At 36.5% G+C, this 57,671-nt stretch carries 57 protein-coding genes and 1 pseudogene; 4 read left to right on the forward strand and 54 right to left on the reverse strand.

Features of this window, described 5'->3' with window-relative positions; all coding sequences use genetic code 11:
* Nucleotides 1-143: 143 nt before the first annotated feature.
* The 27 genes and pseudogenes from AMS59_RS04445 to AMS59_RS04575 all read right to left on the reverse strand — a co-directional run bounded on the left by AMS59_RS04445 (nt 144) and on the right by AMS59_RS04575 (nt 26,634).
* The gene (locus AMS59_RS04445; RefSeq protein WP_053482781.1) at nt 144-818 is read right to left on the reverse strand and encodes a zinc metallopeptidase; all 675 of its coding nucleotides are present in this window, start codon (nt 816-818) and stop codon (nt 144-146) included.
* 60 nt (nt 819-878) lie between these two features.
* On the reverse strand, nt 879-1,475 hold the full coding sequence (locus AMS59_RS04450) for a DUF1405 domain-containing protein (protein ID WP_053482545.1): 597 nt from the start codon (nt 1,473-1,475) through the stop codon (nt 879-881).
* 316 nt (nt 1,476-1,791) lie between these two features.
* On the reverse strand, nt 1,792-2,586 hold the full coding sequence (locus AMS59_RS04455) for a menaquinol-cytochrome c reductase cytochrome b/c subunit (protein ID WP_053482546.1): 795 nt from the start codon (nt 2,584-2,586) through the stop codon (nt 1,792-1,794).
* A gap of 42 nt (nt 2,587-2,628) precedes the next feature.
* Nucleotides 2,629-3,303 carry a menaquinol-cytochrome c reductase cytochrome b subunit gene (gene qcrB, locus AMS59_RS04460; RefSeq protein ID WP_053482547.1) on the reverse strand — a complete coding sequence of 225 codons (675 nt, stop codon included), beginning with the start codon at nt 3,301-3,303 and terminating at the stop codon, nt 2,629-2,631.
* 14 nt (nt 3,304-3,317) lie between these two features.
* Nucleotides 3,318-3,824, reverse strand: a complete 507-nt coding sequence (locus AMS59_RS04465) for a ubiquinol-cytochrome c reductase iron-sulfur subunit (RefSeq protein ID WP_053482548.1) — start codon at nt 3,822-3,824, stop codon at nt 3,318-3,320.
* A 154-nt stretch (nt 3,825-3,978) separates the two neighbouring features.
* Entirely contained in the window at nt 3,979-4,428 is a 450-nt protein-coding gene (locus AMS59_RS04470) for a DUF2487 family protein (protein ID WP_053482549.1), read from the reverse strand.
* Between the two features lie 280 nt (nt 4,429-4,708).
* Complete coding sequence (locus AMS59_RS04475) at nt 4,709-5,266, reverse strand: ReoY family proteolytic degradation factor (RefSeq protein WP_053482550.1); 558 nt, start codon at nt 5,264-5,266, stop codon at nt 4,709-4,711.
* Between the two features lie 14 nt (nt 5,267-5,280).
* Nucleotides 5,281-6,549 (reverse strand): lipopolysaccharide assembly protein LapB, encoded by a 1,269-nt coding sequence (locus tag AMS59_RS04480; RefSeq protein ID WP_082337377.1) that lies wholly within the window; start codon nt 6,547-6,549, stop codon nt 5,281-5,283.
* 96 nt (nt 6,550-6,645) lie between these two features.
* Entirely contained in the window at nt 6,646-7,932 is a 1,287-nt protein-coding gene (gene aroA / locus AMS59_RS04485) for a 3-phosphoshikimate 1-carboxyvinyltransferase (protein ID WP_053482551.1), read from the reverse strand.
* Between the two features lie 73 nt (nt 7,933-8,005).
* Nucleotides 8,006-9,103: a prephenate dehydrogenase gene (locus AMS59_RS04490; protein WP_053482552.1), complete on the reverse strand. Its 1,098-nt coding sequence runs from the start codon at nt 9,101-9,103 to the stop codon at nt 8,006-8,008.
* The gene (gene hisC, locus AMS59_RS04495) at nt 9,100-10,200 is read right to left on the reverse strand and encodes a histidinol-phosphate transaminase (protein ID WP_053482553.1); all 1,101 of its coding nucleotides are present in this window, start codon (nt 10,198-10,200) and stop codon (nt 9,100-9,102) included. The genes AMS59_RS04490 and hisC overlap by 4 nt, the downstream gene beginning before the upstream one ends.
* Before the next feature lie 18 nt (nt 10,201-10,218).
* Nucleotides 10,219-10,587 (reverse strand): chorismate mutase, encoded by a 369-nt coding sequence (aroH, locus tag AMS59_RS04500; protein ID WP_053482554.1) that lies wholly within the window; start codon nt 10,585-10,587, stop codon nt 10,219-10,221.
* Nucleotides 10,584-11,675: a 3-dehydroquinate synthase gene (gene aroB, locus AMS59_RS04505; protein ID WP_053482555.1), complete on the reverse strand. Its 1,092-nt coding sequence runs from the start codon at nt 11,673-11,675 to the stop codon at nt 10,584-10,586. Before aroB ends, aroH begins: the two co-directional genes overlap by 4 nt.
* 1 nt (nt 11,676) lies before the next feature.
* The gene (gene aroC / locus AMS59_RS04510; RefSeq protein WP_053482556.1) at nt 11,677-12,858 is read right to left on the reverse strand and encodes a chorismate synthase; all 1,182 of its coding nucleotides are present in this window, start codon (nt 12,856-12,858) and stop codon (nt 11,677-11,679) included.
* A gap of 446 nt (nt 12,859-13,304) precedes the next feature.
* Complete coding sequence (locus AMS59_RS04515) at nt 13,305-14,075, reverse strand: protein-glutamate O-methyltransferase CheR (RefSeq protein ID WP_053482557.1); 771 nt, start codon at nt 14,073-14,075, stop codon at nt 13,305-13,307.
* Between the two features lie 84 nt (nt 14,076-14,159).
* Nucleotides 14,160-14,390 (reverse strand): hypothetical protein, encoded by a 231-nt coding sequence (locus tag AMS59_RS04520; protein WP_053482558.1) that lies wholly within the window; start codon nt 14,388-14,390, stop codon nt 14,160-14,162.
* 383 nt (nt 14,391-14,773) lie between these two features.
* Nucleotides 14,774-16,399 (reverse strand): long-chain fatty acid--CoA ligase, encoded by a 1,626-nt coding sequence (locus AMS59_RS04525; protein WP_053482559.1) that lies wholly within the window; start codon nt 16,397-16,399, stop codon nt 14,774-14,776.
* Between the two features lie 210 nt (nt 16,400-16,609).
* Nucleotides 16,610-17,371, reverse strand: coding sequence for a 3-hydroxyacyl-CoA dehydrogenase (locus AMS59_RS04530; protein ID WP_053482560.1), 762 nt, complete (start codon nt 17,369-17,371; stop codon nt 16,610-16,612).
* Nucleotides 17,372-17,386: 15 nt separating this feature from the next.
* Entirely contained in the window at nt 17,387-18,535 is a 1,149-nt protein-coding gene (locus tag AMS59_RS04535; protein ID WP_053482561.1) for a thiolase family protein, read from the reverse strand.
* 303 nt (nt 18,536-18,838) lie between these two features.
* Nucleotides 18,839-18,964 (reverse strand): annotated as a pseudogene (locus AMS59_RS04540) (nucleoside-diphosphate kinase); the annotation flags it as partial.
* A 372-nt stretch (nt 18,965-19,336) separates the two neighbouring features.
* Entirely contained in the window at nt 19,337-20,074 is a 738-nt protein-coding gene (locus tag AMS59_RS04545; RefSeq protein ID WP_053482563.1) for a hypothetical protein, read from the reverse strand.
* A 116-nt stretch (nt 20,075-20,190) separates the two neighbouring features.
* Nucleotides 20,191-21,204 carry an HNH endonuclease gene (locus tag AMS59_RS04550; protein ID WP_053482564.1) on the reverse strand — a complete coding sequence of 338 codons (1,014 nt, stop codon included), beginning with the start codon at nt 21,202-21,204 and terminating at the stop codon, nt 20,191-20,193.
* Nucleotides 21,205-21,524: 320 nt separating this feature from the next.
* Complete coding sequence (locus AMS59_RS04555; RefSeq protein WP_053482565.1) at nt 21,525-23,396, reverse strand: zinc-ribbon domain-containing protein; 1,872 nt, start codon at nt 23,394-23,396, stop codon at nt 21,525-21,527.
* Between the two features lie 188 nt (nt 23,397-23,584).
* Entirely contained in the window at nt 23,585-24,283 is a 699-nt protein-coding gene (locus AMS59_RS04560) for a hypothetical protein (RefSeq protein ID WP_053482566.1), read from the reverse strand.
* 16 nt (nt 24,284-24,299) lie between these two features.
* Nucleotides 24,300-24,782, reverse strand: a complete 483-nt coding sequence (locus AMS59_RS04565; protein ID WP_053482567.1) for a DUF488 family protein — start codon at nt 24,780-24,782, stop codon at nt 24,300-24,302.
* Nucleotide 24,783: 1 nt separating this feature from the next.
* Nucleotides 24,784-25,329, reverse strand: a complete 546-nt coding sequence (locus tag AMS59_RS04570) for a DUF488 family protein (protein ID WP_053482568.1) — start codon at nt 25,327-25,329, stop codon at nt 24,784-24,786.
* 669 nt (nt 25,330-25,998) lie between these two features.
* Complete coding sequence (locus tag AMS59_RS04575) at nt 25,999-26,634, reverse strand: recombinase family protein (protein WP_053482569.1); 636 nt, start codon at nt 26,632-26,634, stop codon at nt 25,999-26,001.
* Nucleotides 26,635-27,060: 426 nt separating this feature from the next.
* Here AMS59_RS04575 and AMS59_RS04580 point away from each other — a divergent pair, with 426 nt between their 5' ends.
* From AMS59_RS04580 to AMS59_RS04590, 3 genes are all read left to right on the forward strand, one after another.
* Nucleotides 27,061-27,798: a hypothetical protein gene (locus tag AMS59_RS04580; RefSeq protein ID WP_053482570.1), complete on the forward strand. Its 738-nt coding sequence runs from the start codon at nt 27,061-27,063 to the stop codon at nt 27,796-27,798.
* Between the two features lie 541 nt (nt 27,799-28,339).
* A complete protein-coding gene (locus tag AMS59_RS04585; RefSeq protein WP_053482571.1) occupies nt 28,340-28,537 on the forward strand; it encodes a hypothetical protein in 198 nt (65 codons plus the stop codon).
* Nucleotides 28,538-28,925: 388 nt separating this feature from the next.
* Complete coding sequence (locus AMS59_RS04590) at nt 28,926-29,681, forward strand: hypothetical protein (protein ID WP_053482572.1); 756 nt, start codon at nt 28,926-28,928, stop codon at nt 29,679-29,681.
* Nucleotides 29,682-30,097: 416 nt separating this feature from the next.
* Here AMS59_RS04590 and AMS59_RS24820 read toward each other — a convergent pair whose 3' ends face one another.
* From AMS59_RS24820 to prsW, 24 genes are all read right to left on the reverse strand, one after another.
* Nucleotides 30,098-30,916 (reverse strand): SHOCT domain-containing protein, encoded by an 819-nt coding sequence (locus AMS59_RS24820; protein WP_053482573.1) that lies wholly within the window; start codon nt 30,914-30,916, stop codon nt 30,098-30,100.
* Nucleotides 30,917-31,673: 757 nt separating this feature from the next.
* Entirely contained in the window at nt 31,674-32,717 is a 1,044-nt protein-coding gene (locus AMS59_RS04600; protein WP_053482574.1) for a hypothetical protein, read from the reverse strand.
* Nucleotides 32,718-33,201: 484 nt separating this feature from the next.
* Nucleotides 33,202-33,516: a hypothetical protein gene (locus AMS59_RS04605; protein WP_053482575.1), complete on the reverse strand. Its 315-nt coding sequence runs from the start codon at nt 33,514-33,516 to the stop codon at nt 33,202-33,204.
* A 396-nt stretch (nt 33,517-33,912) separates the two neighbouring features.
* Nucleotides 33,913-34,050, reverse strand: a complete 138-nt coding sequence (locus AMS59_RS25755) for a hypothetical protein (protein WP_199777673.1) — start codon at nt 34,048-34,050, stop codon at nt 33,913-33,915.
* A gap of 676 nt (nt 34,051-34,726) precedes the next feature.
* Nucleotides 34,727-35,761 (reverse strand): tyrosine-type recombinase/integrase, encoded by a 1,035-nt coding sequence (locus AMS59_RS04610; RefSeq protein WP_053482576.1) that lies wholly within the window; start codon nt 35,759-35,761, stop codon nt 34,727-34,729.
* Nucleotides 35,762-35,877: 116 nt separating this feature from the next.
* Nucleotides 35,878-36,294: a nucleoside-diphosphate kinase gene (ndk, locus tag AMS59_RS04615; protein WP_053482577.1), complete on the reverse strand. Its 417-nt coding sequence runs from the start codon at nt 36,292-36,294 to the stop codon at nt 35,878-35,880.
* Nucleotides 36,295-36,380: 86 nt separating this feature from the next.
* Nucleotides 36,381-37,355 (reverse strand): heptaprenyl diphosphate synthase component II, encoded by a 975-nt coding sequence (hepT, locus tag AMS59_RS04620; protein WP_053482578.1) that lies wholly within the window; start codon nt 37,353-37,355, stop codon nt 36,381-36,383.
* 19 nt (nt 37,356-37,374) lie between these two features.
* On the reverse strand, nt 37,375-38,079 hold the full coding sequence (locus AMS59_RS04625; protein ID WP_053482579.1) for a demethylmenaquinone methyltransferase: 705 nt from the start codon (nt 38,077-38,079) through the stop codon (nt 37,375-37,377).
* A 15-nt stretch (nt 38,080-38,094) separates the two neighbouring features.
* Nucleotides 38,095-38,862 (reverse strand): heptaprenyl diphosphate synthase component 1, encoded by a 768-nt coding sequence (locus tag AMS59_RS04630; protein ID WP_053482580.1) that lies wholly within the window; start codon nt 38,860-38,862, stop codon nt 38,095-38,097.
* Nucleotides 38,863-39,142: 280 nt separating this feature from the next.
* Nucleotides 39,143-39,361 carry a trp RNA-binding attenuation protein MtrB gene (mtrB, locus tag AMS59_RS04640; RefSeq protein WP_049666799.1) on the reverse strand — a complete coding sequence of 73 codons (219 nt, stop codon included), beginning with the start codon at nt 39,359-39,361 and terminating at the stop codon, nt 39,143-39,145.
* A 64-nt stretch (nt 39,362-39,425) separates the two neighbouring features.
* Complete coding sequence (gene folE, locus AMS59_RS04645; protein ID WP_053482582.1) at nt 39,426-39,995, reverse strand: GTP cyclohydrolase I FolE; 570 nt, start codon at nt 39,993-39,995, stop codon at nt 39,426-39,428.
* A gap of 665 nt (nt 39,996-40,660) precedes the next feature.
* Nucleotides 40,661-40,933 (reverse strand): HU family DNA-binding protein, encoded by a 273-nt coding sequence (locus AMS59_RS04650; RefSeq protein ID WP_004232618.1) that lies wholly within the window; start codon nt 40,931-40,933, stop codon nt 40,661-40,663.
* A gap of 199 nt (nt 40,934-41,132) precedes the next feature.
* Nucleotides 41,133-42,611, reverse strand: a complete 1,479-nt coding sequence (gene spoIVA / locus AMS59_RS04655) for a stage IV sporulation protein A (protein WP_053482583.1) — start codon at nt 42,609-42,611, stop codon at nt 41,133-41,135.
* Between the two features lie 91 nt (nt 42,612-42,702).
* Complete coding sequence (locus tag AMS59_RS04660) at nt 42,703-43,494, reverse strand: hypothetical protein (protein WP_053482584.1); 792 nt, start codon at nt 43,492-43,494, stop codon at nt 42,703-42,705.
* Nucleotides 43,495-43,516: 22 nt separating this feature from the next.
* On the reverse strand, nt 43,517-43,729 hold the full coding sequence (locus AMS59_RS04665; RefSeq protein WP_082337379.1) for a DUF2768 domain-containing protein: 213 nt from the start codon (nt 43,727-43,729) through the stop codon (nt 43,517-43,519).
* A 254-nt stretch (nt 43,730-43,983) separates the two neighbouring features.
* Nucleotides 43,984-45,000, reverse strand: a complete 1,017-nt coding sequence (locus AMS59_RS04670) for an NAD(P)H-dependent glycerol-3-phosphate dehydrogenase (RefSeq protein ID WP_053482585.1) — start codon at nt 44,998-45,000, stop codon at nt 43,984-43,986.
* Between the two features lie 194 nt (nt 45,001-45,194).
* Nucleotides 45,195-46,505, reverse strand: a complete 1,311-nt coding sequence (gene der, locus AMS59_RS04675; RefSeq protein WP_053482586.1) for a ribosome biogenesis GTPase Der — start codon at nt 46,503-46,505, stop codon at nt 45,195-45,197.
* A 253-nt stretch (nt 46,506-46,758) separates the two neighbouring features.
* Nucleotides 46,759-47,895: a 30S ribosomal protein S1 gene (gene rpsA / locus AMS59_RS04680; protein ID WP_053482587.1), complete on the reverse strand. Its 1,137-nt coding sequence runs from the start codon at nt 47,893-47,895 to the stop codon at nt 46,759-46,761.
* 102 nt (nt 47,896-47,997) lie between these two features.
* Nucleotides 47,998-48,672: a (d)CMP kinase gene (gene cmk, locus AMS59_RS04685; protein WP_053482588.1), complete on the reverse strand. Its 675-nt coding sequence runs from the start codon at nt 48,670-48,672 to the stop codon at nt 47,998-48,000.
* Nucleotides 48,673-49,041: 369 nt separating this feature from the next.
* Nucleotides 49,042-49,701 carry a flagellar brake protein gene (locus tag AMS59_RS04690; RefSeq protein WP_053482589.1) on the reverse strand — a complete coding sequence of 220 codons (660 nt, stop codon included), beginning with the start codon at nt 49,699-49,701 and terminating at the stop codon, nt 49,042-49,044.
* Between the two features lie 84 nt (nt 49,702-49,785).
* A complete protein-coding gene (locus tag AMS59_RS04695) occupies nt 49,786-51,069 on the reverse strand; it encodes a PepSY1/2 domain-containing protein (protein WP_053482590.1) in 1,284 nt (427 codons plus the stop codon).
* A gap of 15 nt (nt 51,070-51,084) precedes the next feature.
* The gene (sleB, locus tag AMS59_RS04700) at nt 51,085-51,909 is read right to left on the reverse strand and encodes a spore cortex-lytic enzyme (RefSeq protein WP_053482591.1); all 825 of its coding nucleotides are present in this window, start codon (nt 51,907-51,909) and stop codon (nt 51,085-51,087) included.
* 44 nt (nt 51,910-51,953) lie between these two features.
* The gene (locus AMS59_RS26615; RefSeq protein WP_255349997.1) at nt 51,954-52,088 is read right to left on the reverse strand and encodes a hypothetical protein; all 135 of its coding nucleotides are present in this window, start codon (nt 52,086-52,088) and stop codon (nt 51,954-51,956) included.
* An 80-nt stretch (nt 52,089-52,168) separates the two neighbouring features.
* Complete coding sequence (gene prsW, locus AMS59_RS04705) at nt 52,169-52,843, reverse strand: glutamic-type intramembrane protease PrsW (RefSeq protein ID WP_053482592.1); 675 nt, start codon at nt 52,841-52,843, stop codon at nt 52,169-52,171.
* 348 nt (nt 52,844-53,191) lie between these two features.
* Here prsW and AMS59_RS04710 point away from each other — a divergent pair, with 348 nt between their 5' ends.
* Nucleotides 53,192-54,160, forward strand: coding sequence for an asparaginase (locus tag AMS59_RS04710; protein WP_053482593.1), 969 nt, complete (start codon nt 53,192-53,194; stop codon nt 54,158-54,160).
* A gap of 28 nt (nt 54,161-54,188) precedes the next feature.
* On the opposite strand, the gene AMS59_RS04715 is transcribed toward AMS59_RS04710, so the two are convergent.
* The 3 genes from AMS59_RS04715 to AMS59_RS04725 all read right to left on the reverse strand — a co-directional run bounded on the left by AMS59_RS04715 (nt 54,189) and on the right by AMS59_RS04725 (nt 57,558).
* Nucleotides 54,189-55,730, reverse strand: coding sequence for an aminotransferase class V-fold PLP-dependent enzyme (locus tag AMS59_RS04715; RefSeq protein WP_053482594.1), 1,542 nt, complete (start codon nt 55,728-55,730; stop codon nt 54,189-54,191).
* A gap of 4 nt (nt 55,731-55,734) precedes the next feature.
* Nucleotides 55,735-56,295 (reverse strand): glycerol-3-phosphate acyltransferase, encoded by a 561-nt coding sequence (locus AMS59_RS04720; RefSeq protein ID WP_053482595.1) that lies wholly within the window; start codon nt 56,293-56,295, stop codon nt 55,735-55,737.
* Between the two features lie 297 nt (nt 56,296-56,592).
* Nucleotides 56,593-57,558: a YpdA family putative bacillithiol disulfide reductase gene (locus AMS59_RS04725; RefSeq protein ID WP_053482596.1), complete on the reverse strand. Its 966-nt coding sequence runs from the start codon at nt 57,556-57,558 to the stop codon at nt 56,593-56,595.
* Between the last annotated feature and the right edge of the window lie 113 nt (nt 57,559-57,671).

Below are 57,671 nucleotides of genomic sequence, written 5' to 3' on the forward strand. Positions count from 1 at the left end.
TATTGGCAAAGTGGTAACGAAAAAATCCTTTTATCGCTCAATAATAAACTTATTTTTTCCTAATCAACACGCCTGTTGTAAAACAATAGTTTAACGGATGAAAAAACTTGCTATAGTGACATACCACTACAACAAGTTTTTCATTAGTCGTCATTGCGCATATTTGTAAAGATTAATACTAAACGTAATAATTCTAATACTGCTACTGCTGCTGCGGCAACATATGTTAATGCTGCAGCACTTAACACTTTTCGTGCTGGGCGCTCTTCTTCATTCGTAATAATTCCTAGAGAATTCATCTGCACTAAAGCACGCTTTGATGCATCAAACTCTACTGGTAACGTTACTAATTGGAAGGCTACACCTGCTGCCAATAATACGATACCTAAAAGTAACATATTCGAACTACTTGCAAAAATACCAATCATGACAAATATCCAAGACATATTTGATGAAATATTTGCAACTGGCACTAGCTTACTACGTAATGTCAGCATTGAATATGCTTCTTTATGCTGGATGGCATGGCCAACCTCGTGGGCAGCAACTGCTGCACCAGCGATACTCGCTTCGTAGAAGTTACTTTCCGATAAAGCAACTGTTTTTGTCGCCGGATTATAGTGATCAGACAACACACCTTGCGTTGGAACAACTCGTACATCATATAAGCCGTTCGCATCTAAAATCGCACGCGCTACTTCTGCACCCGTTTGTCCCTTCATTGTACGTTCGTTTGCAAACTTATTATACGTGCTCTTTACTTTCATCTGTGCGTAAAGCGGCAGTAGCATAATTATTGCAAAATAAACAATATACATACTTGTTGACAATTTTCTAACCCCTTTCTACCTCGATACTATAATTCTATAATCATTTACCTAATTCGGCAAATATTTGCGCCACCTAATTGAGAAGATGGCTAGAAAAATGCATGTAACTGATAGCCAAAAAGTAAAATAGCCAATATAACTCGTATAATCTGCTAAATCACGATACATCGGCATTTGGCCAAATACATAATCAATCACATCATTATGCAATGTCCATACCGCTGCCACGGCAATATGCCAATATGAAAACACATATTTACCGAGATATAGAACTGCTTGGACAGCCATCGCAAAATGCGAGCCCACAAGCATCCAGCCTTGCCAACCAATAGATCCAGTTTCAATCAGCGTCCAAATATTCATCACATCAGCCCAGATTCCATATTTCACTAGTGTTATTAGTGCTAGCACTTCCATTAGCGGCCATTTTTTTCCCATAATCCACGCTAACAATACAAAGCAAAAGAATAAGCTGGCTGTCGGGCTATCTGGCACAAAAATATAAAAAATTGGCTTCGTGATGGCAAGCTGCCATCCATACCAATAATAACCGTAAATAGTACCTAATAGATTGATAATAAGTAATAGTATTAAAAATGACTTATGCGTAAGAAGAAACCAGATGTTAGCACGTGTAATTTGCATAATTAAAACTCCTTTATCTTCTGTCTTTACTAAGATGCCTTTTTTAATTGTTATTATGTATAAAATAGTCTTTAATTTGCCACATTCTTTCTATAATCGCCGACTGACTACTAACCTCCTTGATTTGTTCACACAAACACTGTTGGTCTTTAATAGTCAATTCTGCCTTGCCTCTATCTTAAATTGTATTATGTATAGCCTAATAAATATTTTAGAACTAAAATTTACTATGCGGGAACTTTTTTGAAGTTGTAACAGTCACATTATTATACTAGAAGAAAAAAAGAGCCAGTTTCCCGACTCTTTTAAACTATACTTATTTTTCTTCTTTTAAGCTCGCAATAAATTCTGCTAATTGCTTTGCTTCTTCATCTGTACCCTTGAATATACCAGGTGGCATTTTGCCACGACCATTATGCATAATATCTTCAACTTGGTCAGCTGTTAAGGTATTACCAAGTAATTTAGGAGCAGCTGGGCCACCTTTTAAGTCAGCCGCATGACAGCCGATACAAGATTTAGCTGAGTCACCTGCTTCACCAGTCCAAATTTTATAACCTGGTAGTGATTCATCAATAGTAACTTTAACTTCTTTTTCAATTGCGCCCATTGCTTTTTGAGCTTCCCAGTCATGGTTAGCAACAGCTTCCCATGTTAAGTAAAACATAGCTGCTAGTGTCAATAACATAAACGCTGTTGGTAACGGACGTTTAGATGGACGACGTTCTGGACTTTTATCTAAAAATGGCATTAATAATAGCGCTCCAAATGCAAGACCTGGAACTACAACTGTTCCAATAACATTATATGGACCAGAAGCATATGTGTATTTTAATAATTGATATAAGAATAAGAAGTACCAGTCCGGTAATGGAATATACGCTCTTGTCGGATCAGCTGGTCCTTCAAGTGGTGATGGATGTGCAACTGTTAATATTAAATAAGCAATTAAAAATACAGCACCAACCATCCATTCTTTTAGTAAGAAGTTCGGCCAGAAAGCTTCCGTCTTACCTGGATATTCGGAATAATCCTTTGGAACGTTCGGCATTCTGTGATTTGCTTTGATACGAGAATCACCAACAAATTTCATTCCTTTTCCGCGATGCATTATGTCCCCTCCTTTAAAAAATCATCGAACCGTCAAGAACTATTACAACGGCCCTGAAATTCCTTGACGACGAATCATGATAAAGTGTGCTGCAAGTAATGCAAACAATACTGCAGGTAAGAAGAATACATGAATCGCAAAGAATCGTGTTAACGTTTGAGCACCAAGAATAGTTGAGTCACCCGCTAATAAGATTTTAATCCATTCACCGATAAACGGTACGGATGCAGCAATTTGGATACCTACTTTTGTAGCGAATAATGCTTTCATATCCCAAGGTAATAAGTATCCTGTAAAACCAAGACCCATCATTACACCAAAAATACCTACACCAACCATCCAGTTTAATTCACGAGGTTTCTTATAAGAACCTGTAAAGAATACACGAAGTGTATGTAAGAACATCATAACGATTACTAATGAAGCTCCCCAGTGGTGCATACCGCGTACGATTTCACCAAATGCTACTTCGTTTTGTAAATAATAAACTGATTTCCAAGCATTCACTACGTCTGGTACATAGTACATTGTTAAGAACATACCTGATAGAATTTGAATTACCGTGATGAAGAAAGTTAATCCACCGAAACAGTAAACGAATGCTGAAAAATGATGTGCAGGGTTCACGTGCTCTGGCACTTCGTGGTCGGCAATATCACGCCAAATCGGTGTAATATCTAAGCGTTCATCGACCCAATCATAAATTTTATTTAGCACTGTTTTGTACCCCCTTACTTAACTAGAGTATTTGGATGAATTGGCCCAAGCGATAAGTAACCATCATCTTCTTTAACTTCATATTCATCCAATGGACCTGATGGTGGTGTTCCTGGTATGTTATTACCATTTTTCTCGTAGCGCCCACCATGACAAGCACAGAAGAATTGATCTGGGTGTGTTGAATCTTGTCCCCAGTTCACCATACATCCTAAATGCTTACAAACAGGAGATAATGCAACGATTTGATCGCCTTGTTTGTAAACCCAAGCTACGTTTGTTACATCTGATTTGTACCATGCATCAACTTGTTCAAATGTTAAGTCAACTTTAACAGGTGTGTCAGTAATATCAGCGATTTTATGCTCTGTTTTTACAAAGTTGCCACCAGCATGACTTTGTAGTACTGGGTCTATTGCAAAACGAAGCATTGGCATCAGCATACCTGCCGCCATAAAGCCACCTACACCAGTTAGTGTATAGCTTAGGAATTGACGACGTGAAACTCGATTATTACTCATTCTTTTCCCCCCTCTAACTTAAAGGTCAGTCCAACGGACATTCTTTTACAAATAGTAATACTAGGACATATCTATGATATATCAACTCCATAGCTTGGTCAATATAGCATTCTGTGGAAAGCTGGAGAATGTGAACAATTATTGAAACAAATTGTTAAATCTGTGTCCATTTGGTCGAAAACATCGGAATCACTTGTCGCAATTGATCTTCGAGAATGGAGTTTTTCACACCTTTATCCATACTTTCTAACGGAATCGCTGGTAGCCAAATAACATTTACTTCATCTCCAATATTTGTCCAAAAATGGTCACAAGTAATGAAGAACACATGCTTAAAACCAGCATTATGTAATTGTGCCTCTAATTGCTTTGGCATCTCTTCGTTTTTTAATGTTGCACTATACGAAAATGGTGGCATCAGTAATAGACGGCCTTTAAACTGTTGTTCGATAAAAGATGTGAGCGATAACAAAAAATCCGCCTCTGCACCACTCTGTTTTATTCTTTCAGAAGTCAAATCGACGGTTACGAGTGGAACAATTGCTGTATCGATAAATTCCTTCTGTGCCATAAACGATGTCACATCGCTTGCATTAAAATACATCTCCTAAACCTCCTCATGTTGCATAAATCAATTTCGTCTTGGCGTATTTGCCGCTTGTACCAGGGCATGCACGAAGGTCGACACGATGTCGGTCATTTCGGTAAGCCACAGGACGTAGCGAGTTCCTCTATTTCAGTAGGTGTTTGGTACCACTGAATGAAGATAAAAAAATGCCCTTCTCCACTCTTCAATAGGATAGCCAATAAAAAGTGAAAACAATCATTCACTTGTTATGTTACCATATTGAGGTAGATAAAGGACATTCAATTTTCACCTAAAACTAATGTAAATTAGCCGTTTCCTTTAAAGCTTGTAACAAATTAGACAATTCATAAAAACGCTCTTCATCTCCCAAATCGAGGGCTTCATCAATTTGCGCGAGTAATTTTTCTTCTTGGAATACGAGTAAGCTGTTGGACAGCAGCTCTTCTGCCAGTAAACGATCTTTTTCACTGACAATCAGTGCTTCCGGCATATAAGGGTTTTCTTCAAGAACTGCTAAGTATTGTGCACTTGGTGGTATATTTGGAAAATTCAATTGTATATACATATCTTCATGTTCATGTAAGCGTAAATCATGGAAAGATTTCTCGGCATCTGCTGTCATTACATTTCCTTTGTAAAAGCGAAATGGCACACCTGTTGAGTCAACTGTTGACATCACCATTGCTCTAGGGCAATAGTGGGCTTCTTCAACAAATCGAATTCGTGTTAATAACTCATCATTGCTTAATAAGTAATTCAATATCCATACACACTCACGACGTTTCAATTGATAATTTTTTAAAAACCATCTAACAAATGCTTTTTTATCGACAACTGATACAGAAGCAGTCATACCCACTCCCTCCTTTACTCAAATTCTAAGGTTTCTAACTTCTCTTGCCACTCAAGTTCACCCGGCTGAATAGTTATTAATTGACCGAGTACTTCTTTAGCTTCTGAACGCTTTCCTTCCTCTAATAAGAAGTAAACATATTTTTCTAAAAATGCTGCGTCTTCCTTAAAATCATTATATGCCAAACGGTAAAATTCGTATGCACGGTCGTACAATTCTAAATTTTCATATGCAACCGCAGCAAACGGGTATAAAGTGCTCCATTCAAAATCATTTTTTTGCAACGTTTCAAATAATTCTATGACATCCTCATGACGCTCTTGTTGTGACAACACAGAGATTAATGCTAATACTGCCTCCATGTATTCAGGATCTAAAGCAATGGCTTCACGTAGATGCTGTTCGCCTTCAGCTGGCAAGCCCGTTTTTAAAGCCATTTTACCAGCGAATAAGAATAAGGACTTATCATATTCGTCACGTTTTAATCCTTCCATAATGGCAGCGTATGCTTTTTTATTGTCCTCCGTCATAGCATAGCTTTCAGCAAGTAATAAATAGGCAGAAAAATAATCAGGGTCTAATTCTTTTAATTCCTCTAATTGTTTAATGGCCATTTCATATTTTTGTGATTGAAAGGCTGAATACGCAGCACCAAATAAAACATCTGGCTTTACTTCATCATCAAGTGCTTTTAAATAGTAATCTAAAGCCGTTTCATAGGCAGCTCCTGCACGATACACCTCAGCAAGTCTTTCAACAAGACTTATCCCAGCAAATTCAACTTGTTGTTCATACAAATCTTCATATAATCTCGCAGCCTCTAAAAAACGACCCGTTTCAAATAACAGCTCCGCTTTAGCAAATTGTAGTAATGGCTCATCAGGTAATATAGATAGTGCCTCATTGATGCGCATTTCTGCTACTTCAAATAATCCTTGCATTTGATAATAATCCGCTAATACTAATAATGCTTGAGGATATTCTGGAGTTGTCTCCTCTACTTCTAATAAAAAATCTAACGCTTCATCTTCATTACCTAGTTCCATTAAGACGTTTGCACGATCAATTTTCAACTGTGCCTCTTCTGGGAATAAAAATTGTAAATGCTCCAGTACACGGTCAGCTTCCTTCATATATCCATACTGCATAAAAACTTCAGCTAGCGCATAAATGTCCTCAGGTAGCTCTTTCGTTAAAAATGTTTCAAGTAGCTGTTCAATTAATGCTAAGTCCCCTTGTTCAAGTGCTTGCATCATTTCAGTCATCGCATTGTTCACAGTCATTCACCTATTCTTTCATTAATACCTTTATGCTACAAAACATTTTCTCTCGAAACAAGAAAAAACTCCCCAAAAGACTTGGAGAGTCAAGCATAGACGTTACCTTACTTCTTCTATATGCTCGAAAAACGATGGGTAAGAAACCGCAATACATTCTGCGTCATCTAAAGTAACAGCCCCATCTGTAATAAGTGCTGCAACAGCGCCCATCATTCCTATACGATGGTCACCATAGGTTTTAAGGCTAGCACCACGTAATGGAGTTGGTCCTTCAATAATCATTCCATCCTCAGTCGCTTCAATAGTAGCACCTAGTTTTTTCAATTCATCCACTACAGCCGTTATCCGGTCTGTTTCCTTCACTTTTAACTCCTCGGCATCCTTAATAATAGTTTTACCGTTTGCCTGCGTTGCTAATAAAGCAAGGATCGGGATTTCATCGATAAGACGAGGAATAATATCTCCCTCAATTGTAGTTCCATTTAATGTTGACGTTTCAATTGTAATTGTTGCTGTCGGCTCTGATTGGTTATCTTCATTGGGCATAAGAGTCATAGATGCCCCCATATTATGAAGCACTTCGATGATACCATCTCGTGTTGGATTAATTCCGACATTTTCTAGCGTTATTTTACTATCTTCACAGATAGCTCCTGCTACTAGGAAAAAGGCTGCTGATGAAATATCACCAGGAACAGAAACATGCGTCCCTGTTAGAGTTTGCCCTCCTTGTAATGAAATAACACCATCCACTTCGTCAACCTGTGCACCAAATTGACGAAGCATTCTCTCAGTATGGTCTCGAGATACTTCAGTTTCCCGCACAATTGTAGTACCTTCAGCTCGTAAACCCGCCAGTAAAATAGCTGACTTCACTTGTGCGCTCGCAACAGGCATGTGGTAATCAATAGCTTGTACTGTCTTACCTTGAATGGCTAATGGCGTATATTGCCCATCTGCCCTTCCGGTAATGTGTGCACCCATTTGACGTAATGGATCAATAACACGGCGCATCGGTCGTTTTCCAATTGACGCATCCCCAGTCATCACTGAATGTACAGTAGATCCAGCTAGAATCCCTAGCATTAAGCGTGTCGTCGTACCAGAGTTTCCTGTGTATAGTACCTCTGTAGGCTCTTGCCAACCCTCTATACCTGGGCTGTCGATGGATACATTTGTTCCTTCCACGTCAATTTTTACACCAAGCTTGCGGAAACAATCAATTGTGCTCAAACAATCCTCACCTAATAAAAAGCCATCAACTGTCGTTTTACCCGTTGCAATAGCTCCAAACATAACGGAACGGTGTGAAATAGATTTATCACCAGGAATCGTTAAAATCCCTTGTAAGGAAGGTTTATCATATTGTAATACTTTTTCACTCATCGTTTTCTTCCCTCCTATATGAAGATAGAAAGCGCCGCAATTCCGACGCTTTCTTTTAAACAGGCATTCGTTCCTATGAAATATATGTTTCATAATTAGCACGCTTTTGTATACACGCTGCTGCACGTTCACGGTCACTTTCGCTTTGTAAGCTAATAACAAGAATCCCGAAAACGTCCTCACGTGACTCTACGATACGTAAATTCGTAATACTAATCGCTTCGTCTGCAAGTAAGCCTGTCACCTCAGAAATAACCCCAGGATAGTCAGGAACGTCAACATATAAGTCAAATGATGTGAACATTGCTCCTGCACTAATCGGTAATTCATCTCTTACATCTTTGGCAACTGCAAAGTATGTTTCTATGTCATCCGAGCTACCATTTAAAAGCAGCTCCTTCACACGACTCATTTCCTTTTCCCAGCCTACTAGCTGTGCAATAAGCTCATCTCGATTTTGCAATGTAATATCTCGCCATAAAATCGGATTGGACGAGGCAATACGCGTTATATCACGGAAGCCACCTGCAGCAAGTGAACGTGTCATCGGATATTCCCCATTTTCTCCGCCCAACTGATGCACAAGAGAAGCAGCAACGACATGTGGAAAGTGACTAACTACAGCTGTCATATGATCATGCTCACGAGCAGATACACTAACAACTTTTGCATGTGTAAATTTTAATAAACTTTCAAGCTGAGCCATTTTAACAATTTCTTCACCGGCGAGCGGTGTTAGCATATAATACGCATTTTCAAAAAGGTGAGCCTTTGCGGCTAACACACCGCTTTTATGTGAGCCTGCCATTGGATGGCCACCAATAAAGGTAATGCCTAACTCACGTAGCTCCCCAGCCTTTTGCATAATCATCTTTTTTGTACTACCTGTATCTGTTACGATTACTTTATTTTTTAACGGCCATGTTTTTAATTGTTCCATCCATTCGAGTGTTGCGTTGACGGGAGTGCCAAAAATGATAACATCCACGTCAGCTGCAACTTCTTTAGGATCTGACACAATATCATGAACAATAGTTAATGTTTTCGCATGTTCACGTGTTTTCGAATCCATATCATAGCCAATAATTTTTGTTTCTGGTGCCTTTTGCAATGCCAAGGCAATCGAGCCTCCAATTAGGCCAAGCCCAATAACGAGCACGTTGCGTGTCATGCAAAAACTCCTTGCTCTTTTAGGACGTTTTCAAGGTGACCTAACAACGCTTCGTTTTGAGCCTCTGTTCCGATTGTCACGCGGATAAACCCAGGTAATCCTAACGCATTTCCACTACGGATTATAAAGCCTCGTTTCATTAGCTCATTGAAAACAACATCACTATCAGTATTCGTGTTAAAGAAAATAAAGTTCGTATCAGAAGGGAAGTATTTCAAATTATGTTTTTCACAAAATTCAACATATTGTTTTTTACCTATTTCATTTGCTTCACGGCAAGCTTTTATATATTCTCGATCACTTAAAGCGATTGTCGCAACTGCTTGACTTAAAATTGTATTATTAAATGGCGCTCTTACTGGATCAAGCTTAGCAATTACTTCTGGTTGCCCAATTGCATAACCAACTCGGAAAGAAGCAAGACCATATGCTTTTGAGAATGTACGCATTAATAATACATTTGGAAACTCGTCAATTAACGGTAGAGTATCTTTGTGACCAGGATGCGTTACGTATTCGATATATGCTTCATCTAATACTATTAGGACATCAGATGGTACTTTAGTTAAAAATACACGTAATTCAACATCGGGTATCACAACACCTGTTGGATTATTTGGACTACAAACCCAAACGATCGACGTATTATCATCAATTGCTGCTATCATTGCATCTAAATCATGTGCACCTTCGATACAAGGGATTTTACGTACTTCTGCACCTTCTATTTCAGCATTGTGCCCATATTGGGAGAAGGATGGGTCTGCCATCACTGTGTTTACACCTGGATACAACAATGCACGAGTAATAATTGCAATGATATCATCAGAGCCATTACCAAAAAGAAGCTGTGTTTCTTTGACACCTAGATGATTTGCAGCAGCTGTACGTAAATTTTGCGCATAGCCGTCTGGATAGATAGCATGATTTACTGAATTATTTTGTAAATAAGCAGTTACCTTAGGTGAGCACCCAAATGGGTTTTCATTAGATGCTAATTTTACGACTTCTTGTAAGCCATATTCACGTTGTACTTCTTCAATTGGTTTACCAGGCTTATATGCTTGCATACCGGCCAATTGTTGTTTCCATTTCATCTCAAACATCTCCTCTATTTATTTAGCTTGGGCTAAATCCGGTCTTAATTTCACTGCATCATTGAGATACAAGTGTTTTACATCCTTTTGTGCCACTTCTACATTCGCATGTATTAATACACGAATACAAAGTGGCAATGCGTTCGGCACGTCCATTTCATGGGTACACATAACAGGTACATATTGCCATCCGTCCATTAACCGTACAGCACGTGCCGGAAATGCTGACGTAATATCAGGTGTTGTGGATATTAGTATAGAAGCAATATCATCTACTTCCACATTATTGGCTGCTACTACTTCACGCACTAATCTTGCTGTCTCATCCCATACAAGCTCTGGCTTGTCAGATTCAATTGTAATTGCTCCTCTAAGTCCACGAATCATTCAAGCACCTCCGCTAATAGCTGTCGGAATTCGGCATCTACTTCTCTGCACTCTGCTAAATCAATTGGTTGTACGAAAGGTTTACCAATTTTCTTCAACAGTACAAATTGTAAAATACCATACTCCGCTTTTTTATCTTTCATTAAATACTCGGTTAACTGTTCAAAGGTATACTCTTTCACAGCTTCAAATGGATAGCCATTCTTCACTGCGAATTGCAAAAATGCTGTAGTGAAGTTACGGTCTAATTCACCGTATCGTTCACTTAATAATAAACAATATACGAGACCAATCATGACAGCCTCTCCATGCGCTACTTTTCCATAACCAGCTGCCGCTTCAATGGCATGCCCATAAGTATGGCCTAAGTTTAAAAATTTCCGCACGGATTGCTCGGTTTCGTCCTCTGCTACGATTTGCGCCTTCACTTCAATACCTTTTCTAAGCTGCTTCGCTAATTCTTCTGTGTTGAAATGAATAACTGTCTCTGCAGCCATTAATTCCTCTAACCACGTTGCATTTGAAATCATCGCATGCTTGATCACTTCTGCTGTTCCTGAACGTACCTCGCGCTCAGGTAAACTTTCGATAAATACAGTATCGTAAATAACTCCCTCAGGTTGATAAAACGCACCAATCATATTCTTACCTAGTGGATGGTTAATAGCTGTTTTACCGCCTACTGCTGAGTCATGTGCTAAAATCGTCGTTGGGATTTGAATAAACGGCACTCCACGCATATAAGTGGCTGCCACGAAGCCTGTTAAATCACCTACAGCACCCCCACCAAATGCAAAAATACATGATTTACGTGAGCATTTTTGTTCAAGTAAAAATGTTTGTGCTGCATTGTATTGTTCGAAGGTTTTACATGCCTCACCACCTGGTAAGACAAAGACCTCAAAAGAATAAGGGAAATTAGCCTTGAAATAATCTCCTTGCGCTGCCCATACATTAACATCCGTAAAAACAATGAGCTTATCCGCTTTTTGAAGCTTATCCTCAAATGCTTTTACTGCCTCTGCTAAAAATTTATGACCAAGGACAACCTCATATTGATGCGATTTCGTTGCTACTGGTACTCGCATATTAGAACCCCTTTGTATAACGACGGTGTTCGTCGATTTGAGCTTTTAGTTGAGGTAATTGATCACTATGGAATTGTTCCAATATTGCATTCGCTATTTCCCAGGCAATAACGTGCTCAGCAACAACTGATGCTGCTGGTACTGCACAGCTATCCGAGCGCTCTACACTAGCTTTAAATGGCTCTTTCGTTTCAATATCAACACTCTGCAAAGGTTTATATAATGTAGGAATTGGTTTCATTACACCACGTACGACAATTGGCATTCCAGTAGACATTCCACCTTCTAAACCACCCAGTCGATTTGTTGCACGTGTATAGCCTTCTTCCTCTGACCAAATGATTTCATCATGTACTTCAGAGCCTTTACGGCGTGCCATTTCAAAGCCAATTCCAAATTCAACACCTTTAAATGCATTGATAGATAGCATTGCAGCTGCTAATTTCGAATCTAGCTTACGGTCATAATGAACATATGAACCAACACCAGCTGGCATTCCTTCAACGATGACTTCAACAACACCACCAATTGAGTCACCCGCTTTTTTCGCTTCATCAATGGCCTCTACCATTTTTGCAGAAGCTTCTGGGTCAACGCAATAGCATGGATCCGCCTCAACTATGGCACGAATTTCATCTGCAGATTTTCCTTCTACTAAGGAAGTGTCTGCCTTAATACCAATGATTTCTGTTACATGTGCCACAATGGAAATGCCTAATTCATTTAATAGCGCCTTTGCAACAGAGCCTACTGCAACACGTACAGTTGTCTCACGCGCTGAGGAACGCTCTAACACATTACGTAAATCACGGTGTCCATATTTCATGCCTCCAACTAAATCTGCATGTCCTGGACGAGGGCGGGAAATTTGACGCTTAATATCTTCAGGATTCACTTCTTCTGCTAACGGTTCTGCTCCCATAATTTTTGTCCAATGCTTCCAGTCATCATTTGTGACTACGAGTGCTACGGGAGAACCAAGTGTTTGTCCATGACGAACACCAGCAACTATTTCCACTGTATCTGTTTCGATTTGCATACGGCGACCGCGTCCATGTCCTCCTTGACGACGTTTTAAATCATGGTTAATTTTTTCTGCTGTAATTGGTAAGAGTGACGGTAAGCCCTCAATAATTGTTGTTAATTGGGGTCCATGTGACTCTCCCGCTGTTAAGTAACGCATAAACACTTTCTCCCTTCAACTCGCTAAAGTATGTATTTTTCACTATAACATATATTCTCTAAAAAAACAGTCCTTTTGCAAATGTCTTTAAAGACTCGTTTTAATTATTTGTAAATTTCGAATTGTTCCAGCAACTTCTGTCATTTTTGAAGTTACTTTAGTACGCTTCGTTAAATCGGAATATTCTGAATGATTTATTTAGAAAAAGAAGGTTCTTCATCTCCACTTATAATTAGTGTTCACCAATCCGTTAATCCCCCACTCAAGCTTTCGCTAAATTTTGAGGATGGAGTCTTACTGCCTGTTGTTGCAAGATAACTAATAAAAAATACGCTTTTTGCTTAAAACAAGCGAAAAGCGTAAGATTCATCTATGTCTAAAGCTTTAAAAATATGTACATGACATTCATATTGTCTACTGTACGAATGCTTTTCCCATATTATTAACTATTTTCGTCTATAGAAGAATGTATCTTCGACTTCAAACTCATAACGTGATGGATTAAAGATTTGCTCTGTTGATCCAACAAATAAAATCCCATCCTTGCGCAATGCTTTACTAAAATTCGTATAAATCTGATCCTTCGCTTCTTCAGTAAAATAAATCATCACATTGCGGCAAACAATTAAATCATAATTAGAATCGTATTGATCATTTAGTAAATTATGCTTCTTAAAAGTCACACACCGTTTAATCTCGTCCTTGACCCTATAAAAGGAACCTTCTTGCTCAAAATACTTGGCTTTAATATCACTCGGCACTTCAGCTAATGAGCGCTCTGGATACACACCTAATTTCGCCTTTTGAATGACATTCTCATCTAGATCAGTAGCAATGATTTGAATTTGAGATAATGGCACTAATTGCGATAATACCATGACTAAAGAATAAGGTTCTTCACCCGTTGAACAAGCAGCACTCCAAATTTTTAAACGCTTATTAGATTGCAGTAATTTCGGAAATATTTTTTTCTGTAACACTTCCCAACGCTTCCCATTGCGATAAAATTCGGAAACATTGATCGTCATGCGATCTAAAAACTCATTCATTAAATCACGATCTTGTTCAAGTGCCTTTAGAAAGTCCACAAAATTACGATGTCCCTTTTTCTCATACAGAGATGTTAATCGTCTTTTCATTTGCGCTTCTTTATATAACGCTAAATCTATTCCTGTCTTGCGCTTTATACCTTCTATAAACTGTTCATAATCAGACATGCGGTCTTCTTCCCCTCTAGCGACGTATTTCCATTATAGCGGAAAAGTGCCATTCCTGAAATAGTCTTTCACATGAAATCCAAGTTACTTAGTTGAGTTTTGTTTTTCCTCTAATAATAACACTTTGGACTGCTCTAATTCTAGACGCATTTTTTCTGTCTCCACCGTATACGTTTCCAATCTGAGCTTTTCTAATTCTACTTCCTTCTCAATAGCCTTTAATTTAATTTTTTGTTTTTTCGTATGTGCATCTGTAAAAATACCCGCTAAACTAATAATTACTCCTCCAATAATCGCAATCGTCGCAATTGACAATACATCCACTTCCTCTCATTAATAATGATTATACGGCAATATGGAAAAAATAGTTTCATATTTCTTTTCATTCTTTCATTAATTTAGCTTAAATATTCTCATTGCCATTTGTTAAAACGAAGCCATTTAAATCAGTTCCTGTGATAACACTTTTGTGACATAACATCTTTTTGGCCCAAGCAGCTCATCGGACACCCCCAGGAAGCTTTGCTCTGCGCGAAAGCGAAGCGTCAGCAACAAATGTTTTATCTATGCGAAAGCGAAGCGTCAGCAACAAAGCGCCCATCCGGAACGGAAATCAGCCTCAAATTAAAGGGAAGAACCTACATTTTTACGTAAAAAATGAAGGTAGTTTGTAACCACCTTCAAAATTTTTTAGTCTCCTAAACCTCTACCTGATAATTCTTTAACTCTTCTCGCAATTTTACCTTCATGAATTTTCCTACAGAGGTTTTCGGTATTTCATTTAAAAATACAACGTCATCAGGAATCCATGTTTTATGGAATTGCGATTGTAAATCTTCTAGTAGCTCTGATTTCGTAATGGAATCTTTAAATTCAGGCTTTGGTACAACACATGCTAGAGGTCGTTCAATCCATTTTTCGTGGGGAATGGCTATAACAGCAGCTTCAAACACTTTAGGATGTGACATCAAAGCATTTTCAAGCTCTACTGAGGAAATCCATTCTCCACCGCTTTTAATTAAATCTTTTGTACGATCTGTAATTTTTATATAACCATCTACTGTCACTACAGCTATATCACCAGTGTAGAGCCAGCCATCTTTAAAGGCTTCATTTGTTCGTTCATCGTTATAATACTCTGCAGCAATCCATGGGCCCCTAATTGTCAATTCGCCCATTGTCTTGCTATCCCAAGGTACTTCACCATTCTCATTGACTACGCGCGTCTCAATGAGCGGCACTGTTATTCCTTGCGTAATACGCACGTCCATTTTTTCATCCATCGCATAATCTTGCATATGTGTTAAATATGTCGATATGCTAACAAGTGGCGATGTCTCGGTCATACCGTAGCCTGTCATGTAAGGAATTTTAAGCTCCTCCTCAAAGCCACGAGTTAGACCGAGCGGCGATGCTGAACCACCACATATAATCAATCGTAACGAAGATAAATCACGAGGATTTTTACGTTGCTCCTGTAGTACCCCAAGCCAAATTGTAGGTACTCCAGCAGTCAACGTTACCTTATATGTTTCCATTAAATCAAGTAATAGCTGCGGTGTAAACATTGGCCCAGGAAGTACCTGTGTAGCACCAAATAATACACCAGCAAACGGAAATCCCCACGCATTCGCATGGAACATCGGTACGACAGGTAGTAATACATCCGCCTCGCCTATTGCAATACTATCGGAGAGTCCTGCTGCCATAGTATGGAGGACAATACTACGATGCGTATACACTACACCTTTTGGCATTCCTGTAGTTGCACTTGTGTAGCACATGCCAGCAGGTGTATTTTCATCTAAATCATCCGGAAATCTAAAATCATCAATCGCCTCTCCGAGTAACGCTTCATAAGAAAGAGCATTCGGTAATGGGATGTTTTCTAGCTCGACAGCATCTCCCATTACGATAAAATGCTTAACCGTTTTAAGCTGTGAGACAATTGGTGCAATAAGTGGAACTAAGTTATCATCAATCAGTAATATTTCATCTTCTGCATGATTAATAACATAAGCAATATGCTCAGGTGCTAATCGAATATTAATCATATGCAAGACAGCTCCTGCACATGGGACTGCAAAATATGCTTCTAAATGGCGGTGGTGATTCCAAGCGAAGGTACCTACCTTCATACCTCGCTCCATCCCTAGCTTTGTAAGGGCATCTGCTAGTTTACGAGTTCGTTTTACATATTCTTTATAAGTAAACTCGTGAATTGTTGTAGGGCTTGTCCGCGAATATATTTTTTTCGCATGAAAAAATCGTTCTGCTCGATCCAAAAAACTTGTTAATAATAAAGGTGTATCCATCATATGCATAATAACGCTCCCCTTTGTTTATAAAATTTTTGAATCGTCCAAGACTAACTGCTGCTACCAATAATTACATACGAAACATCGGCTCGTTATCTGCAAACAAGCACTTTTCCACTTCAGAGCTTCACGAAGGCGTTATAACAGAAAGAGATTTTAGCCCTCGCTCATTCTGTAGAACTTATTTTGCAGGAGTCGAGTACCTTCGTGTTCCCCCTATTTTGGCTGCATACGAATCGCGCCGTCCAAGCGGATTACTTCACCATTTAATAAACCATTTTTGATAATACTTTCGACTAATTGCGCGTATTCTGATGGCTTCCCAAGTCGTTTAGGGAATGGAGTCATTTGAGCAAGCGCTGTTCTTGCTGGCTCTGGTAACGATGCAAACATTGGTGTTTCTACTAATCCTGGAGCAATTGTCATAACACGCACACCAATTTCAGCAAGCTCCCTGGCAATCGGTAACGTCATCGCTGCCACACCACCCTTTGATGCGCTATATGCAGCTTGTCCTATTTGCCCATCAAATGCTGCCACAGATGCAGTATTAATAATAACGCCACGCTGACCATCCTCGTTTGGCTCATTATGCTGCATCTTCTCAGCTGCTAGGCGAATAACATTGAAAGTACCAATTAAATTTACAGAAATCACCTTTTCAAACAAATCAAGTGCATGTACACCACGCTTTGAAAGTACTTTACTTGCATCAGCAATTCCCGCACAATTCACTGTGACGTTAATGGACCCAAATCTTGCTACTGCTTGCTCAAGCCCTGCTGCTACATCAGCTTCATTTGTGACATTAACACGTGCATATTGAACATTCTCCCCTAACTCCTCTACTAGTGCATGTCCTCGCTCGTCATTAAGATCAAAAATTACTGCTTTGCCACCCTCTGCAACAATTTTACGAACAGTCGCCTCTCCTAAACCAGAAGCTCCCCCAGTTACAACTGCTATTACTTCATTCATGAAACACAACCCCTTTTACAATTTTTCTATAATAGTGGCATTCGCCATTCCCATACCTTCACAAATGGCAAGTAAGCCATAACGTAAATTTTCTCGTTCCATTCTGTATAACATCGTTGTTAACAGTTTTGTACCTGTCGCTCCTAATGGATGCCCTAAAGCAATTGCTCCTCCATCTGGATTTAATTTATTTGGATCTGCTCCAATTTCATGCAACCAAACAAGTGGTACTGGCGCAAAAGCCTCATTCACTTCATACGTATCAATTTCCTCTATCGTAAGACCTGAACGTTCTAGCGCTTGTCTAGTTGCTTCAATTGGACCAGTTAGCATTAACGTCGGATCTGAGCCAACAACAACTCTTGTAACAATTTTAGCAAGCGGTTGGATGCCAAGCTCTTCTGCCTTTTCTAAAGACATAATAACTACTGCTGAAGCACCATCACTCATTTGACTTGCATTGCCAGCTGTTATCACACCATCTTCCTGGAAAACGGTTTTTAATCCATTTAATTTATCAACTGTCGTTTCTGCCCGAGGTCCTTCATCAACAGAAAACGTTGTAACCGCGCCGTCTTCTTTCGTAACTTGGACAGGTAGTATTTCCTTTATAAAATGGCCTGCCTCAATTGCAGCCAATGCTCGTCTATGACTATTGTAAGCATAGCTATTTAGCTGTTCTTTTGATAAGTTCCATTTTTCCGCTATTTTCTCGGCTGATAACCCTTGATGTATAATTGTATAGTTGTCTTGTAATCGTGCACCCGCGTGGGCACCCTTCATGTTAGACCCCATTGACACCCTCGTCATGCTTTCAACCCCACCAGCAATAACAATGTCCATATCGCCTGCTAAAATAGCCTGTGCTGCGAAATGTACAGCCTGCTGACTTGAGCCACATTGACGATCGATTGTCACACCTGGGACACTTTCCGGAAAGCCTGCCATTAATAATGCAGTACGAGCTATATTGGCTCCTTGTTCCGCAGTTTGCGTCACACAGCCAAAAATAACATCTTCCACCTGATCCTTGTTGATGCCTGCCCGTTGCACCACTTCTTGCAGTACATCTGCCGCTAAATCATCTGCTCGAACATTGCTTAATGCCCCTTTACTTCTACCAACTGCTGTACGAACAGCTGATACAATCACCACTTCTCTCATTTTATAATCCCCTTTGCACTGTCAATTCTCTCATTTCTTATCATCCAATGTATTTAGATGTTATGAAATATATTCTTGATAATAAGCTATTCAAAAACTATAATTATCAGAATATTATATCTTTTATTTCACATGACAAAGAAGTATTTAACAATTCTATATGTATCTAGAAAATTCTATGCACAGTTTTAATAGACCTATTCTTTAGTAGGATTTTATCTGGCGCTTTAATAAAGCCCCTTTCAGAGCATAAAAAAAGCAATCTCACATTGAATTGAGATTGCTTAATCTATTCACTAATAATTAAACTAAATCTTCACCGAAGAATAATCCGATTTCACGCTCAGCAGAAGCAAGTGAATCAGAACCGTGAATGATGTTGTGAGAAACAGTTGTTGCGTAGTCACCACGGATTGTACCTGGGTAGCTACCAAGAAAATAGACTTTAACTATTGTCTCTGAAATCACTAATATCATAGGTCCTCCGAAATAAACGAAAAAAAACTAAAATATAACCGAGTTTTTACCTTCTATTAGATAGTAACTATACATTACTTATAGCCATGTTAGCAAGCTTTAAATAAGCAGAAGATGGAAAATTCTTCTACTTGTCGAAGGCTATAGTAAAAAAATGGATGGGTTCGTGCTATTTTAGAATCACAGCATAGATTAAAGCTTCTGAAATGTCGAATAGATTCAAATAGTAGCTTAGTAAAATTCAACACACAAAATTTTATTAGAATTTATTTATTAAATCGAAGTGTTTATTTCTAAGACACCCTTTATAAAAAGTAAGAATTATCATTCTTGTTCAGTTTGGTTATTTTGTCTACTCGCTAAGTAATCATTGTAACCTTGAACTAAAATTAATAAAACAACAGTAACTATTATCAATATAGGGGCAACTAAAAATTTATTATTACATTCAAAAACAAATAAACCGCTAATTACACTAATTAAAATAAAAAACAGAGCCAATGATATCATTTTGAACTTTTTAAATTTATCCAGATAATTAAATATTTTTTCTACTTTTTCATTGGGAACAATTACTTTTCGAAACTCAACATTATCTAAATCACTTAAAATCTTTATTTTATCATCTCTTTTTATATAAATTCTATTATTATCCAAAGCTTTTTCTATAACCCACTCTTCATTTTTATCATTTATTATATAATAATATTTTTTGCTCCAAAGTATATTTGTCAATTGAGATAAAAAATTCCCAATAACTAATATTATTATTGTAATTAATATAACCAGAGTTATTATTAGAAATAAAAAATCTTTGGGATAAGTTATTATTTCAAATTTTAATTCCTCGCTAAAAATTTCTGACATCATAATGCAAATAATGAAAAACGAGAACACTAAAGATATAGCAATCGAATCCACAAATTTTTTCCATGGTGTTCTTAGTAGTTTATCAATTTCATTGGCATTGATAAAATTCACAATCAATTTCATAAACGCAACCAAAAAACTAAAAATAGTTAGTATGGGTATTATAGTTAATATTTCTTTAAATTCACTCATCATTACATCACCTTTTTCATATCATTTCAATATTTCTTAAAATGATTCTAAGCCATTTCAGTTCTCTAAATGTAACAAATTCATATCCTCTTTATTTATCAAAAGTAATCAATATATCACTTACCTTTTATTAAACTTTTTAATTGCTCAACACTTAATACATCATCTTTTCTTCGATGTACCATTCTATGACAGTTCGCACATAAAGGAACCAAATCAGTTTCAGGATTAATCTTAATGGCTTCTTCTAATGTACTTAATGGCTTAACATGATGAATCTCTATAAAATCTGTTCCACGTTCCCCATACACTTCCTCAAAATTAAAGCCACATACATAGCAATTTAAACCATGCTTTTTTATCGCTAATCTTCTATTCTTAGAATCTCTTTCATAACGTTTACCATAATAATATTTCACATTTCCTTCTATTCCATGTCCTTCTTCTACTTGTTCAGCTTCAAGGTCTGAATTGATATTATGTATTAAATCTTTATCATCTAAAAGTGTTAGTAATCGCACTGATTCTTCAAATTCTTTTCCTTGCTCTGTTAATATATCTAGTACTTCGTTTAATTCTTTACCTTCAAAAACCCCTTTATAATCTGCTTTCATTCCCAAATAATGAAGAATATTCATAGATTGAAGTCCTTTACTCTTGCCTTTTTCTAGACTAAGAACTGACTCATCCAACTCTCTATGTGTTAAACCATTAACAAGATGTTCAAAAATAACTTTTGCTTTTAAATAGTCTTCATAGTCAATAAATTCTCTTTCTCGACCACTTGGTTGCAAAGGTGGCAAAACGAAACTTATATCTTCTACCTCATAACCAAATTCGCTTAATCTAGTCTTAGCAGTCTCCAACTCTTCTTTAGTAAACAAAGGTTTAAATTTCTTTTGTAGTATCACAGCTTCAGTTGATAAATCTAATCGGTTAAGTTTCCATAATTTCTCAAACCCTGTAGAAGTTTTATGAATCAGTTTTTTTGTAACAATGTATCCACCTTCAGTTGCTATCATTTGATTGAATTTAGTAGGATTGTATCCAATACTTTTAGCACTTCTTGCTGCTTCTAATAATGCTTTATGTAGTTCATTTTGCAACTGTTTATTTTGTTCTTCCGCCATAACCTTACCCCCTTCTAATTTTTAGATGGCTCTAAGAGATTTCTCAAGTTACTTAAGATAATTATACCTTTAATTCAAAGTATAGTTACATAATAAAAAAACGAGATAAACACTTAGTTTATCTCACTTCTTTGCTATTCTTATTCTATTGTACTTAACACTTGAGCTTGGTGTGTACACTCATTGGAACTTACTTGACCAATTTTCAGTTAGCTTCGTGGAACTTAGACAGACGTTTATGTGACCTCTCAAAAGCCTTATAACATATTACAAATTCAAAAGGTTACGTTAATGACAAATCTAATAATTGCTCATTATAATTAATTTTCATGTATCATCTTTTCATAATCATATTTGTACATCCATTTGAAACCACCTGCTGTTTTACGTTCACCTCTACAGCATTTTGTTACACTTGCACTATTTACTTCACATTCTATATTTGCTTTAGAAGCATTTTCAAATTCTCTAATAAATTCTCCTGATAAACTTAATTGAACTATTGTTTTCATTCTTTTATCATTCGAATTTTCATATTTTTTATAACATTTCCCTTTTATCATATTTTCGTAATTATATAAAAACATCCATTTGTAGCCATAACAAGATATTCTCTCGTTTTTACAAACGGCTATTATATTACTGTAATCAAAACCAGTTTTTTTAGAAGCATCAGTTACACTGTTATATATTTTTATTAAATTCAAATCTTTATCTAATTGACATACATTGTTGTTTAAATTAAATTCTCTAATTTTTTCTTCTAATAAATCTCTACTTTTTAAAAGTTCCTTTTCGTAAACCCATATAAACCCATCATTATTTTTACTTCTAATCATATCGAATGGATACGTAGTTACTTGTAATGATTTTTTCGGATTATATCCTTTCGCCTCAATTAAACTATCATATTTTTCTAAAACATTGCATTTTAAATCCAACTTTAAAATAGAAATTTTTCCACGCTCATATCTTTTTTCTACTTCATAATTACATTTACCTAAAGCATTTCCTAGCAATAAATAATGTCTAATTGCATTTCTTGACACCTTTAAAAATCCAGATATTTCCATAACTCTCATTCCATCATTCCACAATTTCCAAGCTTTTGTGGTAATATCATTTGCTTTAATATCTAAATTGTTAAATTGTTTTTCTGAAATATTTAACAAAATGGATAATTCACTTTTTAAAATACTATTTTGAATCCAAATAAAATTAGATTTTCTCGCATCTATCACAATATAATGTTCAATTCCGTTTCTCATTGCTAATTCATTTTTATATTTATCATTTTCTTGTTCTTCTTTTAATGTTCTTGCGCCTTTTCTGCCAGTTTGTTCATAATGTTGAATACCGTGTACTTCAATTATTGCGTTTAATGATGGTATATAAAAATCATATCTTTTCTTATTAGACCATTTTAAAATTTTTTCATGATAAAATTCAATATTTAAAATACATATTAAATTGTAAACAATCTTTTCACCTAAACTGAGTCTGTCACTACATTTTTTGCATTTTAAATACTCACACATTTCATTTATAAGATTAGGGTTTATGTGCCCGCAATCTTTACACTTCCATTTGACTTTTTTTGCACTTCCATAAGAATATTGATATCCAATATCAGAATCTAAAAGTAGTTGAGCTATATCTGGATGCGTAGTATATAAGTCATTAAAACCTCTTAGAGTCTTCGGGTTGTTAGTGTTACAAAATGGACAGTTAGCTCCGTTTATTCTATTATTTATAGTATTTTGCCATTGGTGCATTGGATTATTAGAACATTTCCACCAAGCGTTATAACCGCTAGCCCTACTATATTCATAAGGAAATTTTCCATTTTTAGTTGGGTGCCATTCTTTGGCTATATCAGGATATTTTCCTCCAAATGAATTCTTTTTTGTTTGATAATATCCAGAACAAATAGAACAGCCTCTGTCAATCATTTTCTTATTTATAGACATTGGATAACTATCATTACATTTATCACAATACCACCATACCTTTTTAGAAATTCCTTTTGTAACTTTATAAATGTCAATGTTTAATTCATCATTCCTTTTAAAGTCCCAATACTTAAATAGGTCTGGCTTTTCCTTTAACATTGCATTATTATTTAATCCATTAACACGTTCCCAATTTAAACTTTCATCCGTTTGAATATTAATAATTCCATGTTCGCACATATATATCACTCCCATTACCAAGGCTATTCAAATTTTAACTATATTAACCTTAGTAAAAAGACCTATATAAAATAACGAAATATCATGTAGAAGTTATTACTATCTACCTTGAAAATTCAAACAAAAAACACCTAGTATTAACTAGATGCATTTAGGTAAAAGAATGATTTTACTTTTACATAAAAAAATTAATATTCGTAAACTTCACTAAACACATTTACATTAGAAACTTGTAAAGCACATAACCAATCTTCCCAAGCATCTGCATGATATGGTCTAGCTAAGCTAAGTCTTAAATACATTGAATCATAGTCTTCTGCGTTAAATTCACCTAACATACTATCTATTTCATCATCTGTAGCTTGAATCACCAATGGTGCATGTGTATATGTTTTCCCACTAACATCTTCAAAATCTACTCTGACCTTATCATAGTAATCTTTGTAAATTTTCACCCAAGTTACTTCTACCGTACCTAGAGACCTTTCACCTGTATTAGGTCTTAGCCCCCAATTTCTATTGTCTAAGATTAAATAGGGATTATCATCTTCGTCATATCCAAAAATGTCATCTGCCGATTCAACTGCTATACCCGCAAGAAAATCTTCTATCTCATCTTCATCTAAAAATTTGTCAGGGTCATTAGTCAAACAAGTTAAACTGCTAATTATAGTATCTTCAACATGTGGAACAGTATTATCTTCTTGATTAGGACTTTCTTCTATTTCTACAATGCTGAACAAATCTATTTGAGCAACTTCTTCTTCAGTAAAATATTCTCTGTCAGGTTTAAGTGGTCTAATATAACTTCCACTACTTTCGTTATACAAACTCATACAAACTTTACCTTTTTTCATCTTAGTCTTACCTGTAACGATACATTCCATAGATAATTACCTCACTTTATTTAGTAATATGTCTAGTTGTGTATTCTAGTTGTTTAAGCTTCTCTGCTACTAATCCCCGATGACAAGCCAATGGAGTAGATTCGACACAGAACAATACAATATTCTTGTACTTCATATCGAGTATCTCCTTAAGAAAGTTATCAAAGTCAAAATCAGCAAGTATTTCCCTCTGATACATTTCTTTGAATACATTACCTAACTCACTTCGATTAATTTTCAATACATTGTTCTGTTTATCTGCTACTTTTTGAGCATTACGAATCTCTGTTGTTGGTGCAAGAGCTTTTTCATGTCTATAGCTAATACCCACTTCTTTTAATTTTTGCTGAAGGTATGTACTATTAACAAAACTATATTGTTTTCCACGTACACCTCTTCTTTGCCTAATATCAATAAACAAGTCTACTTCAGCATCCTTCAACGTTTTAAAAAACTCCTCTTCAGAGTACCCATACACCCCTATAGTCAGAAACTCCATTTCAGTCCTCCCTATACTTTTTCCTAGATGTAAACATATCTTCAAAAAGAGATAGCTGACCTCCTGTAATTCTATCAATTATCGTTAACTGAGAAATAATAATACCTTTCTCATCAATGTGAACTACATCTATCCCTTCTTCAGAAAGTGTCTGACCTATTAATTTACTTCGATGGCAACTTTCAGGCTTTTGTTCACTACACATTAAAGCCACAAAAAGATTCTTTTGGTATGCAGTTCTCAGCCGAGATATGCCTTTCTTATAAAAACCTTGCTCTGCAACTTTTTTGTAGTCTACTTTACCTTCCGTATAACATTCTTCTTCAATAGGTCTACCACCAAGTGTATCTCCCATGAATACATATCTGACTCCAATTTTTTTTGTGTGTTCTATTAAGTTATTTTTCACATAATCTTCATTGTAGCTACCCTTAGGATTTGTTCTTACATCAATTAAAAACTCAATATTATTATCAGTTAGAAGCTTTAGAAATTCATCAATATTTCTATTCCCATAACCAATTGTAAAAATAGGTATTTTATCCATATATTAAACCTTCCTTAATTCAAAAGTTATAAATAGGGACAATTAAAAAGTAACACAATTATCCTTTATTTGTATATCAATTATCTTCCATAAATAACATTTTTCTATCTTAATCAAGGGTACTCCACATAGTTGGATTATCAATGTAAAGTTAATACTTTGTTGTTGTTTCTAAATCTGCTCATGCTTCATGCGAAGCTGTAATTTGAGTTTTACGCAATGTGTATGTAGCGAAACATGCCATTAGTACAATACTTACATATAAAAATGATACAAGCATTAATGTTTTATCTATTCTACCTCTAGGGTTTTGTTTTTGAATTTAGTGATTACAATGTGTTTTAGATTCTTGAAACTACACTCGTATCCTTTCATTTTCCTTTTGGTGTGGGTGTAGTGGGTAGTTTGGATTCTTCATTCACCATCATCGAAATATCGGAAAATACCCCCCTCTACTCCCACACGCTGTAGCACTCCAACCGTTCACCTAATATACTTCTGACCTTTGCTGACCAATGTGTCAACTCGACCTCTTGGGACAAGCTACGAGCCTGCTATCCCCCTCTAGCAAGCCATCTATCACTCTGTGTCACACTCAAAATAAAACGATGATTTTACCTGTACTTCTATGTTTTAAGAAGCGGTCATAAAGCCTTATGTATCAAGGTTTTATGCTTCAATTGAATTTTCGTATTCACTGATTATCTTGTAGAATGAGTTCTTTTTCAGCCCCAATTTCTCCATGTATTTTACACCTGTGATTTTTTTCACTTTCCATGCTTGATAGTTGGCTTCAAGGTCTACTCTTTGTTGCTTGGTCAAAGTGTTAAGGTTTAATTGCGGTCTACCTAAGTGCTTTCCTTTGGCTTTAGCAACTGCTATTCCTTCTGCTTGTCGTGCTAGTGTCTTTTCACGCTCGCTTTGAGCCATGAATGTAAGCACTTCTAGGACTAAGTTAGCAACAAAGTTACCCATTGTGTCCTTATACTTGCGTGTATCAAGTAATGGCATATCAATTACAATTATATCTGCACCAATAACTTGAGTAAGTTCATTCCATTCTTTTTTGATTGCGTCACTATTGCGACCTAAACGGTCTAATGATGTGATATAAAGTAAGTCGCCTGCTCGCAATTGTACTTTAAGTGCTTGGTACTGTGGTCTGTCAAAATCTTTACCGCTTGCTTTGTCGATAAAAATGTCACGCTCGTTGATATTTAATTTCTGCATCTCTACTAATTGTCTGTCGGTGTTTTGGTCTTTTGTTGATACTCGTACATATCCAAAAGTTTTTGTGTTTGTCATGTTAGTTCCTCACTTCTGTTCGTAAAGGTTATACCTCAATTATAAACGTTTATAAATACAAAACAATACCTTAATCAACACTTTTTAGGTCATTTGTAGGTAGTTGCTAAAGGTATGCCTTTGTAAACACTCGTTGTCCGTACCTCTCATGAAGATGCTAGTTTTCTTAGAATATCTCGATGCAATTCCATTGCTCTAGGCTATTAGCTCAACTTCCTCTATACATCGCCACTTTTTCTTTTGTTATCCCAATGGAGAAACCAATACAAGTTAATCTGTGATTCATTAGGTTAGGCTAATAAGTTAATTAATATCAATTTAAAAGCTTTCATGTTGCACAGAATAAACAGGGGATAATTAATAGACCAACAAACCTAGATGAGGTATAATTTATCGAAATTGGATTATAAAGGAGAATTTTAGACGATGTTTAACCCTGCCTTAAGCCTATATCATTTAGTAGAAGAAACCTACAATTATTCTTACCCAGGTAATGCCTACATAAGTACTTGGATGAGAACTTTCGACCTTGCAGAAGACAAAAATTCCCCTGCAAACGATAGAATAGCACTTATGGAATCTATTAATTCCATGTTTAAACTTTTTGCTGACACAAAAAACCTAATCGAACAGAGTAGCAAATTAAATACTGAAAGAAATAAAAAATATCTAAATATTATTGGAGATGCAATATTCCAAGTTGACCTCGATGGTACTATGGAACATTTCCATAACACATTAAATGAAGAAAGTATAACAGTATTCTCATTCATAGCGGAATCGATAGGCTATAATTACGAAATAAATGAGGCAACAATCAATTCAGAAGAAGTTGACAAGTTAATCGTAGAAGTTGATGACCTAATAACAGCAATCGATGAATCAAATTTACCTAATGATGCAAAATTAATTTTAGTTCAAAACTTGCACAATATTCGTGAATCCCTTTTTAAATGCAAATACTCAGGAGTAGATGCACTAAAACCTGCACTAGAACAATCTCTTGGCTCTTTATATTTAAACCACCAGCAGTTAGAGCCAATTTCTAACGAAGAAAATTTCTCTCGTTTCTTCCAAGTATTAGAACGTGTTAATACTATCTGTTCTGTAGGTACTGCTGTTAAAGAATTAGCTTTACCGTTCTTCGGTAACTTAATAAAGTAATTACATAACATAAGGGCTTATGTGTATGAATAACTCATATACAAAAGTCCTTATGACAAACAACTCCTCACAATGCTCCAAATACATATCGCTAAAGGCTCTCTATGCTCCATAGCTGTTGCCTTTAGTTGCTTATTTTCGTCGTTTAGATTCTTTTTTGTCTCAAATTGGTAGCTTCCTTAATGGTCATCGTACTCCTCTCGATACTCCCTCTCGTTGACTCCATAGTTTCTCTATAAATTTTCTGTATCCACTCCCACGCTTTAGATGATGTCACATTTACCCTTATGTACCGCTACAATTTGGATTATCATTCAATTCGAGTATTTTATAGAAATTTTGTCATAAACTACTGACCTTATTACTGAATAAACCTTTAAACTACTTAGTCGTTATCGTCTCGCTAGCTTGTAACAGTCAATCTCATTTGTCGCACATTTTCCATTCTCCTACCAATTAGCACTTCACAATGTTATAATCACCATACAGAGAGAATATTCTGTCAACTGAGATTGAAGAGCTGAAAAAGGAGGATAATTTAATGAGACGATTTTTTTGGTCTTTTATCACAGCAATCAGTGGATTTCTTGTAGGTATGTTTATTTTGGATATGATTAACGGAAGTTTATCAAGAGTTTCCATTACTAATTTAGTGATAGGAATTATAATGATGCTGATTAGTATTTGGGGATATAAAAAATATGTTGGGAAAGGTTTACTGTTTAAAAGTAATGAATAATGTGGGATATTATCCCCGAACAAGCGAAACAATACTCCATACACATCTATCTAAGGATTTGTGAGTAAAATTACACGTAAGTCCTTTTGTTATGCCTTCACAATCAACTAGTGTAGCTCCTGTATCTTCTCACATGGCTTTGTATCAATAACTAGATAACCTGTATGAACGATTCCTCTGCACCACTGACAACACTTACAAGCTTGTTAAATGCTTCGGTTGCTTCGATTTTTGATATAAGCTAACTCAAAGTTGTAGAGGTTTATACCTTATCGTATTGTTAAATTTTAATAGAGAATTTAGATAATAACTCTAACATCCATATTTACATATATGTTACAATTTCCATATCATCTTTTTAAGAAAAAATACACTTGGAAGTGAAGAAATGAAACAAATTATTATTTTACTATGTTCGATTTTTTTAGTAGCTTGTAGTGCTTCGAATGAAAGTAATAAAAAGCAAGACATTGAAACCGAAAAAGAAGCAATAACTAATAGTTTGCCAAATAGCAAAGAAGTATATGATTTTGCTCAAAGTAAATTTGATGAAATTACTAACTATGGCGAGAATTATGAACCTAAAATTCATGATGAATTAGTATTAAAAGAAACAGCGACTCATTTTGATATTGATTATGACACGGCAAACACTCTTTATATGAAAGAAGCAATGGGATTTGAGAGTAATGCTTTATTTGAATCTAAACAACCATTTATAACTATGGAATTATTCAAACAGATTCAAACAGGCATGACATATGAAGAAGTAAAAGAACTAACCAATTTGGAAGGGACTTTAGTTCCTACAAGTTCTGATGAAGAAATAAGTGAATATAAATATGAAGCAGAGGGAAATGCCTCAGTCACTTTAATTTTCTCTAATAATATCTTATTTACTAAAAGCCAATCAGGTTTAGCAACACCCGAAAAGATAACAATTAATCAGTATAATCAAGTTGTTAAGGGAATGACCCTCGAAGAGGTAGAATCAATTTTAGGTATAGGGGAATTTGGAGGAGATATGGTTACACCTAATGCTACAACAGAGACCTATTGGTATGAAGGAGTTAGTGGAGGTTCTGCTCAATTGATTTTTTCCAACGGTAAATTAGGCATGAAAGAAGAATTTAGTCTGCAATAATTAGGTTTCTATCATTTAAACAGGACTTGCTAATGTGAGTGTATCTCATATAGGCAAGTCCTTTTGTTATGCTTCCTCTATCACTCCTACAGCTCCGAACGTAGCGCTGTAGCACCAATCAGACAACCTGTGTAAATGTTTCCCCTGCCAATACTAGTGCTAACAGGCACGTTAAACGACTCTAAGAGCTTGATATGAAAGTTATAGTAAGCTAACTCAAAGTTGAATCTGTTTAGACATGCTCGTATCGCCTGCGGTAACGGTCATTCTCTTTCAATGCACCTCTAAGCCCATCAATATAGCTCACATGACGCTTCATTGAAGCAGTCAACCAATGTCATGGCATTGTCAAATCGTCTTGTAGTGTGACCGTGGACTTCTGACAAGACAAATAAAAAAAGATAGAGCTGTTCGCTCTACCTCATTAAAAGTTTTTGTTTTTGATTATTAAACTCTTCTTTGGTCAAAATACCCTCTTTCAATAGTTCATGTAGCTTTCTAATTTCATCAGATATGTTATTTTCTGTTTCTGCTTTTGCTTCCACCTTTTTATCCCCATTATTAATAATGACAGCAAAAAGACCTTGCCATTCCATTGCAGTATCACTATATTGTTTTAGTTCTTCATCATTTTTATCCCAAGGAGTACTCGTATTAAATATTTTAAGCAATATAACAGGATTATTAATATCATTCACAGTTATCTTCAACTGTATACTACCAATCTTTTCTTGCGAAGTAGTACTACCCGAAAGACCACCTATTACTGCTCCAACACCGCCTGCAAGCGCTCCTCCTAATAATGCTCCACCTAACTGACTTCCCCTTGAAGTTTTAGTGATAGTTTCTCCATCTACTAACACTTCTACTTCAAGAATATCTTCATATGTATATTTTTTTGAAGTAGTATATTTTAAGTTGTCATCTAAGTAGAAAAAACATACTTCTTCTTTTTGCTCATCAATAGCACAAATTGTGGAGTTTAAATCACTCACCCATTGCGAATCTATTAAACTTCTTTCTGTAAGGAACTTACTTCTTTCTTCTTTTATAGTTATTCTTTTTAATCTATTTTTTTCATCCTCCTCACTCTCATCAAATTTCACTTTTATTAACAAAAGAGCAAATCCTGAACAAATAATACCTGAAATTATCATCTTCCAATCTAATTCACTCAAACCCATTAATAAACATGGTATCCCAACGATTAAAAAGAAAACACTAAATAATAACAAAACAATTTCATCTCCTTAAATTACTGATTTCCGATTAATAAATAGTATATTACACCTGTTTAAATTTTTTAATCTAGTCCATTAAAACTAGTCTATATTCAATTATACTAAAAAAACACTTAAAAGCTATAACTTGGTAAATATATTTCTACCATAGAAAAAAGCGATAGAGTGATGACTCTACCGCCTGTTACGCATTCTTAGGATTCTTTAGGTAATAAGAAGTCATATATCAAGTGACTGTTCTCAATATAAGCCTGTTCTATATCGTCACGACAAGCTTTAAAATGATTACCAAACGCTCACACCTGTTCTCTGACACAGCTCTCAGAATCAATTCTAAGGCATCTAGCAAGCTCGTAGACATGAGTTAAATCCATTCCTGACTTCTTTGTTTTTAGGTGGTGGTATAATTTCCGCCATGTCATTTTACTACTCATAAACACACACACTTGTAATTTTATAAGCACCCTATTTGTAATAAACCCCAAACACCGAACCATACAATTTTGCACGTTCTTACTTAGTATATTAATATATACTATATATTATCTAATATATTTAATATTTAATTATAATTAATATATATATTAATATACTAAGAATTATGATACCTAAACGTATGGTTCGATATTTGGGTACTATAAAAACAGGGGTGCTTACTTTCCACAGTTTATGATTTTATAGGTATTGTTCTTGGCAAAAGAACCATCTTTCTTCGATACATTTCTGTTAACCTCAATCAAACCTTCTAGTTCTAAATTACGCTGTTATTGCTACTACTATTTTTTCTACCAAATCCCTTTGGTTTTGGCTCTTCAAAGGAACTTATAATCTCTAATAAACGATATGGGATACACTCAATTTCCTCTTTGAGTGCATGGTTATCAACTTCGAATAAATTATCTCTAAGAAAAAGAAGAATACATAAATAGTGGAATTTCTCACCTTTATTTTGTGCTTTGAGGTACTTATCACTCTTAACTTTGTCTGCTACGAGATTGTATATTTTATGTAAAAAAACCCATTTTGCGTCTTGATAATCAACATTTTCTTCAAGTGTGGAATCCAATACTTTTATTTCCAATGCCTCATAGATGTAATTGTACCCAAAGTTAACTCGCAAATATGATTTTACGATTGATTGAAAGTCCCTCATGCTCTGAGACACTGAGGGAAAAGCGAAACTCCTTTGATACGATGTATAATTTATATTATGGTCAATTGCTAACTGCCTAATCGCTTCATTTATCTCATCAACTTTTTTTTGCTGTATCATCACTTTTTTTGAGGATTTATACTCACTTGCCATCCATTTTGTTTTTACTTTGATTTTTTTATCTGCCACTAGATGCTTAATTGCCAACCTAATATCCTTTTTTGCTCTATCAGTTAGATACCAGTTAGTATATGACCATACGCTCTTTAATTTTTCATCTGATAAATGACCATCAAAAACCTTTGCTACACCATCATGAAGTGTTTTTATCTGATTCCTCACAAATGGGATTTTTACTACAAGTGTATTGTAAGTTGTTGATTGTAAACCTCCTTCTTTTCCTATTAGTTCAAGCACAATCAACATCCTATGAACGTAATTCGTTAAAATTTTATCCTCTGTTTTTCTAGGCATCTCCCTACCTTTGCGCTTGTCATCCATTGCTGTGGGTTGTGACTTAGGGTCAATAAGGACATAAACCTTATTCTTTCCTTTCCCCTCTACATCAACTCTCTCAAAGTGACACTCAAGTTTTTTCACTAACTTTTTATATGTACCATCTTTTTTGAGACATCCACCCATTTTCCACGCTTGTGTCTCAAATTCTTCACCCTCGAATCCTTTTGAAATTGTGAACTCGATTGCTTCTTTTTCGGTTTTTCTAATTGTGTTTTCTATGGTATATTCCTTCTTTCTATTTTAATTTTTATGAAGCCCTCTGGTTGTGATTCATGCTCGATATGGTAGCTAAACATTGAGGTCAAAACTTCAATTTCCTTCTGCGGTTAATCTTGCTTTCTATAATACTCGCAACCATTCGTTTATCACGTTCCTCTCGAACTTCTGGTGTTTAGTATATGATTTCATGAGCTTCACATTTAGCCTTATATTCGTCTTCACTGTTGGTTAACTCTAAGCGTGTCAATAAATTCCCCTTATTATAGGGCTAATATATAACTCCAATACTTCTACATTTGTTTCAGTAGTTAAAGTGTTTGTACATCTTCATCGTCCTTTCTGTCAGTTTGAGAAAGGTGAAGCAAGCTTAGCTCACTCCAACTTAATTTTAGTTAAACAAATCATAATAAGCTTCAACACCCGTATCAGAAGTAACAAGATACATCAATATCTTCTCCATTATACTTTGCATAACCTCTTCATCAGACATTTCAACAACAGCTGAAAAATTACTCATTAAATATTGTTTTGATTCATCAGGGTTCTCCAAAATTTCAGACTCAACTTTGCCTTTTCGCAATAAGTCACTTCTTTCTAATTTCATTAAGGCTTCAACAAGTTCTGTACGCTCAACAAATACATACTGTTCTCGTAAATCCCGAATTACTTCTTCTGCTTGTGCTTGATATTGTTCTAATTTCATAATTCATTCTCCTTTCCAGTGTGTATGATACAAGATGAGAACATTAAATTACTCATGTTTCCCAATCAAGGAACGGTTATACAATACACTGGATTTTAGCTTGATTCAACACCCACGAAATGGTATAATTTTCTTCTTAATACATCGTACTTATGCATTTTTCTAGTTAAAAATAAAAAACATTATTTGTAGCTTTTTGAACAAGATTTCTGTATTTTCTAGAATATAAATTTTAGCTGTTATTTTGAACTTTTTTTCAATAATGCTAGCTACACCGAAAAAATTAACCAAATAATAACAGTAATTTAGCGGTTTTGAGTTATTGTTTTTGTTTTCATAAAAAACCCCTCAAATCCTTTTCTACTTCTTCAACTCTAAGTCAAGATACTAAGTTGTTCACTGCTTAATCTGAATAACCAAGAGCCTTACTGTGATTAATGCTACACTAGCTCCCTTGTCATGTAGTTTCTTTGCATAGGCTCTACTAATAGCATGAGCATTTTTATTTGCACCAAGCATATTTGGAGTTGACAACTGGTTATGCTCTCCTTATCATGAAGGCGGTTGAGTTGAAACGGCTCAATGCAAAAATGCCTTGCCTAGTTCTCAATAAATCAATTATGACTTAAAGGAACAAGACAAGACATTTAGCATAATTTCATGAATCCGTATATCGTTGTATCCGTATCGTATGCCCTTGTTTAAATGCGCTCTCTCGAACAATACATCTACTAATCTACTTCTGCCCCCGATAGTTGTTGCAATCCTTATATTCATCTTCTGCAAATATCGTAAATGCCTATTCTACTGTTATGAGAAACTCGGCAACAATTACAATGTGTGATGTATCCTGCGTAGCCGTAGCCACTCAGACCTTCCACTCCTAGCCGTTTATGGTCGCTAACACCATTCAGACACCCAAGCAAACAAGGAAGCTTGTAGTGGTGTCCTAGACGTTTGTGTGCGATGGGAACGTCATAACCTGTCAAGTTTAGTTGCAATTGGTGTTACTAGGTTTCCACCAACGAGCCAACATGACCTCATGCTACCTAAAAAAGACAATAAGAAACTAAACCTTTGACACCTATCTTTTTTTTAGATAGAATGAAGGCATGTTAAACGCTCATATTTAGTTGTATTTGCGTACTGCTAACTTGAGTATTGAGGGAAGCATTGCGAGTGCTAACCCTCTATTTTTTTGCTTACTTCTCTATAAGAACTCACGTAAATTTCGCGCTACCAAATTTACATTTAATCCCAAATAAATAGAGGTTGTTGATATATCAGCGTGAGCTAATGCATGAGATACTAAATTTATATCTGCACCTCGCTTCACCAAATTTTGAGCGTATAATCTTCGAATCGAATGAGGATTAACATTCTTTAAATTCCACTTTTTACTGTATACCCATAAATTTTTTGCAATTAAATTTGAAGGTGAAACTGTATTTGAAATTGGTACGCCAATGTTTGAAAGAAAAATATAATCATTCTTTTCTCTATGTTCCTTCCTGACTCCATCGTTTATTGAAATCAATTCTCTTAATAAAGTACACATTTCATCATCTAAAGGAAGAATCAATGGTCTATGCGCCTTCATTATCTCTCCCTGTAATTTCAGTAGCCTATTATCAAAATCAATATTCTGTTCTCTCAACGCACCTAATGTTTTAATTCGAATTCCTGTTTTGTATAAAAGCAAAATTGCTATACTGTCACGTAATCCCGAATATGTTGATTTATCCAAAAGTGATAACAATAGTGCTAACTCTTTTTCTGTAGTAGCTTCCTTAACGCTTGTATTTACTTTTATTTTGATGTTTTTCCAAAACTTCGAGTTATACCATCCGTTATCGTGACACTTGCTTAAAACGGCTTTAATTTGCTTTAAACGACCCTGTAGAGAAGTGTCCTTCACATTTTCGAAACTTGATAAATATTGATAAATTTTTTCATTATTAATTTCATGTAGATATTCAACATCGGTAACTTCAACAAAACGCTTAAAATTATAGTTATAACTATCAATTGTCCTTGGTCTTAATCCACTTAGTCGCCATTGTTGATTTAAAATTTTTATAGCATGTTCAATTTTTATATTTCTACTATCCATTTCATCAAACGTGTCAATTTTAACTATTGAATTATTGCTATTTTTCGCCATTTCTTCTTTTGATTCTTCAGTTTTGATAGTGAATAAACTTAAATCAATGTTTGAATTAGCCTTATTAAATGATTTAGACAAACAAAAAACCTCCTAACATTTTTTTGTTAGAAGGTAAAAGTTACATCGAAAAATAGATGATTTTTTTATTTAGTTCTATCCGTAGTTTTTTTCGTTACTCTTCGTAGATTAAGAAATTAAACTAAATCTTCACCGAAGAATAAGCCGATTTCACGCTCAGCAGAAGCAAGTGAATCAGAACCGTGAATGATGTTGTGAGAAACAGTTGTTGCATAGTCACCACGGATTGTACCTGGGTTAGATTCTTCAGGTTTAGTTGCTCCCATCATTGTACGAGCAAGCTTAATTACGTTTTCGCCTTCCCATACCATAGCGAATACAGGACCAGAAGTGATGAAATCAACTAATTCACCAAAGAATGGACGCTCTGCATGCTCTGCATAGTGCTTTTCTGCTAATTCTGTAGGAATTACCATCAATTTAGCACCTTTCAATACAAAACCGCGACGTTCAAAACGATCTACGATATCTCCTACTACTTGACGTTCTACGCCATCAGGCTTAACCATTAAAAAAGTTTGTTCGATTGCCATGTTTAAAACACTCCTTAAATTCGTATAACAGGTTTTACACCTACCGATAAATATTAACAAAAAATGAGCATTTGTACAACAAAAAGCTAGAATTTACGCTTACCCATAAATAAAGCGACATCACGTAGTTTTTTCTTGACGGGATGTTTTGGTAATGCATCTATTTCCTGTAATGCCTTTTTCAAATATTTATCACTCATTTTATTAGCTTGCTCAATCGCGTCAGATTTACGCACATACTGCAGCATATTTTGACGTTCTGCTTCTGTCAAAGTACCAGCAAATACTTTTATCAAATAAGGTTGCATCACGGGATCATCTTTTAACAATAGAATCGGTAACGTAATATTGCCCTGCAATAAATCACTACCTGCTGGCTTCCCTAATTCTTTATCAGTTGCCATAATATCTAAAACATCATCGATAATTTGGAAACTCATGCCCACAAAATAGCCGAAGCGTTTCAAATGTCTTACTGTTTTGGGATCGACACCTGCTGCTACTGCACCAAGTTCACAACTAGAAGAAATCAGTAATGCCGTTTTTCGTTTGATTCGTCTAAAATAATCCTTTAATCCTTGATCTAATCTAAATTTATCTTCGATTTGAATGACTTCACCGTTACAAATTTCCACCATTGTACGCGCTAAAATTTGATGAACTAATGGGTCTTCAAGCTTTGTAATATATTCAAGTGCACGCGCAAAAATAAAATCGCCCGTGTACATTGCAACTCTATTATTCCATTGTGATTTGACAGTCGGGCGTCCTCTTCGCATATTGGAATCATCAATTACATCATCATGCACAAGTGATGCCATATGAATAAGCTCTACTGGTACGGCTACATCCTTCATTTTTTCGATATCATATTCACCAAATTTCGCGCCAAGCAACACAAAAATTGGTCGTATCCGTTTGCCACCAGCTTGCAATAAATGGAGAGAAGCATCATTGATCAAACATGAAGAAGAGTTCACTGCTTTTTCTAATTCTTTTTCAATGATATCGATATCTGATTTCAAATCGGAATAGAGTAGTTTTAACTTCATCTTTTCCACGTGTGAAAACCTTCCCCCATTAACGTACTTTTTTAAAGCCCATATGCATTGCCGCAGCACCGCCACTGTATGCTTTATACGTTACTTTTTCTAAACCTGCCTGCTCAAACAATGCCGCTAACTTCTTCATACCTGGGAAATCATTTGCTGATTCCTGTAGCCAAGAATATTCTTTATAGCTTTTCGCAAATATTTTACCAAATATCGGCATTATATATTTAAAATAAAAACGGAATAGTTGTCGATAGCCTGGAATTTCAGATTGAGATGTTTCTAAACAAACAACCATTCCCCCTGGTTTTACAACACGATTCATTTCCTTTAAAACTTGTAAATAATCTGGTACATTACGAAGCCCAAAACCAATTGTTACATAATCAAAAGTATTGTCTGGGAAAGGTAACTCCATAGCATTTCCATGTATTAGTTCAATTTGTGGGTATGGCTTTACCTTTTCTTCGCCAGCCTTCAGCATGTTTTTACTAAAGTCTAACCCTTTTACTTCTCCGCCTTCACCAACTGCCTCGGCTAATGCAATTGTCCAATCTGCCGTACCGCAGCAAACATCTAGCGCCTTCGCTCCAGGTTTTACTGCCATGTGCTTCATCGTATCATTGCGCCAGCCAACATGCATCTGGAAACTAATAACACCATTCATTTTGTCATAGTTTTCCGAAATACTTTCAAATACTTCGTGCACGTGTTCTTCTTTCGTTTTAGCCATTTTGAAAAACCTCTCTTATCCATTAGTAGAAGCAATGGATGCCTCTACACGTGCTTGTAAAGCCTGTTTCACATCACTTTGTAAAAACGATGCATCTTCTATCACCTGTAACAGCTCTGTTTTTAATTGCACAATTTTGTCCTGTATGACGTTGCCATAGGTCGCTCCAGCAGATCTTGCACTTTCTTCGAGAACCTTACTCATTAAAGATACTTGCCCACTTTGATATGTCGCCAATTCTCTTTCTAAACGTAAGATCAATAAGCTCTTCTCCACCATTGGAATGTAATTAGCAAAAGAATAGAGCTCAAAAAATTTTGAGATTAGTCCTGATTCAATGTTTGTTATTGAGGCAAACCATTGTTCGATTGAGCGTTTTTCCGCCTCATATACTTTAATTTGGTGTTCACAACGTGCCACAATACCTTGCGACAAATTTCGGATCAATGCGACATTTCCCGACATCGCTAAAATCTCATAATAACGGCCACTATAAAAGTCCCCAGCTAAAACGGTTAGCTGCTGTTCTTTTGATGTGGCATTTAATTCTTTAATATGATCGTGCGCCGCTAAGGCTGCGTACACAATTCCAACAGTAATTGCAGCTTCTCTTTCTTCTTGTTGCCACTCTTCCCCATTAAAAAAAGGAACTAACAAGTAAAATAATTGATTTTCATCGAGCACAGGCAATCCTGTGTATTTTTGCAAAGTTCTATGACGAACATCCATGAAAATCTCTGTTTTTAATTGTGCAATTGAATTTTGAATGTATGTTGCATTCATAGACCTTACTCCATTTCACTTTCAAATACGTTAGTCACTTCATGACCTAACGCTTGCTTACTGAGTCATTATAGCATATGCGACGATTCGGAATAAAAAATTTTTGCTTTATTCAACATGATAGGCAGAAGAGCTTCCTCGTTAAAAAACGTAAGAAATCCAACTGCCTGAGCGTAAACATTACTAAGTTTTACACATCTAGTCGATTTATATGTGCCATCACTAATTTGCATAGACACGAAACCATTCATAATGCACTTCTGAATGGTATTTTTCTCTATTACTTTTTAGCTTCGCTATTTATAACACCGTGAGCTGTATGAATCTGTGCTTTCCCACGAATTTTCATGGCTGATGTATGTTCGGTAAATTGAGCAATCATAACTTCGCCTGCATCTAATTTTTCAGAATGATGGAACTTTGTATCTGTACCTCGTGTTAAACCGATTACATGCACGCCATCTTCCTCTGCTTGAATAACAATATAATCTTGCGCCATTGTCTGTACACTCCCTTAAATCCGACAAATTCTTAGTCCATCATAACATAATTAGACATGCAATTTAAGACATTTGAATAAATGATAAAACTTCTCTACGTTTTACTTCATCTTCTTCGTAAATGCCACGTGCAACCGATGTCACAGTTTTAGATCCTGGCTTTTTAAGTCCTCGCATAGTCATGCACATATGCTCCGCCTCTATCACTACATAAACACCTTTCGGAGAGAGCATTTCCATAATCGTCTCTGCCACTGAAGAAGTAATACGTTCTTGTAATTGCGGACGACGAGCAATGGTTTCTACTGCACGTCCTAATTTACTTAGTCCAGCAACAACGCCATCATTTGGTATGTATGCGACATGAGCTTTCCCATAAAAAGGAACTAAATGATGCTCACACATCGAATAAAACGGAATGTCCTTTACAAGTACTAATTCCTCATGATCTTCATGAAACACTGTTTTAAAATAATCTTTCGCGTCTTCATGTAAGCCACTAAACATTTCCGCATACATTTTTGCTACACGTTTCGGTGTATCGAGTAAACCTTCACGATTTACATCTTCGCCTACCGCCTCTAAAATCATTTTTACTGCTTCTTCTATTTTCAATAAATCAACATTCGACATCCGTAAAAACCCTCCTGCGTATCTATACATTACACATTTCTTTATGCATCGTAGCATATCCAAAAGGTAAGCGCAAAACGACTTACTTGATTCAAAAGAAATTCAACGTTATATGAGCAAAATAGTCACTTAACGCTTTCTAATTAAGGCATATATTATTTATTATGGCTCATCACAATTACGTCAGATTGATTTCAGTTCCGGCTAGACGATTTCCTGGGGCGTCGGGGCAACAAATGTTTTCTGTGCGAAAGCGAAGTGTCAGCAACGAATGTTTTCTGTGCGAAAGCGAAGTGTCAGCAACGAATGTTTTCTGTGCGAAAGCGAAGCGTCAGCAACGACAGGATGGTGGTCACGAAGGCGTTATCACAGGACGTGATGGTTTTAGCCTTCGTTCCTCTATTGCTATTCCCCTAGGAGTCACCAAGCCTCCACTCCAATCAACTAATTTTATGATATATCTTTTAACAAAGGCATTCCAACTTTTAGTGTTGTACCTAAATTGTGCATATTTTATCTATAATGCTTGCACTTACGTTTATTGTATCTTTCTATGTACCCTTACCTTCTTTAGCAACGTGCGAAATTCTCAAAAAAGAAGTTAAAAAGAGCAGCCTCCATGTTCGTTTACATGAAGACTGCCCTATGTAACTACTAGACGTGTATTATTTTACAGCATCTTTAAGCGCTTTACCTGGTTTGAAAGCAGGTACCTTGCTAGCAGCGATTTCGATTTCTTTACCAGTTTGTGGGTTACGACCTTTACGAGCCGCACGTTCACGTACTTCAAAGTTACCAAAACCAATTAATTGTACTTTGTCACCCTTTGCAAGAGCATCTTGAATTGTATCAAATACAGCTTCAACTGCTTTAGAAGCGTCTTTTTTAGAAAGACCTGCAGCTTCAGCAACAGAGTTTACTAATTCTGTTTTATTCACACCATTCACCTCCTCTCAAAGGGTCATGAACCAATTCTGTAAAAAGATTAACACATAGAAAACCGCTACGCAACTGTATTCATTCATGATTATAACCAAAAAATACGTTTTTCACCCAAAAAACAAAAATAACAGGACTTTTCGCATAAGAACGAATAGCCCTGTGATAATTTTTTGCGCTTTATTTTTCATTTTTTTACTACAAAATAAATGTAACTAATCCTCTATCACCTTCGTTCACCATACGTTCAATTGTTTGTCGCATCCGTTTTTTGGCCGTAGATGGAACGGCATCCATTTTATAGCGTATTCCTTCTTTTAACACTTCATGTAGCGGAGTTCCAAAAAGCTGTGTGTTCCATAAAGCGTCACGATCATGTAAATAAGCATGATTTAAATCCTTAAGCAATTGTTGACTATGGAATTCAGAGCCAATTAGTGGCGCAAATTCTGATTCCATATCTACACGAATGATATGATATGATGGCGCTTTTGCCTTCATACGCACACCATAAAAATTATTTTGTTTAATGAGCTCTGGTGCTGTTGGCTCAAACTCCTGCATCATCGGCAATGTTACACCATAACCAGTCGAATCTGCTTGACTAATAGCATTTTTAAAGCGTTTTTGCGCCTCTTTTGCTTCTGCTGCCTCTTTAATAAAGAGTAGCCAATCTCGCTTCGTCTCAATTGGCTCATCTAGCCATTCATTGCAAACCGACTTATATAGCTCACTTTGTAATGACACTCGAATGACCGCGGTCCCAACACCAGCATCCACATGTACCACTTCACTTTGGTCAATAAAATCAATGGCTTTAAAGGCATCTGACGCCTGCTGTACATCCCTAATTTTCATAACAGATGACAACACTTCTTCCATCGAATCAATTAATGCAACATTCAATGGGTGTGTTGCATCTAAAACATCTAACCAATCTGGTTTTTCCACCTCAATTGTTCGAACTGGAAATTCAAATAATGCCTCTTGCAAAATATACTGAATATCAGATGCACGCATTTGATCGATTGAAGTAGCAATTACTGGAACATTATAGCGCTCAAATAGCTCATTTCGAAGCTGTACCGTTTCCTCTCGCGCTGGCATTTGGCAATTTAATACAACAACAAAAGGTTTTCCAATTTCCATTAATTGCTCTACAATTTCCTCTTCAGCCTTCTCTGCCGCACGGCGACTTATGCCATTTACCGTGCCATCTGTTGTTACAACAATTCCTATATTAGCATGGTCACGAATAACTTTATCTGTGCCTATTTTCGCTGCTTCTTGGAAAGGGATAGGCTCTGTATGCCAAGGTGTATGCACATATTTTGGCCCGTTTTCATCCTCATAGCCCTTAGTACCTTCAATGATATAACCAACGCAATCTGCTAAACGAATTTGGAACGTCATTTCATCATCACCGACCGCAATACGTGTTGCTTGGGCAGGCACAAACTTCGGCTCAGCAGTCATAATGACTGGCCCCGGCGAGCTTTGTGGCAACTCGTCTTGTGCACGCATTCTTTCTGTATCATCCACAATATTTGGTAACACGACCGCTTCCATAACCTTTTTTACAAATGTAGATTTACCTACACGTACTGGACCGACAACACCAATATAAACATCGCCATTTGTGCGCTCTGCAATTTCTCTAAATACTGCTTCACTCAAGGTTTCTGCCTCCTTTATCTACGCTTTTTCACTATATGCGAGCGGTTAGATAAATATGAAAAGCCCCTCACAAATGTAAGGGGCTTATTGTCTAATCTTTTTTAGTTTTGGATTCAGACTCTTGAATTGCTTTTTCTCTAGCTTTTTCTCTAGCTTTTTTTGCATCACTATTATAGGCGTCCATAAAATAAATTGGCTCACCTTTTTCATCTACTGTATATGGTATAGAATAAGCTGGTACTACTGGATATTTATCAACAAGTAGCTGACGAATATCATCTCCTGGCTTAACATCAGGCTTGTCTTCTTTTAGTAGTTGACCTAAGTCGATGGAATAGTCGACATGCATTTCGCCATCGCCTGTCATAAATATTGGTAATTCGGTACCAGAATAGGGGCTTTTCACAGTTACATCTGTTTTATAGCCCAAATCTTCAAAGTTAATTTGATATACATTATCTGAAGTTGCACCTTTTATCGGTAAATATTGGGTAGAAAGTTTACGAATATTAATTTCTCGAATTCGCTCTGCAGCATTTAAATCTACCAATTTTACTTTCGCTTCATTCTCAGGATCCCAAATAATATACTGGAAAATTCCACCCTTTTCATAAGCGTTCCCTGGTATTTGTGCAAGATATTTAGGCATTAGTTTTTCAAAATCAATTAAATATTTTATATATAAATCTGTATCTAGCTCGCTATTTTTAATTGGAACTAGTCCACCAGTTGCTTCACGGTATTCATCAACCGCACGCTGAACCGCAGCTAATTGGTCAGTATCAGGCACTAATTTTGCCCTTTTTTCGTCTTCTGGATATGCACAACCTACTAGAAGTACGGCGGTTACTATTACCAAAAGAAAAGCACTTAGTTTTTTCATGTTACTTCCACCTCATCATTTTTTATGCTGGCCATGTAGCTACAATTAGTACCATTAAAAATGTGCCAAGTCCAAATAGTATGTATGCAATTAAATTTACGATTGTACGTAAAAAAACGTTCGAAACCTTATTACGAGCTAAATAAATTAAACCGACAGATATAATCATAAAGCCGATACAATAAAATGATACCCACATTACATCAAGCGCAGGCAAATGTTCTAACGGACCCATTCAAGACAACCACCTTTCTTCAACGTCACAAAACAATCAAAGTATATTATACTATGTGCTTTCGCTAAAAAGAAATAGTTGTCCAATAACTATCATCAAATGGACAACCTTTATAAAATAAATATTCAATTAATAGCGCACAATAAGGCGTCTCAGCTATTCCCTGAGACCACCTTATTTATGTCCATTTTATGACAAAACTAATCAAATAGATTAGGTATATTGATTAACCTTATTTATCCATTTTTATTAATTTAGTATATCATGTCATCGATTTCTCGCTTTTTCATACGCATCATTAATGCATCAACCGCCACTTTCGGTTCTATATCACTAAATAGAACACTATAAAGTGCCGTAGTTATTGGCATAGCAACATCATGTTTCTCTGCTAGTTGATAGGCAGCTTTTGTTGTGCGTACCCCTTCAACAACCATGCCCATTTGTTCAAGCACCTCTGGCAGTTTCATTCCTTGCCCTAGTAAATTACCTGCGCGCCAATTACGAGAGTGCACACTTGTACATGTGACAATTAAGTCCCCCATACCTGTAAGTCCTGAGAATGTAAATGGATTTCCTCCCATTTTAACACCCAAACGTGAAATTTCAGCCAACCCTCGCGTAATAAGTGCAGCTTTGGCATTATCACCATAATTTAAGCCGTCAGAAATACCTGCAGCTAATGCGATAACGTTTTTTAATGCGCCACCTATTTCTACGCCTATCACATCTTTGTTTGTGTAGACACGGAAAAATTGGTTCATAAATAAATCCTGCACTTTTTCTGCAGCTTCAATGTTTGCACAAGCTGCTGTAACAGTTGTCGGGTGATGTAAGACAACTTCCTCTGCATGACTTGGTCCTGAAAGCACAACAACTTCTTCGACAAATTCAGGTGGTAAACTTTCTACTAAAATTTCTGAAATTCGTTTCAACGTATCTGGTTCAATACCCTTCGATACATGAACAAACAGTACTTTTTTATCGAGTGTTGCGATCATTTTTTCACATACTTCTCGAATAGCCTTAGTAGGCACGGCTACGACAATTATCTCAGAATGAGCAACGGCCTTAGCAATATCGCTTGTCGCATACAAATTTGTCGGTAACACCGTTTCAGGTAAATACTTCCTATTTGTATGCAGGTTATTAATTTCTTCAGCTTGATCTGTTCGATGAGTCCATAGAAGTGTATCATGCCCATTTTCTGCAAGCACCATCGCAAGCGCTGAACCCCATGAGCCTGCCCCTAACACACAAACTTTTTCCATTCAAAAACCTCCCTTGTTTAGAAAAGACAATTCACTCATATTAGTTTCAAAAAATGCTAGAGAAAGGCTTACAACAGTAAGGCTTTCAAAGCAATCTTATAGTAGACTTTAGAAAAATTGTTCTTTCCTCTCTTGTAAAAAGACGCCACCCAACAAGTATTGTCGGGTTGGCGTATTGTATGTGTATATTTTTCCTAAGCACGAGCACGGGAAATTAAACGAATTGGCGTTCCTTCAAAATCAAATGTTTCTCGAATACGATTTTCTAAAAATCGTTCATAAGAGAAATGCATTAGCTCTGGCTCATTAACAAACACCACAAAAGTAGGTGGCTGTATCGCAACTTGGGTAGCATAGTAGATGCGAAGACGGCGGCCTTTATCAGCTGGTGCTGGGTTACGTGCCACCGCATCCTCAATCACTTCATTAAGGATAGATGATTGAATACGCATTGCATGGTTTTCACTTACACGTTGTACAATCGGCAAAATTTGATGTACACGCTGCTTTGTATTGGCTGATACAAAAATAATTGGCGCATAGTCTAAGAATAAGAAATGCTCGCGAATTTGCTGTGTAAAGACGTTCATTGTTTTTTCGTCTTTTTCAATAGCATCCCATTTATTAACAACGATAACAATAGCTTTTCCAGCTTCATGCGCATAGCCTGCAATTTTTTTATCTTGTTCTTGAATGCCTTCTTCAGCATTTAGAACGACTAAAACAACATCAGAGCGTTCAATTGCACGTAACGCACGTAAGACAGAATATTTCTCTGTCGTTTCGTATACTTTCCCTTTTTTACGCATACCTGCAGTATCTATAATGACATATTCCTGATCATCATACTCATAAGGCGTGTCAATAGCATCTCGAGTAGTACCTGCGATATTACTAACAATAACGCGGTCTTGGCCTAAAAATGCATTTACCAATGAAGATTTTCCAACATTTGGACGACCGATTAACGAGAATTTAATGACCTCGTCTCCATATTGTTCTTCATCTTCCTTAGGGAAATGTACTGCACATTCGTCCAATAAATCCCCTAAGCCTAAGCCGTGAGAACCAGAAATTGGCCAAGGCTCACCAAAACCAAGCGCATAGAAATCATAAATCATCTCACGCATATCCGGGTTATCAATTTTATTCACTGCTAATACGACCGGTTTTTTTGTTTTGTATAAAATTTTAGCAACTTGCTCATCAGCAGCTGTTACACCTTCACGACCATTTGTCATAAAGATTATAACGTCCGCTTCATCAATGGCTATTTCTGCTTGTTGACGAATTTGCTCTAAAAACGGCTCGTCCCCAATCTCAATACCACCTGTATCAATAATATTAAAATCATGTGTTAACCACTCTGCCGAACTATAAATACGGTCGCGTGTAACTCCTGGAATATCTTCCACAATCGATACACGTTCTCCAACGATACGATTAAAAATCGTCGACTTACCTACGTTCGGACGACCTACGATGGCTACTACTGGTTTCGTCATCTGTACTTCATCCTTCCAACTTCTTGTCTTTCGCTATTATACACGAAAAATGCCATTATATCATATCATATCCATAAAAGAGCGCGCTATGTACGGTTCTATTCATTTCTCTGGGAATTTTTTCATCGTTACCTCTTCAATCTAGTGGTGCGATGTGGCTATCCTCGCTTTGACTCTATTCAACTCTTTGATTCTTCTATCCTTTTCCTCCATAAAAAAGCGAGGACACAAACTGTATCCTCGCTTGTCTAGTTTATTTAAAATTTTTCAGTTTATCGCCAATGACATCACCGAAAGAGAAGCCTGTGTTTTCTTCTGGTAATTCATAGTCGATTACTTCCTCTGCCTCGGGATTTTCAAGTAAATCCTTAATGCTTAATGCCAATCGGCCTTCTTCAGCATTTACGTCAAGCACTTTCACCTGTACCTCTTGTCCTTCTTTTAGAGCTTCGTGTGGTGTGTTAATATGCTTATGCGCGATTTGTGAAATATGCACTAAACCTTCTACACCTGGGAAAACTTCCACAAATGCTCCGAATGAAGTAAGTCGTTTTACTTTGCCATCTAGCACTGTACCTTTCGCGGCACGCTCATCGATGTTCGACCAAGGACCAGGAATCGTTTCCTTAATGGATAGCGAAATACGCTCATTTTCTGGGTCTACAGAAAGGACTTTCACCTTTACCTCTTGTCCTTCTGATAAAACCTCGCTCACATCGCTCACATGCTCATGAGACACTTGTGAGATATGCACAAGGCCATCAATACCACCAAGGTCAATGAATGCACCAAATGATGCGATACGCTGTACTTTACCGTCTAAAACATCGCCAGTTTTAATTTGATTAATGACATTTTTCTTTTGAGAAGCTTTTTCAGATTCCACTACAGCACGATGTGATAAAATTAAGCGATTTTTTTCTTTATCAAGCTCTACAATTTTAAAGCTAAGAGATTTGCCTTTATAGTCTTCAAAATCATCAACAAAGTAGTCTTCTACTAGGGAGGCTGGAACGAAGCCACGTACTCCTAAATCTACGACAAGACCACCTTTAACAATGTCTTTTACTTCCGCTTCGAAAATTTCCTCAGCGTTGAATTGTTGCTCAAGAGTATCCCATGCTTTTAAAGCATCTACTTTACGTTTTGATAATACATAGTTTCCTTCTTCAACTTTTGTAATCATCAACTCCAACTCATCTCCAACAGAGATTACGTCAGACGCTTTTTCAATGTGTAAGCTGGATAATTCACTTATTGGCACAATACCGTCAAACGGTGCACCTGGAATTGAAACAGTTACCGCTTTTTCATCAACCTGCTCTGCAATACCTTTGACGATATCACCTTCGTTAAACGTTTGTTCTGCATAGTTCATTTCTTCAGACATATGTAACCCTCCTTCGCATCTTCCCTTACTATTTTATTCGATATTGAAGACAAAGACAAAAATAAATCCTTTAAATTCAAAAAATGTCTGAAATTTTTGGATTTATATCATTTTTTCTTGCGCTAATTTTAAAATGGCTAGTGCTGCTTCATCAATTGACAATGCTGTCGTGTCTAAAAATATGGCATCTTCTGCTTGAATTAGTGGCGATGCTTCACGTTCGCTATCCATTTTATCGCGCAGGGCAATTTCTTCTTGAAGCTTTTCAATGGAAGATTCAATTCCTCGTTTTTGATTGTCAATAAAACGACGTCTTGCTCTCTCTTCTACAGTTGCAGACATAAAGATTTTTAGTTCTGCATTCTTTAATACATGCGTAGCAATATCTCGCCCATCCATAACAACACCACCGTTATCCGCAAGCTTTTGTTGCTGCTCTACTAATAGTTCACGTATTTTAGCATGAGCCGCTACTTGTGAAACCGATGAAGTTACCTCATTTGATCGAATTTCCGCCGACACGTTCTTCCCGTCTAAAAAAACAAGCTGTCCTTCAGAAGAAGGCTTTAATTCAATTATGCTTGATGCTAGCATTTCTGCTAATTTTGTTTCATCATCTAAATGTATGTTTTGTTGCATTGCTTTATACGTCACAGCACGATACATAGCACCTGTGTCGATATAAGTAAATCCAAGTGCCTCTGCAACAATTTTCGCGATTGTGCTTTTTCCAGCACCAGCCGGTCCATCAATCGCAATTTGAATGTTTTTCTTCATAATTCTCCCTACTTTCTATCACACCATATTGTATCATAAAAAAGCCCTCTTCAAGGAGAGGGCTTTCTTAAATCAAATTACTAATCAATTTGAAGGTGTGTAAACTACCTACAAAAATCCATGGTATTTCTACTCATCAATAAAGGTTGGGAAGACCAATCAATTATGCCTCGGCATAATTGCGTCCGGAATCGGCTTTGTGCTTAGGCCTGCGTGATGCAGGTCAGTTAGCCGTTATCGCTTGGATGCGATGATTTTAGGCTAACATCCTTTATTAATTCCTTTCCGATTCCGTGATATCCGCCGGAGGCTTTAACTTCTATCAGCGGGTATTTGTACCTGCTGATAGAAGTTAATAAGCGTAAAAAATCAAGCATCAAAAGGATTTATTTCTTTACGACGATTCACTAACTGACGTTCAAAGCAGAAACGAACAATATGCTGTTGGTCTACTTCATCAGTATCTGTTAATTGTATAGTTGCCATTTTTTTGTCATCTTTTTCGAATATACGAACAACCATCGCATCCGTGGTCACGTATTTTACATCCCCATTGGTAAATGGTAAAACGATTGTTAACTGAACCTCATCATCATCTTGGAAAGCAATTGCCCCTTTCAAGATAACTGCTAAACCACCTGCGCTAATATCTGCTGTTACTAGCTGATATTTGTAATCTTTAAACTGTATCGCTACATCCACAGGCGTTTCCACACGTACATATTCACGACGTTGAATTTTGATAAAGTCATCTGCCTTTGGACAATGCAACATAATCATAGGTATATTGCCAGATTTACGTCCAATCACTTCAGTATTGAAAGCAAATGATTGTTTATCCTCTGTGCGAAAAGTTGCTCTAAATTCAGAACCATCTATTAAAAAAGCTGTTTTCTTTGTAGCAACATTTATTGGATAATCGATGTAAATAATATTTTCTTTTTGTTCTACAACTTTACAGCGGAATATTTCAACACGCTCTGTATAAGTTGGTTCAAGTTCTAATTGTGTACCAATTTTTATTTCCATGAGCATCTCCCCGAACACAAATATACCTATATTATCGCATGAGATGCCCATTTTGGCTATATTAACTGGTATTTTTTTCTTATATTACGTTAAATATTCCACTTTTAAAACATTGTGATTTTCAGCGTCAATAACAATTCTAAATGTTTCTTGCGTGTTTTTATCACGGACCGCAATTACCTCATAACAAAGACGTTGTTCGAATTGACCGTTATCTGTATAAATATTTCTTACTTCTTGTACTTTCACATCGTCATCGAAGAAAGTTTTCCAATCAATCGGTTTTGGAGTTTGTGGTTTAATCGTCTCTGCCTGAATATATTCCATCGCATTTGCACCAAGTAACTCGCCTGTATCCTTAGCAAGTTTTAATTGCACCCCATCTGCATAAATCAATGCATTATCGCCAGGGTGCACACGTGCAAATGTCACATGCCATGCTTGATGGTTTTCACGAGATTCCACAAATGCAACATCATTCATGCCAAGTAGTTTTAAATATTCTTCAGCTTTTTTCATAATTTCATCTTGTGATAGCCTTGCTTCATCTACTGGACGTTCCACTAAATAAGATATTAAATGTCCACCCTTTTCCGTTAGATCTACGTATCCTAATCGAATACCTTGATGGAATTGGATATGATAAAACGGATATGGTGCAGTATCGCTACTTTTTGTAACAGTAAATGTTGCATCTTTTATGATTGGGAATAAATGTTTTACTTTTTCCAATGCTTCTTTTTCAGTAATGGTTGAATCTTGTAATGCTTTAAGATCTATTTTTTTCTGCCAATCTGATTCACTTAATGTAAGTGGGAAGTCTTTTTCACTGTAACCCTTTAATGTCTTTTGTACATTATCAAATGTTGTAGTTGGGTTCTTAGTATCTACTTGTCTTAACCAGACATCCATCTTACCGTTGTTTTTATAAAAATCTACTGTTGCAGCTGACCATTCATCTGAAAGTGATTGTAAATTTGTAGAGACTTGTGGCATTTTTTCTCGCCAAGCTTGATAATCACCAGTTTTAGATGTTTTCTTTGCCTCATCTCCTAGGCGCCCTAAGTAGCTTAGCCAGTCGTTCGACATTCCCTGCCCGATAGGAATATTCGACATAGAAGATTGAACGTCAGAGCTTAGTCGCCAAACAGATTCTAACTCATTGTGAATGGCATCGTCATCTCGAAACAATAGAGATTGTGAAACAGCTCGTTGTAGATGCGATAATTTCTCAGATGCATCCGTTAAATTATCCGTGTACTGAGCTAGCACAGTACGTTGTAGACTTACATTTTTTCCGTGCATATTTATGCTATAAGCCCCTAAACCAATAACCGCGGCAGTGAGTATAACGAGCATCGTTCTCATTTTTTTCCTCCTTTCTTATGAACAGAAAATGTGTTCTCCAATTCGTTTAATTTGAGGTCGTGACCATATCCACTTACTAGTTGCTGTTTTCGGATTAAAATAATAGAGTGCATTTTCTGAAGGATCCCATCCATTCATAGCGTCAAGAACCGCTTCTTTTGCACGTTCATTTGGTTCAAGCCAAATTTGTCCATCTGCCACCGCAGTAAACGCTAGTGGTTGGAAAATAATACCTGAAATAGTATTTGGGAATTCAGGACTTTCCAAACGATTTAAAATAACAGCCGCTACAGCCACTTGACCTTCATACGGCTCTCCCCTAGATTCACCATAAACCGCATTCGCCATTAACTGTACATCTCTGTCAGTATACTTTGGAGGTACTTGAGTTTTAGTCCCATTATTATTACTACTACCACTACTTTTACCTCCACCACCACCGCCGCCGCCAGTGTTTGTTTTCACTTGCTGTTCAAGTGGCGTACCACCATAATAGGTAAATTGATTTCCTGCATTTAATTGCGCTTTTACCCATCCTTCATCATAATCTGAATATCCTGATAAAGCTTTTTTAGTTTTAGCACCGGCTATTCCATCTACTGGTAAACCATATTTCTCTTGGAAAATTCGTAAAGCCCAATATGTGTTATAGCCAAATTTGCCATCAATTTTACTTTTATAAAACCCTAAGTATTGTAGCCTTGCCTGTAGCTCAATTACATCATCTCCATAAGCACCACGAGAAATCTGTTGCCCGGTAAATGCAATGGCGTCATTTTGCGGAATAGCAAATATACTAATCCCCAACATTAAAGCAAAAATTATGCTTATTAAACGCATGATCATCACTCCTTTTTTTCATAGCTTGAAACAAACGACTCATTTTATACATATAAATTTTGCCTCGGTAAAATTGCGTCTGGAATCGTCTTTGTGCTTAGGCCTGCACGATTGAGTTCCTCTATTTCAGCTACAGGTGTTTGGACACCGGCTGAAAAGTAACTTAAATCCGTATTCATCTCACCACCTATAGAAGAAGATTTGCTGAAAGAAGTTAAAAAATAGAAAAGCGCAGAAATCTTTTTTAGATTTCTACGCTTTATATTTTTTTATGCATATGCAAATGTTGTACTAGGTGATAATGAGCAAGCTTGACTTTTCGTAGCCCAAACCACCACAAAAATAGCATAAAAGGTATCATTAAATATACCCAATAGCCTTTAAATGATAAAATTGTATTATATAGAATGTGTAATACTACCGGTGCACAAAGCGCCATAGCAATCATTTCTTTCGTCTTTGCAAGCTTTGAAAACTTGGCACGTCCATAATAATAGCCCATTACAACACCGAACAAAGCATGACTTGATACAGGTAATAATGCACGCATAAATGCAGTATCCAAACCGAAAGAAAATAAATAAAGCACATTTTCTATCGTGGCAAAACCAAGAGATATACTTGCACCATACAGTATGCCATCATAAGGATCATCAAATTCTACATGATTATAGATTGCGATTAAAAGCACAAACCATTTAAAAAACTCTTCGACTACACTAGAGAAAACTACATCTTGTAGATAAAAATATCGAAAGACCCCTTCCTCTGTTAGTACATATTGTAAAAACAAGATTGGGAACGTTAAAAATGCGCCATACAAAAACGTTTGAAGTAAAGTTCTTCTTGGCTCAGTTGCCATCTGATTGCGCAAATAAAAGTAACTGAAAAGCGCTAGACCGGGAGCAATGGCAGCTGATAATAAAATGATCATGATGCCGGCTCCTTTCAAAAATCAATTTCGCCTTGACATAATTATGTTAAGATTTTAAAATTCGTGACATCCTTCTAATGCTTTTGGCCAACAGTGTTTTTTGCGCGACAGCGTTAGCCGCATAATGTTGGTCAACTTTGGCGGTTTCGTAGGATGTAAAATTCCTTAGCCTAGTTTATCTTTTTCTGTCGATACATTAAAAAATACATTTGTATGTCTCATGCGGAAAAACTACTGTGACATTAATCTTCCGTTTTCGACAAAAAAATATCTGTTACATGAAGATAAACTGCTATTATTATACCATGATTTGACTTAAAACTTTTTAAAAGGAGATATTTATTTTTTATGAAAAAAACAATTTTATTAATTCATACAGGTGGAACTATTTCTATGGCGATGAGCGATGAAGGTGCGGTTATGCCAAACAAGGAAAATCCTCTAATGAAGGAAAGCAGCAAACTTGATGCACTTGCCACAATTATTGAAATGGAGGCTTTTAACCTCCCATCACCACATATTACACCAAAAGAAATGCTTAAATTGCGTAATCTTATTATCGAAAAAGTTGCTGAGGAGAAAATCGACGGTGTTGTCATCACCCACGGTACTGATACATTAGAAGAAACAGCTTATTTTTTAGAGTTAACGACTGATTTATCAATTCCTATTGTTTTAACAGGTGCAATGCGCTCTTCAAACGAACTTGGTGCAGACGGAATTTATAATTTAGTAGAAGCCGTTCGCGTAGCAGTAGATGAAGAAGCCCGTGAAAAAGGTGTACTTGTTGTTATGAATGACGAGGTCCATCTAGCTGTTAACACTACAAAAACAAGCACTAGTTCTGTCAATACCTTTCAGTCTCCTCAATATGGCCCGATCGGACTTATTACAAAATCAAGAATATTGTTTCACCATGCCCCTATCAGCCGTCAATATGTAGATATTGATGGATTAACAAAACGAGTAGCCATGCTGAAAGTGTATGCTGGCATGGAAGTTGACTTACTTGATGTAGTACTCGCATGTAAATATGACGGCGTTGTGTTAGAAGGCCTTGGACAAGGCAACGTCCCTCCAACAGTTGTTAAAGGTATTGAAAGTCTTTTAGAGCGCGGTATTCCTGTTATACTCGTATCCCGTTGTTTTAATGGTATCGCAGAAGGTGTTTACGGCTATGTTGGTGGTGGCAAAATGCTCGAAGACTTAGGAGCTATATTTGCAACTGGTATTAATGGTCAAAAGGCGCGATTAAAATTATTAATTGGACTAAACAAAGTTGGAACTCCACTTGATTTAAAGGACTTCTTCATGTAAGACTAATGTATTCAATATTCTCTTAAGTTTATGTATCTACAATTTGCTTATAATAATTCAAGATATTATGTAAATGATTGATTGCTATCTCAAAATCCGGCTGAATAACAGACAGTTGTATGAAACTTCTTTGACGTAAGTATTGGCTATCCGCATGAACATACAAACCATTTAAATTCAAATCTCTCTGTAGATTTGCCAAAGCCTTAGGAAGTTGTAACGTGATTAGCATCGGATACTGTCTAGTTGAAACTTGATAGTGCATAAATGGTAGCTGCAGCAATGTTTTAAAGCGTTGCCGTAGCTGTCCATACCTTTCCGGATAAGCTTGTAATGCTGTAGAAACATTTGCAACAAGTACTGCTGGCAATGTAAACGGAATCGCACCTTGTTGGTAATTAGCTAAATCGAGATAAGCAGGTAATGTTGAAGAAGATTTCACAACGTTTTGCGAAAAAACAAAAGCCAAACCACTGAGCGCACCAATTGCTTTTCCACTCACCGCAGTCGCTAAATAACAATCTTTTAAAGAAAATGGCATTGCTCCGAAAGAGCTAATGCAATCAATGCAAAGCTTTATATTATAACGATTAGTAAGCTGTAAAATTTCCTTTAAATCATTACATGTACCAGTCGACGTTTCTCCATGTACTGCAAGAAGCCATTGATAAGCTCTTTTTTGCAAATAAGAGTCCAACTTATTTGTATCAAAGGAACTTCCCCAATCTTGTTCAACTACATCAAAATCTAATGACCATCTCTCTGCTTGCTTTCGAAGACGTTCTCCAAACTCACCATTTGTTAATATTAGTCCACGCCCTAATTGTTGAGCCTTCAATTGCCCTAGCATAACTTCATTTGCCAATGTCCCAGTTCCTACAATTGTAGCTACATGCGCTGCTTCTGATAGTTGCAGCAATTTATTTCTCATTTGCTCAAATAATGATTGAAAGCCTAATGAACGATGAGAAAGCTCAGAATACATAAATGGTTCGTTTTGTTTTACTGGACCTGGATAAAATGTATGGCACTCCTTCGCAAGTCTTTGCTGCAAAGACTTTTCAAACTGCTGTCTCGATAGTACCATTGGTAAAAATAAAGCATCCTCTGTCCCTGTAGCAGGTGCAAATTGGGTAAATCCCATTTGCTTATAAAGTTTCTCCTCACGAGTAGTACCTGAAATAACAGCTGCCGAATAACCTTTTTCGTAGGCAAAAGCAGTTAAAGCCTGTGTCAATTTCAAAAGTACTCTTCCTGTTCGATACGCCTTCTTGACGGCAAGCAAGCGAATTTCACATAGCTTAGTACTAATCTCTTTTGATAAATACTGCTCAACCTTTCCTATCTTTTCATCAATTGAAAACGGCCTTTTCTCTCTAAATGCTAGCATGCCTATAAGTTCTATTCCTTTATAAACAACAATATACGTATTTTCATGATGAAAACGGTCCACTTTTTTTCTTTCGGAGTTAGGCTTATGCTGTGGAATTTCTTCGACAAAGGTTTCATAATTTAATCGTGCAATTTCCTCAAACTCCGCTTCTGTATGCGCAATTTTACACCAATACATATAATCACTTCCTTCTCTCTAAAGCCTCTTTAATATTTGACACATGCTTAATAAGCATAAAGCTTATTGCTACTAGTATCGGTATGTATAACAGTAATTTATCTGTATAAACAATCGCTCCAACATATAAAACAATGCCACCTAACATACTAAGTGTTAAACTTCTCGTTACAATATGCGTAATAGCTGTTCCTACAACCATCATTAAAAATAAGCTCGGAGATAATGCCAGACCTACACCTATAAAAGTTGCTACTCCTTTTCCCCCTTTAAATTTAAGCCAAAACGGAAACATATGACCAAGCATTCCTAAACAAGCACCTAGCACTATTTCCCATTCTTCGAAATGCAATAAACGTCCTGCACCGACAACGAGCGCACCTTTTAAAGAATCCCCTAAAAAAGTCCATAGAAAAGCACCTTTCCCAATTACACTGCCAGCATTTCGAGCCCCTAAGTTTTTACTTCTTTCTTCCTGTAAATTAACACCATACGCTTTTCCAACGACATATGCCGCCATAAAGTTCCCTACAATATAACTTAGAAACCAATATAATCCAAGCATTCTTTCACACCTTTTTTATCAGCTTCGATTAGAGAAATTATGTCTTATCACCATAACGCGGGGTTGATTTCCGTTCCGACTGGGCGCTTCGGCTCTTCTTTCCGTCGCTTTGACCTCTATCCGTCGCTCTGGCTCTTCCATCCGTCACTTCGACCTCTATCCGTCGCTTTGACTCTTCTTTCCGTCGCTCTAGCTCTTCCATCCGTCACTTCGACTCTTCTTTCCGTCGCTCTAGCTCTTCCATCCGTCACTTTAATAAAAGCTGTATAAGCTTACATGCCTATACAGCTCCTATTGTTATTTTGCTCTTTCTACAATTGTCTTGGCAATACACTCGCCATGGAAGCGACCATTTTCAATAAAAATTTCATTGGCATTATTTCCAGCTGCAATAACTCCTGCAATAAATAATCCTTCTACATTTGTTTCCATAGTTTCTGGATTAAAGAAAGGACGGCCCGTTTCATAATCAATAGAGACACCCATTGCTCGAATAAATGAATGATCTGGGTGATAGCCTGTCATCGCAAAAACAAAATCATTTTTTATAGTTTTCTTGCTACCATCAATTTCTACTACGACCTCATGCTCACGGATTTCCAGTATATTTGTATTGAAATGCATTTGGACTTCTTCATTTCGTACTACGCCTTCAAATTCTGGTAAAACCCACGGCTTGATGCTAGGTGAATACTCACTACCACGATAGGCCACAGTGACGCGAGCTCCAGCCTTATTCAACTCAAGCGCCGCATCTACTGCCGAATTTTTCCCACCTATGATAAGAACATCTGTATCAAAAAATTCATGTCCCTCTTTAAAGTAATGGAAGACTTTCGATAATTTCTCACCTGGGATGTTTAAATAATTCGGATGGTCATAGTAGCCTGTGGCGATCACCACATAAGGTGTTATATAAACCTCTTTATTTGTCGTTACTGTAAACACCGTTCCATTTTTTACAACGCTTTTTACCTTCTCGAAGCGGTTTACTTGAATATCCTTCAAACGCACAACTTCTCGATAATAAACTAGTGCTTGATTTCGCTTTGGTTTACGACCTTCAATAATAAAGGGCACATCACCGATAGCTAGACGTTCACTCGTACTAAAAAAAGTTTGATGCGTAGGGTAATTGTATATTGCATTTACGATATTTCCTTTTTCAATGACAATTGGCTTTAATCCACTATTTTGCAAGGCTATTGCTGCTGCTAAACCACATGGGCCTCCTCCAACAATAATTGCATCTACTTGCTGCATTTCTTGACACTCCTATCAACTTTGTATCAGCAATTTGCTCATACTTTACTTTCAATAATCGGGCTTTTACCGAATAAATCCTTATCCTTCCATTATACGCCTTCTCTCGAGTT

It is taken from the genome of Lysinibacillus sp. FJAT-14745, assembly GCF_001275675.1.
Classification (GTDB): Bacteria; Bacillota; Bacilli; order Bacillales_A; family Planococcaceae; genus Lysinibacillus.

Coding starts and splice junctions, on each gene's coding strand:
- AMS59_RS04580 (WP_053482570.1), top strand. CDS start 27,061: ATGTTTAACCCTGCCTTAAGCCTATATCATTTAGTAGAAGAAACCTAC.
- AMS59_RS04585 (WP_053482571.1), top strand. CDS start 28,340: ATGAGACGATTTTTTTGGTCTTTTATCACAGCAATCAGTGGATTTCTT.
- AMS59_RS04605 (WP_053482575.1), bottom strand. CDS start 33,516: ATGAAATTAGAACAATATCAAGCACAAGCAGAAGAAGTAATTCGGGAT.
- AMS59_RS04600 (WP_053482574.1), bottom strand. CDS start 32,717: ATGGGTGGATGTCTCAAAAAAGATGGTACATATAAAAAGTTAGTGAAA.
- AMS59_RS04665 (WP_082337379.1), bottom strand. CDS start 43,729: ATGGGTCCGTTAGAACATTTGCCTGCGCTTGATGTAATGTGGGTATCA.
- AMS59_RS04445 (WP_053482781.1), bottom strand. CDS start 818: ATGTATATTGTTTATTTTGCAATAATTATGCTACTGCCGCTTTACGCA.
- AMS59_RS04720 (WP_053482595.1), bottom strand. CDS start 56,295: ATGCTTGGATTATATTGGTTTCTAAGTTATATTGTAGGGAACTTTATG.
- AMS59_RS04550 (WP_053482564.1), bottom strand. CDS start 21,204: ATGGCGGAAGAACAAAATAAACAGTTGCAAAATGAACTACATAAAGCA.
- AMS59_RS04545 (WP_053482563.1), bottom strand. CDS start 20,074: ATGAGTGAATTTAAAGAAATATTAACTATAATACCCATACTAACTATT.
- AMS59_RS04470 (WP_053482549.1), bottom strand. CDS start 4,428: ATGTATTTTAATGCAAGCGATGTGACATCGTTTATGGCACAGAAGGAA.
- hisC (WP_053482553.1), bottom strand. CDS start 10,200: ATGAAATGGAAACAACAATTGGCCGGTATGCAAGCATATAAGCCTGGT.
- AMS59_RS04530 (WP_053482560.1), bottom strand. CDS start 17,371: ATGAATGAAGTAATAGCAGTTGTAACTGGGGGAGCTTCTGGTTTAGGA.
- aroA (WP_053482551.1), bottom strand. CDS start 7,932: ATGAGTGAAAAAGTATTACAATATGATAAACCTTCCTTACAAGGGATT.
- AMS59_RS04490 (WP_053482552.1), bottom strand. CDS start 9,103: ATGACACGCAACGTGCTCGTTATTGGGCTTGGCCTAATTGGAGGCTCG.
- aroC (WP_053482556.1), bottom strand. CDS start 12,858: ATGCGTTACTTAACAGCGGGAGAGTCACATGGACCCCAATTAACAACA.
- der (WP_053482586.1), bottom strand. CDS start 46,505: ATGACGAAACCAGTAGTAGCCATCGTAGGTCGTCCGAACGTAGGTAAG.
- AMS59_RS04710 (WP_053482593.1), top strand. CDS start 53,192: ATGAAAAAAACAATTTTATTAATTCATACAGGTGGAACTATTTCTATG.
- sleB (WP_053482591.1), bottom strand. CDS start 51,909: ATGCGTTTAATAAGCATAATTTTTGCTTTAATGTTGGGGATTAGTATA.
- aroH (WP_053482554.1), bottom strand. CDS start 10,587: ATGATTCGTGGACTTAGAGGAGCAATTACAATTGAATCTGACAAGCCA.
- AMS59_RS26615 (WP_255349997.1), bottom strand. CDS start 52,088: ATGAATACGGATTTAAGTTACTTTTCAGCCGGTGTCCAAACACCTGTA.
- AMS59_RS04515 (WP_053482557.1), bottom strand. CDS start 14,075: ATGTCTGATTATGAACAGTTTATAGAAGGTATAAAGCGCAAGACAGGA.
- AMS59_RS04565 (WP_053482567.1), bottom strand. CDS start 24,782: ATGGAGTTTCTGACTATAGGGGTGTATGGGTACTCTGAAGAGGAGTTT.
- AMS59_RS04660 (WP_053482584.1), bottom strand. CDS start 43,494: ATGAAAAAACTAAGTGCTTTTCTTTTGGTAATAGTAACCGCCGTACTT.
- ndk (WP_053482577.1), bottom strand. CDS start 36,294: ATGGCAATCGAACAAACTTTTTTAATGGTTAAGCCTGATGGCGTAGAA.
- AMS59_RS04455 (WP_053482546.1), bottom strand. CDS start 2,586: ATGCATCGCGGAAAAGGAATGAAATTTGTTGGTGATTCTCGTATCAAA.
- AMS59_RS04475 (WP_053482550.1), bottom strand. CDS start 5,266: ATGACTGCTTCTGTATCAGTTGTCGATAAAAAAGCATTTGTTAGATGG.
- AMS59_RS04670 (WP_053482585.1), bottom strand. CDS start 45,000: ATGGAAAAAGTTTGTGTGTTAGGGGCAGGCTCATGGGGTTCAGCGCTT.
- AMS59_RS04715 (WP_053482594.1), bottom strand. CDS start 55,730: ATGTATTGGTGTAAAATTGCGCATACAGAAGCGGAGTTTGAGGAAATT.
- AMS59_RS04625 (WP_053482579.1), bottom strand. CDS start 38,079: ATGGCTAAAACGAAAGAAGAACACGTGCACGAAGTATTTGAAAGTATT.
- AMS59_RS04570 (WP_053482568.1), bottom strand. CDS start 25,329: ATGGATAAAATACCTATTTTTACAATTGGTTATGGGAATAGAAATATT.
- mtrB (WP_049666799.1), bottom strand. CDS start 39,361: ATGGCGCAAGATTATATTGTTATTCAAGCAGAGGAAGATGGCGTGCAT.
- AMS59_RS04630 (WP_053482580.1), bottom strand. CDS start 38,862: ATGAATGCAACATACATTCAAAATTCAATTGCACAATTAAAAACAGAG.
- AMS59_RS04535 (WP_053482561.1), bottom strand. CDS start 18,535: ATGAGAGAAGTGGTGATTGTATCAGCTGTTCGTACAGCAGTTGGTAGA.
- AMS59_RS04690 (WP_053482589.1), bottom strand. CDS start 49,701: ATGGAAATAAAAATTGGTACACAATTAGAACTTGAACCAACTTATACA.
- AMS59_RS04590 (WP_053482572.1), top strand. CDS start 28,926: ATGAAACAAATTATTATTTTACTATGTTCGATTTTTTTAGTAGCTTGT.
- cmk (WP_053482588.1), bottom strand. CDS start 48,672: ATGAAGAAAAACATTCAAATTGCGATTGATGGACCGGCTGGTGCTGGA.
- AMS59_RS04560 (WP_053482566.1), bottom strand. CDS start 24,283: ATGGAATGTATCGTTACAGGTAAGACTAAGATGAAAAAAGGTAAAGTT.
- AMS59_RS04725 (WP_053482596.1), bottom strand. CDS start 57,558: ATGCAGCAAGTAGATGCAATTATTGTTGGAGGAGGCCCATGTGGTTTA.
- aroB (WP_053482555.1), bottom strand. CDS start 11,675: ATGCGAGTACCAGTAGCAACGAAATCGCATCAATATGAGGTTGTCCTT.
- AMS59_RS04695 (WP_053482590.1), bottom strand. CDS start 51,069: ATGAGAACGATGCTCGTTATACTCACTGCCGCGGTTATTGGTTTAGGG.
- AMS59_RS04465 (WP_053482548.1), bottom strand. CDS start 3,824: ATGAGTAATAATCGAGTTTCACGTCGTCAATTCCTAAGCTATACACTA.
- prsW (WP_053482592.1), bottom strand. CDS start 52,843: ATGATCATTTTATTATCAGCTGCCATTGCTCCCGGTCTAGCGCTTTTC.
- AMS59_RS04575 (WP_053482569.1), bottom strand. CDS start 26,634: ATGACAAACACAAAAACTTTTGGATATGTACGAGTATCAACAAAAGAC.
- AMS59_RS04450 (WP_053482545.1), bottom strand. CDS start 1,475: ATGCAAATTACACGTGCTAACATCTGGTTTCTTCTTACGCATAAGTCA.
- AMS59_RS04480 (WP_082337377.1), bottom strand. CDS start 6,549: ATGACTGTGAACAATGCGATGACTGAAATGATGCAAGCACTTGAACAA.
- folE (WP_053482582.1), bottom strand. CDS start 39,995: ATGTCGAATGTTGATTTATTGAAAATAGAAGAAGCAGTAAAAATGATT.
- rpsA (WP_053482587.1), bottom strand. CDS start 47,895: ATGTCTGAAGAAATGAACTATGCAGAACAAACGTTTAACGAAGGTGAT.
- AMS59_RS04525 (WP_053482559.1), bottom strand. CDS start 16,399: ATGCATATGATGGATACACCTTTATTATTAACAAGTTTTTTGGATCGA.
- AMS59_RS04555 (WP_053482565.1), bottom strand. CDS start 23,396: ATGTGCGAACATGGAATTATTAATATTCAAACGGATGAAAGTTTAAAT.